The sequence below is a fragment of the Fodinicola feengrottensis genome (genome assembly GCF_010993775.1).
Lineage (GTDB): Bacteria > Actinomycetota > Actinomycetes > Mycobacteriales > HKI-0501 > Fodinicola > Fodinicola feengrottensis.
On the sequence record NZ_WOTO01000018.1, the window covers coordinates 1 to 54,981 of the forward strand.

Genomic DNA, 54,981 nt, shown 5'->3' on the forward strand with positions numbered 1-54,981 from the left:
AGTGTCGTGGATCACCCCGACAACCAGCCGGTTTCGTACGAATCACCACCACCGCCGAAACGCGTTGCGCGCTCGCGAATGTAACGAAACAACGTACAAACCGAGCCGTTTCGTTACATTCGCGGAGGTTAGTAGCCGAACATCACCGGGGTGAGGCCGGTGTCCAGGCTGGCGATCACGCTGTACGCGGCTGGAGTCAGGTCGCAGTCGCGGTTGGTGCGACAGGTTCCGTTGCAGCACACCGCCTCACCGCAGAACATCTGAGTGTTCGGACCGCAGTCGGCGACCGAGACCGTGACACACGCGCCCGAACACCAGTGCGTGACAAAAATGGTGCTGCCACACGGTTTGTACGGCAGACTCTCACCGCAGATGTCGGGGCGGGTGATGTTGAAGCAGGAATCTGACGCGTACGGCCAAGCGCATTGGTAGGAGCCGGAGTTGCAGTTCCCGCAGGCTCCGCCGCCGGCGTCCCCGCAGGGACCCCACCCGGCGCCGCAGCAGAACCACGACGCCTCGCCGGACCACTGATTCGTACCGCATCCCATGGCGGATCCCCTTTCGTAACACGTCCACAGTGGAGGGAGAGCCGGTGCGGAGCGGCGCTGGTCCACACCGGTGCGAGTCAGGCGGTGGCGACCACCGGCAGGACGGTACGAGCGGGGTGCGGCGGCGCCGGCACCGGCAGGATTTCGCCGGTGGCCTCATCCACGATGCTCGACCGGATGCCCACCGTGGCTGAGTCGAGCCCGACCGCGAACACCACGGTGACTGGGCGTTTGCCGATCCGGCCGCCGTACGTCAGCACCCGCCACCCGTCCTCGTCCCAGCTCTCCAGCAGGCCGGAACGTACGACATGGGAGACCGCGGTGAACGCCTCGCTGCGCTCCAGGTTGTACGAGGTCGCCGTGATCGGCAGGGTGTCCGGGACGCCGGCCAGCGGATGCCGGCCGTACTTCATCCGCCAGATGCGCAGCGGCATGATCCAGGTCCGGTCGAAGTCCGGGGGACAGCGACAGGACCAGCACCACTTCGGCGGCCACCACCAGTACGGCCGGCAGTGGCTGGGAAGCCAGCGCCGACCACCAGGGCGAGCCGGTCGACGTGATCGCCGCGATCGTCGCCACCAGGCCGCCAACGGCCACGATGGCGGCCCGGCTGAAGCCGCGCCAGCTGATCGGCTCGGCCCGCGAGCTGGTGCAGCCGCACGAACTCTTGGGCACCGCGACCTTGGCGTATCCCAGGTATGCCAGGAAACTCACCCCGACCGCGGTCGCGGCCACCGCCGGCACCGCCGGCACCGGCGTACTGCCAGCGACCAGCAGCAGAACCGCGACCGTCAGCTCGACCGCGCCGGTGACCCGGTAGCCGACCACGGCCCGCTGGTCCGAGCCGAGCAGTTTGGGCAGCGCGGACCGGCTGGCGGCCACGCCGACCGTACGACCGAGCAACTTGTACGTGCCGGCCCACGCCAGCATCGCCGCGATCACCAGCGGCTGCCATGGATGCGATAACGCTCACCACGGATCCCCCCCCCGATCGTCAGGCCGCCGGTGCCATGCTGTGCACCGTCGACACGTTCACTTCGTTGGTGTCCGGGATCCAGACGCCGATCACCTTCACGGCGTGCCCGACCCGTAGCCCGGACAGGTCGCCGGTGGCGGCCTGACCGCGATAGGTGGCGGCACTCTTTCCCTTGACGACGTGCGCGACGATCTTCTTTCCGTTGTGGTTCAACTCCATCCGGGAGGCGCTGATCGAGGTGATGTGCGCGTCCAGGTTGACGATGTTGACCCAGATTGCGTCGGCCGCGAGGGTGCCGTCAGGCAGCCGCGCGCCGCGGGCGTAGAGCCCGTCGCCAACCAGGACCTGGTCCATCCCGACCGCCTCCATCTTCCACAGGCTGGTGCCGCCGGTGACGATGATGCGGTGCAGCACCTGGTCGGAGCCGCGTACGCCGAGCGCGTTCTTGCTGACGGACATGACCCGGCCGTCGATGAAGTTCGGGTCGACCGCGCCGGGCGCGAGCGCGGGCATGTCGCGCTCGAACGCGGCCGCTGGATCCGCGGCCCCGAACGCGGTCGCGGTGACGACCGCGGCCGCGCCGCCGAGCACCGTACCGGACAGAAAACGCCTTCTGTCGACACTCATGACGCTCTCCTCAATGTCCGATGGCGACCGGCGTCAGGCCGGTGCTCAGGCTGGCGATCAGGCTGTAGGCGGACGGCGTCAGGTCGATGTCGCGGTTGGTGACGCAGAGCCGCTGGCCGTTCAAGGTGCAGCAAGACGCCTCGTTGCAGAACTGGTGGGTGTTCGGGCCACAGTCGGCGACCGTCACGAACACGCAGGCGCCCGAGCACCAGTGCGCGACATAAATGCCGGTCCCGCAGCCCTTGCGGGCCAGGTTCTCGCCGCACAGATCCGGTCGGGTGATGTTGAAACACGCCGATGAGGCGTTCGGCCAGGCGCACTGATGTGAGCCGGAATTACAGTTTCCGCAGGCGCCGCCACCGGCGCCGCCGCAGGGGCCCCAACCGGCGCCGCAGCAGAACCACGACGCCTCTCCCCGCGCTTCGTTGACCGTACCGCAAGCCATAGTGAGTCTCCTTCCCTCGCACGTCTCCCTCAAGACGCCCGTATGGCAACATGACCGCACGCCAAAGGCGTACGCGACTGTCCACAAAGGATGCCCAGCAGGGACCCAAAAATCGGCTGCTGGTAAAAGAAAGCGGAATGACCGCTTAACTGTGCGATTCGTTGAGGTTGCTTATGGCGCATCACCTTCTCGTGCTGAAGACGAGTCGTCGCTAGCGGATATCGTCAACGCATTCGCGAAGTCTGTCAACAAATAACAAGAGAAACCCGCTAAGGCGGGATAAACGATCCAGACTTTTCCGTCAGACCGGGAGGAACATCCGGATGTTTCAGCTATATCCGAATCTCAACCGGCGGGCTGAAATGCCTCGACTGGAATGATTTGTCCGGTCTGTTCTTCCACCACGCTGACGCGAATACCCACCGTGTCGGTCGTCATCCCGACGGCGAAGACAATCGTCACTTCGCGATCGTCGAGCCGGCCGGCGTACGTCAGAATTCGCCAGCCTTCGGCGTCCCAGCTGTCCTGTAGCCCGGACGAGATCAGGTGCGCCACCGGAGTAAAAGCCTCGCTGCGTTCAACGTTGTACGCGGTGGCCGCGACGGGCACGGTGTCCGGCACATCGACAAGCGGGTGCCGGCCGTATTTGAGCCGCAGCGCCCGGGCCGGTCGCAGCCAGCGCCGGTCGAAGTCCGGTGAAAGCCCGAGCACCAGCAAACTTTCGGCGGTGGCAAGGAACATCGCGCAGATCGGGTCCGCACCAAAACCCTTCCACCACGGTACGGCGATCGGCAGCATCGCGAGCACCCCGCCGACCGCGACGATCGCGGCGCGGCCAAAACTTCGCCAGCCCACCGGCGATGTGGACGCGCTCGTACAACCACATGAACTCTGCGGAACGACGACCATCTTCGCGTACGCCAAATAGCAAAGAAATCCCAGTCCGACGATGACCGTTGACGGGGTTTTCCCGCCACCGAACAAAACCAGCGCGACGACCAGCTCGATCAGTCCGGTCAGGCGGTAAGCCGCGAGCGCTCGCCGGTGCGAGCCGAGCAGCCGGGGGAGCGCGGACCGGCTGGCCGCTACCCCGACCGTACGGCCAGCTAGTTTGTAGGCGCCGGCCCAGGCCAGCATGGCGCCCACCACCACCGGCTGAATGGACGCCAGTAAAACGAAAAACGTCATGAGGTGGCCATGCTGTGCAGGGTGGAAATGCTCATTTCGTTGGTGTCCGGATGCCACAGCCCGAGCACTCGTACGTGATGGCCGACCCGGAGTTTGGACAGGTCGCCGCTGGCCGGCTCGCTTCGGTAGGTGACAGCGGTCTTTCCCTTGACGACATGCGCGACGATCCGGTGGCCGTTGTGGCTGAGATCCACCCTGGCCGTGCTGATCGCGGCGATATATCGGCGTCCACGTTGACCAGATTGACCCAGACCGCGTCGGCCGCGAGCGTGCCGTCGGGTAATCGGGCTCCGCGCGCGTAAAGTCCGTCGCCGACCGCCACCTGGCTGACCGGGATCGGGTCCATTTTCCATAAACTGGTGGCGCTGGTGACCAGGATCCGGTGCAGGATCTGGTCCGATCCGCGTACGCCCAGAACGCCGTTGCGGTTAGACGTCACCCGGCCCTCGGCGAAACCCGGGTCGATGGCGCCGGCGGCGATTTCCGAGGTGTCGCGCCGAAAAGCGGCGGCCGGGTCGGTGCCGCCAAAGGTGGTGGCGCCGACGATGGCCGCGCTGCCCAGCACCGCGCCGGTGAGGAAAGTCCGTCGATCCACTGAACTCATCGCGTCAGGCCCGGATCTCGACCGGCACCAGGCCGCTGTTCAGGTTCGCGATCCGGCTGAAGGCCGCCGCGGTCAGGTCAACTACCCGGTTCGACCGGCACTGGCCTTCGCAACATGTCTGGCCGCCACAGAGAAACTCTTCGTACGCGGCCCGCAGTCCGCCACTTTCACCGGCACGCACACTCCGCTGCACCAGTGCCGGACCCACAGCGAGTCGCCGCAGCTGTGCGGTTGCAGGGTTTCGTGGCACAGGTCCGGCCGGGTGATCTCGAAACACGCCTTGGACGCGTTCGGCCACGCGCACTGCAGGGCGCTGGACGTACAGGTCTGGCAGGCGCCCTTGCCGGCCGCAGAGCACGGCCCCCAGGACGCGCCGCAGCAGAACCAGGACGCTTCACCGGACCATTCGTGTGTGGTGCCGCAGGACATGGGCACTCTCCTCTCGTCCGTAGGCACGCTAGGCGAACGAACCATCACTAATCGCCGATAACACGCGGAACGGATGTATCAGGCATAAGTCTTAATCGTTCTCACAGGAAGTGACTGGCGGATCAACTTCGACAACTTGTCGAACCCCCGGCCGAGCCGGCCGGAGCGACTTGCGAGAATAGAGGTCGTGGCAGACGTTCCAGCCGGCTCTGATCGCCCAACACCGCCGCTTCCGTACGACTATGAGGCGCCGGTTTCTCGACGCCTGTTCGACCGGGCCGAGGCCGTCATCCCGGGCGGGGTGAACTCGCCGGTTCGGGCGTTCCAGGCGGTCGGCGGCACGCCGAGGTTCATCTCGTCGGCGGCCGGTGCGTACCTGACAGACGCTGACGGCCGGCGTTATGTCGACCTGGTCTGTTCGTGGGGCCCGATGGTGCTCGGACACGCGCACCCGGCGGTCGTCGAGGCCGTCAGGGAGGCCGCTTTGAGTGGCACATCCTTCGGCGCGCCCACCGAGGCCGAGGTGTTGCTGGCCGAGGAAATCGTCGCCCGTACGCCCACTGAGCAGGTCAGACTCGTCAATTCCGGCACCGAGGCGACGATGAGCGCGGTGCGCCTCGCCCGCGGGGTGACCGGGCGGCGGCTGCTAGTCAAATTCGCCGGCTGCTACCACGGACACGTCGACGCGCTGCTCGCCGCGGCTGGCTCCGGGGTCGCGACGCTGGCGCTGCCGGACACGCCCGGTGTGACCGGCGCGCAGACCGGCGAGACGATCGTGCTGCCGTACAACGACATCGCCGCGGTGGAGAAGACCTTCGCCGAGCTGGGGGACCAGATCGCGGCCGTGATCACGGAAGCGGCTGCCGGCAACATGGGGGGGGTGGTGGCGCCGCGCGACGGCTTCAACGCCAAGCTCCGCGAGCTGACCACCAAACACGGCGCGCTGTTGATCATGGACGAGGTGATGACCGGCTTCCGGGTCTCCCGGTCCGGTTGGTACGGCCTCGACCCAGTCGTCCCGGACCTCGTCACGTACGCGAAGGTCATGGGCGGCGGACTGCCGGCGGCGGCCTTCGGCGGCCGTGCGGACGTGATGGCGTCGCTGGCGCCGGCCGGCCCGGTCTACCAGGCCGGCACGCTGTCCGGGAACCCGCTGGCCACCGCGGCGGGCTTGGCCACCCTGCGAGAGAGTGTACGGACGCGGTCTATGCGCAGCTCGACCGTACGTCCGCGATTTTGCAAGACCTGGTCACGAAAGCCTTGTCGGCCGCCGGCGTGGCGTACCGAATTTCCACCGCTGGCAACATGTTCGGCGTCTTCTTCACCGACACGGACGTACGGGACTATGACACCGCGCGGGAAACCAACACCGCCGCGTACAAGGCGTTTTTCCATTCGATGCTGGCATCGGGCGTCTATCTGCCACCGAGCGCGTACGAGTGCTGGTTCGTCTCGACCGCGCTCGGCGGCACCGAGCTGGAGCTGATCGAGGCCGCCCTCCCGGCCGCCGCGGTCGCCGCTGGGGCTGCCGCATGACGCAGACGACCGTCCACCTGATGCGCCATGGCGAGGTCTACAACCCCGCCAAGATCCTGTACGGCCGGCTGCCGGGCTACCGGTTGTCGGGGCTCGGCGAGCAGATGGCCGAGGTGGTGGCGAAGTCGCTGGCCGGGCACGACATCACCGCGGTGATCGCGAGCCCGCTGGAGCGCGCGCAGCAGACCGCGTTGCCGCTGGCCTCCCGGTTCGAGCTTGAGGTGCGTACGGACGACCGCCTGATCGAGTCGGCGAACCAGTTCGAGGGCCTGGCCACCGGCCCGGGCGACGGCGCGTTCGCCAACCCGCGCTACTGGTATCGCCTGCGCAACCCGTTCACGCCCTCGTGGGGCGAGCCGTATCGCGAGGTCGCGGCCCGCATGATGGCCGCCGTGCAGGACGCCCGGCTGATCGCCGAAGGCCACGAAGTCGTGCTGGTCAGCCACCAGATGCCGATCTGGATGGCGCGCCGCTACGCGGAAGGCGAGCGGCTCTGGCACGACCCCCGCAAGCGACAGTGCAGCCTCGCCAGCCTGACCTCGTTCCGGTTCGACGGGGCCACCCTCGCCGGCATCGACTACACCGAGCCGGCCGCCGCGCTCCTTGGCCGCACCGACCCGGCCGCCAAGGGCGCCTGATGCGGCGCCGCACGCTTTTCGGGCTGACCCTCGCGACCACATTGCTGGCATCGGGCTGCGCGGTCGGCAACGACGCGGTCAACCAGAGCGCCGGCGGAGAACGCGGATATGTGCCCACCGGGACCGGAAAACAGCAGTGGGCGATCGGCCAGCGGGTCGCCGCGCCGGAGATCACCGGCACCACCCTGACCGGGGCGTCCTTCGCACTTTCGGCGCTGCGCGGCAAAGTCGTGGTGATCAACTTCTGGGGCCAGTGGTGTGCGCCTTGCCGCGCCGAGTCCGCCGACCTGCAGCAGGCTTATCTGGCCACCAAAGCCAAAGGTGTCGAGTTCGTCGGGGTGAACATCCGCGACACCCAGGACCGGGCGCTGGCCTTCGAGCGTACGAACGGGATCACGTATCCGAGCCTGTTCGACCCGGAGGGCCGGATCGGCGTGAAATTCCCGGAAAACGCCGCCCACCACGATCCCGTCCACCATCGTGTTGGACCGCTCTGGCCGGGTCGCGGCCCTGTTCCGGGATGCCGTTCTGGCCACCGACCTGGAGCCCGTCGTGCTGTCCCTGGCCGGTGAGAAACCGTGAACGCGGCGGCGACAGTGACGAGCGGGCCACTGCTGGCGGCGCGCGCGCGCTGGCGGCGTCCGCGGGCCTGCTGTCCTTCCTGTCGCCGTGTGTTCTGCCGCTGGTGCCGGGATATGTCTCGTATGTGACCGGCCTCGCCGGCGCTGACCTGGACGCGGCCACCGGCATCGACCCGACTGGCCGCACGGTCGTACGCACCGCAAACGCCACCAGAGTGCGGGGCAGGGTGCTGCTGGGCAGCGGCCTTTTCGTGGTCGGATTCACCGCCGTCTTCACCATCCTGTCGCGGGCCGCTGGCGGGCTGGGCATTGTGCTGTTGGACTACGCGCCGATCGTGCAGCGGGTGGTCGGCGCGCTGATCGTGGTGATGGGTCTTGCGTTCCTGGGCGTGATCCCTGGGCTGGACCGGACCGTACGGATGCGCTGCTGCCGGCTTCGGGCCTGGTCGGCGCGCCGGTGCTGGGCGCGGTGTTCGCGCTCGGCTGGCTGCCCTGCACCGGCCCGACGCTGGCCGCGGTGCTCGGCCTTGCGGCCACCTCCGGATCGGTCGCCCGCGGGGCGGTGTTGGCCGCCGCGTACGGCCTCGGTCTCGGCATCCCGTTCGTGCTGTTCGGCCTCGGATTCCGCCGGCTGATCGGCGCGCTCGCCTTCGTCCGCCGGCACAGCGTGTGGGTGACCCGGATCGGCGGCGCGATGTTGCTGGTCGTTGGCCTTTTGCTGCTTTTGGGCGGCTGGGATCCGGTCGTCATCTGGCTGCGGAGTTGGCTTCCTCCAGGGGAGATCCCGATTTGAGTCTCGACACTCTTTCCACCGCTCCGGCGCCGGTCGAACCGGCGCCGAAGAACCCGCGCGGCAAGGCGATCGTGGTGCGCTGGTGGCGGCAGCTGACCAGCATGCGGACCGCGCTGGTGCTGCTTTTCCTGCTGGCGTTGGCCGCGGTGCCTGGATCGCTGCTGCCGCAACAGGACCTGAACCCGGAGAAGGTCCAGTCGTACCTGTCGGACCACCCGGTTTTGGGTCCGATCCTGGACAAAATCGGGGCGTACAACGTTTTCGGCTCGCCCTGGTTCGCGGCGATCTACCTGCTGTTGTTCATCTCGCTGATCGGCTGCCTCTACCCGCGGATCAAGCTGCACGCCAAGGCGCTCCAGCAGGCCCCGCCGGCGGCCCCGAAGTTCCTCGACCGGATGCGCCACCACGCCGAACTTCCGGCGACGGACGGAAAACCGGCCGAGCTGGCCGCCGACCTGCGTCGCGTGTTGAGGCGTCGGCGCTGGCGCACGGTCGTACGGGAAAAGGGCGAGGTCGTCGAGGTCAGCGCGGAAAAGGGCTATCTGCGCGAAACCGGCAACCTGGTCTTCCATCTTTCGTTGCTGGTGCTGTTGATCGGGGTCGCATCCGGCGCGTTGTGGGGTTGGAACGCCAATGTGCTGCTGACCGAGGGCGACGGCTTCTGCGACTCGCTGCAGCAGTACGACCAGTACACGCTCGGCCGGGACGTGACGGACTCCAGTCTGCCGCCTTTCTGCGTACACCTGCGAAAGTTCCACGCCGACTACCTGCCCAGCGGTGAGCCGTCCAAATATGCCGCCGATGTCACGTACGACGACGGCCTCGGCGGGCCCAGCATGAACAGCACCATCGAGGTCAACGACCCGCTGCGGTTCCAGGGCGCCCGGATTTACCTGCTGGACACCGGTTACTCGCCGATCATCAGCTACACCGACAAATACGGGCAGACCTTCACGTCGCCGAGCCCGTTCCTGCCGCAGGACCAGAACCTGTCCTCGTCCGGAATCGCGGTTTTCGCGGACGCCAACCAGAAACCAGGCGCCGCTCGTACGTCCGGGGTCGAGGTCGCGTTCCAGGGCGTCTTCACCCCGACCACCCCGACCGAAGGGCCCAAGGTCTCCTCGCTCAGCCCGGCGCCGCGCTCGCCTGGGCTGACTCTCGCCGCGTACCGCGGTGACACCGGTTTGTCCTCCGGCATCCCGAAATCGGTGTACGCGCTGGACCAAAACCAGATCGACCGCGGCAAACTCAAGCTGGTCGGCACGCATTTCCTTCAGCCGGGCGATCGTTGGAAGCTCGACGACGGCAGCACGGTGGCCTTCGTCGGCTACCGCGAATGGGCCGGCATCCGGGTCGACCAGAACCCCGGTCAGAACGTGGTGCTGGTGGCCGCGATCTGCATCGTCCTGGGTTTGCTGTGTTCGCTGCGCATCCGCCGCCGGCGGCTGTGGGTGCGGTTGACCCCGGACTCCAACGACAGTGCTCGCACTGTCGTCGCCGTCGGTGGCCTTTCTCGTACCGATGCCGACGAGTTCGCCGGCGAGTTCGACCGTCTGCTCGAACAGATCACCACATCCCTCCCAGTTTCCAGCGGGAGCGGGAAAGGAACTGAGCATGCCGACTGAGACCGCGATGGCCAGCCTGTCCGACAATCTTCTGGTCGCGACGATTTTGTTTTACGCGGGCGCGATGTTGGCGTACGGCGTCGAATACGCGTTTGGTGCGAGAGCCAGTCGCAAGTCGTCGGCGAAAGTGCTCGCCACCGTCGGGGGTGGGGCGACGGTCGCGGACGCGCCGGTTTCGCCGCCGGTCGGTGGCGCGGTGACCGAGCCCTCCCCGCTGCCGCGGATCGCCGGCCAGATCGGCGTGGTGCTCAATATCGTCGGCGTCGCCACCCACGTCGCCACCCTGATCACCCGCGCGATCGCCGCCGGCCGGGTGCCGTGGGGCAACATGTACGAATACGCGATCACCGTGTGCTTCGTCGCGATGGTCGCCTGGCTCGTCGTCCTCACCAGGCAGCGGTCGATCCGGCACATCGGCGCTTTCGTGATGCTGCCGATCGTTTTTTGTTGCTGGGCCTGGCCGGCACGGTGCTCTACACGCCGGTCGTTCCGCTGGTGCCGGCGCTGAACTCGTACTGGCTGTGGATCCACGTCAGCGCGGCGACCCTGGCCAGCGGCATTTACATGGTCGGTTTCGTGGCCAGCGCGATGTATTTGATTCGCTACTATCACGACAAGCGGTTCCTGGCCGGCCGTGCGGTGTCCTTCCCGCTGACCCTCGGCCCGCGACGCGACTGCGGCCGCGGAGGTGTTGGAGCGCACCACGTTCCGGGTGATCGCCTTCGCCTTCCCGATCTGGACCTTCGCCATCATGGCCGGCGCGATCTGGGCCGAGGCTGCGTGGTCGCGTTATTGGGGCTGGGACCCGAAGGAGACCTGGTCGTTCATCGCGTGGGTCGTTTACGCGGCGTACCTGCACGCCCGCTCCACCACCGGCTGGAAGGGCCCGAAGGCGGCCTGGATCGCGATGGTTGGCTGGGGCGTCATGATGATGAACCTGTTCGGCGTGAACCTCGTCATCTCCGGCCTGCACTCGTACGCTGGCCTGCAGTAACGCATTCTTACTCCGCACCGCCCCGTTGCCCGCGCCAGCCGCCGACAACGGGGCGTTGTGGATTTTCCGCCGGACTGGGCTGGCAATCCCCTACCCCCTAGGGGTACGGTGAATGCATGACTCCGGGCTACACGAACGACAAAGCGAAGATCCAGGCGAGGTTGAAGCGCATCGAGGGGCAGGTGCGCGGCCTGCAACGGATGGTGGACGAGGACACGTACTGCATTGACGTCCTCACCCAGGTGTCCGCCACCACTCGCGCCCTGCAAGCGGTCGCGCTCGGGCTGCTCGATGACCATCTCAGTCACTGCGTGCAGGACGCGGTCGCGTCCGGCGGCGCCGACGCGGCCGAGAAAGTCAAAGAGGCCAGCGACGCGATCGCCCGGCTCGTTCGTTCCTGATATTTCCGAAAGGAAACATAGATGACCACCAGCACGTACCAGGTGTCCGGCATGACCTGCGAGCACTGCGTCCGGTCGGTGACCGAGGAAATCAGCGGCCTGGAAGCGTCCAGGCGGTAAGCGTCGACCTGCCCACCGGCGAGGTCACGGTGGAGTCCGCGAATCCGTTGCCGGACAGGGTGATCCGGGCCGCCGTCGACGAGGCTGGATATCAGCTGGTCGAGTCGTGAACGCCGGCGTCGAGCTCGCCATCAGCGGGATGACGTGCGCGTCCTGCGCGAACAGAGTCGAGCGAAAGCTCAACAAACTCGATGGCGTGTCGGCGACGGTCAACTATGCCACCGAAACCGCGCACGTTGAATTCCCGCCTTCGGTGACGGTCGACGTTCTGATCGGCCAGGTGCAGGCCGCCGGCTATGACGCCAAACCTCCTGCGGAGCAGGAGAAGGTCGCTCCAGACGAGACTTCGCCGCTGCGCCAGCGGTTGCTGATCTCGTTGGCCCTCACCATCCCGGTCGTGGTGCTGTCGATGGTGCCGGCGCTGCAGTTCACGAACTGGCAGTGGCTGGCCTTGACACTTGCTTCCCCGGTCGTCGGGTGGGGCGCGTGGCCATTTCACCGAGCCGCCGCGGTCAATCTGCGGCACGGCGCCGCGACCATGGACACGCTGGTGTCGATGGGCACCCTCGTCGCGTACTTTTGGTCGCTCTACGCGCTTTTCTTCGGTACGGCCGGCGAGCCCGGCATGCGGATGTCGTTTGAGTTTCTGGCCTCGCAAACGCGCGGTGCCGACGAGATCTATCTCGAAGTCGCCGCCGGCGTGACGGTTTTCCTGCTGGCCGGCCGTTATTTCGAAGCCCGGTCGAAAAGACGGGCCGGATCGGCGTTGCGGGCGCTGCTCGATCTCGGCGCCAAGAACGTGATCGTCCGGCGAGCCGGCCGTGACCATCAGGTGTCCATCGATGCGCTGATCGTCGGCGACGAGTTTGTCGTACGTCCCGGTGAAAAGATCGCCACCGACGGCATCGTGGTGGACGGGCGCTCAGCGGTGGACGCGAGCATGCTGACCGGCGAGAGCGTGCCGGTCGAGGTCAGCGTCGGCGACACCGTCGTCGGCGCGACGGTGAACGCTGGCGGGCGACTGGTCGTACGGGCCAGCAGGGTCGGTGCGGACACCCAGCTGGCGCAGATGGCCAAGCTCGTCACCGAGGCCCAGAACGGAAAAAAGCGGCTGTTCAGCGGCTCGCCGACCGAATTTCCGGGGTGTTCGTGCCGGTCGTCATCGGCCTTGCCGCGTTCACTTTGCTGGAATGGTGGGTCACCGGAAACGGCGTGGTGCCGGGCATGACCGCCGCGGTCGCCGTGCTGATCATCGCCTGCCCGTGCGCCCTCGGACTCGCCACCCCGACGGCCCTGCTGGTGGGCACGGGAAGAGGCGCGCAGCTGGGGATTTTGATCAAGGGCCCGCAAGTTCTGGAGTCGACCCGCCGAGTGGACACCATCGTGCTGGACAAGACCGGCACCGTCACCACCGGCCGAATGGTTGTCGTGCAAGTGCGCGGCGAAGTCCTGCGGCTCGCCGGTGCCGTCGAGGCAGCTTCCGAGCATCCGATCGCGGCCGCTATCGCCGCGCGTGCTTCGGAATCGGGACAGCTGCCGGAAGTTTCGGATTTCGTGGCGCTGCCGGGCCTGGGCGCCAGCGGCAAGGTCGACGGCCACGCCGTGCTCGTCGGTCGCCCGCAACTGCTCGCCGAGCAGTCCGTCGTCGTACCAGAAGATCTCGCCGAAGCCGTTGCGGCGGCCGAAAAATCCGGTCAAACGGTCGCGATGGTCGCGCTCGACGGCGTGGCCGCCGGGATGATTTCCGTTGCGGACACGGTCAAACCCAGCTCCGCCGAAGCGATCCGCCGGTTGCGTGCGCTGGGCCTGCGCCCGATGCTGCTCACCGGTGACAACGCGGCCGTCGCGAGCGCGGTGGCAGCCGAGGTCGGGATCGCTCGGAAGGACGTCATCGCCGGCGTCCTCCCAGCCGGAAAGGTCGACGCCGTACGCAGACTCCAGGAATCCGGCGCGGTCGTCGCGATGGTCGGTGACGGCGTCAACGACGCGGCCGCGCTGGCCACCGCCGACCTCGGCCTCGCGATGGGCACCGGCACGGACGTGGCGATCGAATCCGCCGACCTGACGCTCGTACGCGGCGACCTCCGCTCCGCCGCCGACGCCATCCGGCTCGCCCGCCGTACCCTGCGAACCATTCAGGTCAACCTCTTCTGGGCCTTCGCGTACAACATCGCGGCCCTCCCACTCGCCGCGTTCGGCCTACTCAACCCCCTGATCGCCGGCGCCGCGATGGCCTGCTCCTCCCTCTTCGTCGTCACCAACTCCCTCCGCCTCTTCCGCTTCCACTAACGCTTTCGACGTTTTGCGCGTGTCAAGGGCGCTTTACGGCGCGAAATTGTCGTACGTGTCTGTTTTTCTTTCCCCCTCCCTTTGAACGGGCGGGGGGTGGGTTGAGAGGTGGACTCTAATTTTTAGTTGAACATTGGTCCTCGAACCCGCCCCCCACCCGTCACTGGGTGGGGGCAAATCTGCCGGAGGGGTAGACAGTTTTTCGCGCCGCACCCTATCGGAATCGGCAGTTTCCCCTGCGACTCAAGTGGCTCCTGTGCACTCAATCATCGGAGTCAGGTCAGGGTGACGGGCAGGGTGGCTAGGCCGTGTTGGACGAAGGTGGGGCGGGAGGTGGCTGTGCCGGCGAGGGTGAGGGGGAGCGGGAGCAGGGCGGCGAAGGCTTCCTGGAGTTCGACGCGGGCCAGCGGGGCGCCGAGGCAGAAGTGGATGCCGGCGCCGAAGCCCAGGTGGGCGGGGTCGCGGCGGAGGTTCAGGGGGTGTCCGGGTGCGGGAATTCCAGCGGGTCGCGATTGGCCGAGCCGAGCAGGGCGGCGACCTGCTGGCCGGGCTGGATTTCGCCGCTGGGAAGGGAAACGACGGCGGTGGCCGTACGTTCGAAGAGCTGCAAAGGTGAGTCGAAGCGGATGAGTTCCTCGACGGCGGCTGGTACGAGCGACGGGTCCGCTTGCAGCGCATGCCATTGCGCGGGGTTTTCCAACAGCGCGCGCGAGCATGCCGTTGCCGATCACGTTGACGCTCGCTTCGTGGCCGGCGTTGAGCAGCAGGATGCAGGTGGTGACCAGTTCGTCCTCGGTGAGCCGGTCGCCGTCGGTGTCCCGCACTCGTACGAGCGCGCTGACCAGGTCGTCGCCGGCTGTCACCCGGCGAGTCGCGACCAGTTCGCGCAGGTAGCCGACGAATTCGGCGGCCGCGGTCTCGGCGGCCGCGCGCTGCTCGGCGATGATGGCCGGCTCGTACATTTTGACGATCGCGTTCGACCACGGCCGCAGCAACGGCCAGTCGGTGGCCGGGATGCCGAGCAGCTCACCAATCACCTGTACGGGCAGTTCCTCGGCGAAAGCGCTCATAAGATCGACCGGCCCGTCGCGCAGGCCGTCAATCAGCGCGGCGGCGAGGGTGGCGATCCGCGGTCGCAGTCCTTCGGTACGCCGGCGGGTGAAAGCCACTGACACCAGCCGGCGCAGCCGGGTGTGGTCCGGCGGCTCCATTTCCAGCAGCAGCGCGTTGCGGTGGATCAGGTTGAACTGCCCAAAATCAGCGGACGGCTCGCGGTCTTTCCAGATCCGCGCCAAATCGCGGTCACGCAGCACGGCATTGCAGGTCTGGTAATCGAAAGCCAGCCACCTGCCGAGCGTTTCGTCCCAGGCGAGCGGATGTTTCGCCCGGAGCTGGGCGAGCACCTCGTACGGCGAGCGCAGGAACTCGGCATCTTCTAACGGCAACAACGACATGACAGCAACGTACGCCAGTGTCCAACGCGGCGCTGGCCTCAGCTCGGTGCGACCGCTGGCCGGCGCTTTCCGAACAAAGTAAAGAAAATCAGCAGCCAGGCAGCGGCTGGGAAGAGGCAGACCACGAAGCTGGCCACCGCGTTGATCATCCCGGTGGCCACCGCGCTCAGCCCGGCGCCGACCTGGAGATAGAGCGACAGCCCGGCGACCCCGAGGCTGAGCACCAACCCGGCCAGCGCGAGTACGAGGCGCCCAGCGCGATCGCGGATCGGCGGCCGGCCTGTCGCCACTGGACCAACGCCACCACGATGCCGGCGAGCAGCGCGATGAGCTGCGGAGTCTGGTTGGCGAAAGTGGAAAGCAGGGCCACGATCCATCCACTGGAATAGTTCATCGAATGCTCCTAACCAGTGACCGGAGGCAGGGCCTGGGCCGGTTTCGACCGACCGAACAACGCGATGGTGATGAGGATCCACGGGATCGCCGCCAGCAGGCTCACGAAAATCCCGACCACCCGATAGACCACGCCGACCAAAGCCACTGGCACGTGCGCACTGGCGACAATTTCCGGCAGCAGCGAACTACTCACCACCACCATGATCACGAGGGCCTCGGCGAGCAGGCCGACGACAGCGGCGATCAGCGCGAACGTGGCCGCCCGCGGATTCTGGGCCCGCCGCCGGATGGCCATCACCACGCCGACCAGCAACGCGATCACCAGCGGCAGCTGGCCAACTATCCCGGCCAGTACGAGAGAACACACACCCGACACCGCTGCCCCCTCTCGGCGACTCCAGGCCCACCTTAGCCGTACGGCCGCACGTACCCCTGTCGTATGACGCACCGCGGTCGGACGACAGGGCCACCACCTGCGCGTACGGTGAAAACCATGGCAACTCAGACAGTCCAGGCCCCGCCTTCGGCCTGGCTCAGCACGGCGACCGGGCAGCTGGGGAAGGCGTTCGCGCAGCTCCTGTGGGGTAAGGACGATCGTTCGCCACTGCCGTCAATGCGGGCGCTGTGGTTGTTGTTCGGCGCTGTTTGTGTCGTTTTCGCGCGCTGCTGGTTCTGCTGGCCAGCGGTGACTACCTCCTGATCTCTGGTGGCACAGACGAGTTGGTTGTGCCGTTCGGCATCGGGGTGCTGCTGGTCGCGCCGCTGGTGCTCGGTACCCGCGCTCCGTTGCTGGCCTGGCGTTTGCAAGTGATTGGTTCGCTGCTGGCCCTGACCAACTCGACCTGGCATGACCCACACTGTGGATCGACGTGAAGCTCGTTGCTCTGGCGGCCGGGATCGGCCTGCTCACCTATCGGTGTGGCTGGCTGGTAGGCCTGCTGGGCACATTCGTGGTCGTGGTGCCGACTATCGGCCCGGCCATCGTCAAGGTGTATCTGTGGGACAAGGTGAGCTTGGCGGCCATGATCGTCACTGCCGGCCTGGTGATTGGCGGCGCGTTGCATGTTAGGCGTACGGCCGGCGAGCAGCTCAGCGAGCAGCGCCAGACCACTGTGCAGGCGCAGGAAGGGCAGATCCTGCTCACCGAGCGGGCCCGGATCGCCCGCGAGCTGCATGACGTGGTGGCGCACCACATGTCGATGGTGGCCGTACGAGCCGAGACCGCGCCCTACCGGCTGACGGATCTGCCGGAGACGGCCCGGGCCGAGTTCATCGACATTGGCGCGGCCGCCCGTGCCGCGTTGACCGACATGCGGCAACTGCTCGGTGTGTTGCGGGACGGCGCGCCGGCCGACCTCGCGCCGCAGCCGGGTGTCGGGCAGATCCCGGATCTGGTCAGCGCGATGGCCGCGTCCGGCGCGCGGATCACCCACGAGGTCGACGGGCCGCCGGTGGACCTGCCGGCGGCGGTGGACCTCGCCGCGTACCGGATCGTCCAGGAGGCCCTGTCCAACGCCGGCCGGCATGCTCCCGGCGCGGAGATCGCGGTCCGGCTCGGCTACCTGCCGACCGCGGTGGTGGTCACGATCAGCAACGGTCCGGCGGTGGTCGCGGAGCGTACAGGCACGGCTCTCACCGTCCGGCTGCCGGACGCGTCGGCGCAGCCACACGGCCTGGTCGGCATGCGGGAGCGGGTCACGCTGGCCGGCGGCACCCTGCTGGCCTACCCGGCGCCGGGCGGCGGTTTCGTGGTTGAGGTGACCATGCCGTACGGCGGGACGGAGACGGTCGGATGATCAGCGTTTTCATCGCCGACGACCAGGCGATGGTCCGGCAGGGCTTCGGCGCCCTGCTGGCCGCGCAGCCGGACATCGAGATGGTCGGCGACGCGGTGGACGGCCGGGAAGCGGTGAGCGGTGTCCAGCGGCTCACCGCCGCTGGCACACCCCCGGACGTGATCCTTATGGACGTACGCATGCCGGAAATGGACGGTCTGGAGGCGACTCGCCGGATTCTCGCCGCCCCCGAGCCGGTGAGCACCCCGGGTGCTCATCCTCACCACCTTCGACCTCGACGAGTACGTCTACGAAGCGCTGCGGGCCGGTGCCAGCGGTTTCCTGCTGAAGGACGCGCCGGCCGCCGACCTGGTGGCCGGCGTACGAGTCGTACACGCCGGCGACGGGCTGCTGGCGCCCTCTGTGACCGGCCGGTTGATCGCTGATTTCGCCCGCCGCCGCCCGGACGACCGGCCACCGCCGGGCAACCCGGCCGCGGTGCATACGCTCACGCCCCGCGAGATCGAGGTGCTCAAGCTGATCGCCGCCGGCCAGACGAACGGCGAGATCGCGACGACGCGATGATCGTCGCCGAGCAGACCGTGAAGACCCACATCGGCCGGATTTTCGCCAAGCTGCACCTGCGGGACCGCAGCCAGGCGGTCATCTTGGCGTACGAAACCGGACTGGTCACTCCCGGCGGATAATAAAAGGCCCGGTTCCGCTGGACGGAACCGGGCCTAAGCGGGCGTCTGAGTTAGTTCGGTCGGGCGGCTCCGACGAAGCCCATCGAGTCAATGCTGGAGATCTTCACGTTCTCGCCCTCTTCCGGCGCATGGATCACCTGGCTGTTGCTGATCGCCAGGCCCACATGCCCGAAGTTGTTGAAGAAGACCAGGTCGCCGGCCTGAACCATGGAGCGGGTGATGTGTGGGTTGCCCTGATACTGCTCGTGGGCCGAGTGCGGCAGCGAGATGCCGACCTGCCGGTAGGCCGCCAGCGTCAGGCCGGAGCAGTCGAAGCCGACCTGGTACGGACCGGACTTGGCGAACACGTAGTGGGCTCCGAGCTGGGCATACGCGTACTTCACGGTGGTGGACGACCCGACCGGGGCCTGGGGCGCGTCCGGGCTCGGGCCATCCGCACCGCCACCGCTACTGTCCAGCGATCCTGGCGGGAGCAGCTTCTTGAGGGCGGCGAGCTGGGTGGTGTAGCCGCTCTTGCTGGTGTTGAGCGTGGTCACCAGGGTCTGCGCGGCGGTGGCCAGGCTGTTCACCTGGGCCTGCTGGGCGATCAGCTTCGCCTTCGCCGACCGCAGCAGCGCCGCGAGCTGGTCGCGGGTCTTGCCGGTGAGCGCGTCCAGGGTGGTCAGCTGGTCCAGGAAGGTGTCCGCGGAGCCGCTGGTGATCATCGAGCTCATCATGCTCACGTCGCCGCCCTTGTAGGCGCTGATCGCGTACGACGCGGTCTTCTGACCGAGCGTGGTGAGCTGCGTCTGAGTGGCGCTGACCTGCTTGTTCACCGCGGTCTGCTGGGCTTTTACCTTGCCCAGGTTGGAATTCGCGGTGTTGTACTGGTCGTTGAGAGAGTGTCCAGTTTGGACTGACTGCAGCGCGGTGACCTGCGCCTTGACGTTGCTGGGACTGGGATCGGCGGCGGCCGGGCTGGCCAACGCCAACGGGCCAGCGAGGAGAGTCGTCGTCAGAAGGGTGGGCACTGCTATGGCACGAAGGCGCTTTCGTAGCGCGCTTGCGCGAAACACGTCTCGCGAGCTCCTTCTTCCGTCACACCGCCTGCCGAGTTAGCTGACGGATTCGGGCCGGAAGAAATTAGCCCTACCACGGGAAAACCGTGGATTCACCCCAGAAACTCGGGTCCCCGGCTCGCTTTCCGGCGCGGGGCGCCGGTCATCGATTCGGCGGCGTCGGCCAATGACGCTCGGTTGAGCATCCAGATTCTCGACCGACAAAGGCGAAGCCTACGACATCACCTTTATTCCCCCATCGTCGCGGGGGTGACGAGCGTTACGTCGTACCAAAAATCGAGTGATGTCGTCACTATTGGTTACTGGCGTAAAAACAATGACCCGGTTCCTTTTTCAGGAACCGGGCCACTGAAGTGTGTGCGGATGGATCAGACAGGCCGGGCGGCTCCGACATATCCCATCGAGTCGATGGGGGAGATCTTCACGTCTTCGCCCTCGGTCGGCGCGTGGATCACCCTGCTGTTGCTGATGGCGATGCCCACGTGCCCGAAGTTGTTGAAGAAGACCAGGTCGCCAGCTTCCACCGCGCCGCGGGAGATGTGCGGTGACATCTGGTACTGCTCGTGCGCCGAGTGCGGCAGCGAGATGCCGACCTGCCGGTACGCGGCCAGGGTGAGGCCGGAGCAGTCGAAGGAGTCAGGCCCGTCGGCGGCGAACACATACGGCTTGTTGAGCTGCGCGTACGCGTACCGAACCGTGGTCGAGGAGCCGACCGGCGCGTCGGGTGCGGCCGCGTCCATGCCGAAGTCGGACGGGTCGAGCTTGGCCCGCAACGTGCGCAGCGTCTTGGCCTGGCTGTCGAAACTGCTCTTGCTGGTGCCGAGCGTGCTCACCAGGGTCTGCGCGGCGGTGGCCAGGCTGTTCAGCTTGGCCTGCTGGGCGCCGACCGCGGCCTTGGCCGCCTTGAGCGCGGCCAGCTGGTCTCGGTTCTTGCCGGTGAGGGCGTCCAGCGTGGTCAGCTGGTCGAGGAAGGTGTCCGCCGAGCCGCTGGTGATCATCGAGCTCATCATGCTCACGTCACCACCCTTGTAGGCGCTGATCGCGTACGACGCGGTCTTGTCCTGGAGCGCGGCATACTGCGTCTGGGCCTGGGCGAACTGCTTGTTCACCGCCGTCTGCTGGGTCTTGATCTTGCCCAGGTTCACGTTCGCGGTGTTGTACTGGTCGTTGAGAGTGTCCAGTTTGGACGTGAGGGCGTCGATCTGGTGCGTCAGGTCACTGACGCTGGGATCCGCCGACGCCGGGCTGGCCATGGCCAGGGTTCCGGCGACCAGAGTCGCTGTGAGAACGGTGGGCACCACGAAGACACGAAGGCGCTTCCATAGCGCGCTTGCGCGAGTCACTTCCCGCGAGCTCCTTCTTCCGCAATACCGCCTGCCGAGTTAGCTGTCGGATTCGGGCGGGAAGAAATTCGCCCTACCACGACCAGGTCGTGGATTCACCCCAGGAACTCGGGTCCCCGGCTCGACTTCTGGCCATTTCGCGCCAGTCATCAATTCGGCGGCGTCGGCCGCGACGCTCGGCTGAGCATCCAGACTCTCGACCGACAGGGGCGAAGCTTACGACATCGCCTTAGCCGTTTCATCGCCGGACGGGCAAATCGTGTTACGACACCCGCGCAAAATTCATTTGCCGATCGGGCAGCCAGGCATTATGCGCGGTACGCGTGAAAAGAAATGCGTGTAGTCACCGGCGAGTCACGCAGCGACTCTCGACACAATGCGGTTCAGAATGGACACCGCTTGGCTAACTGGAGGCGGCACTGAAGGGTCCGCGAAACGCACGCTTCTCCCGCCTACCGAGATGACATATCGGAAACCGTCCGGGATTTCCGCCGTACGAGTGGAAGTCATCCCGCTGAGCGGGATTTTCGGTATCGCCGCAAGGAGTTCGGCCCGCTCGCTCGCGGTCAGCGTGCCGTGCCGATCCGCACCCTTGCGAGTGCTCGCGATGACCTGGCCGTCCGGGGTGATCCGCAGCTCGTCCTGGAAACCGGCGATGCCGCCCGTACGGGCGTACGTGACGGCCGGCAACCCAGCGGGTAGTGATGGCGACACCGTGGGTCTCATCGGAGCCGGTGTCGTCGCGCTGCCCCCGCCGGGCGACGATCCACCCGCGCAGCCGGCCAGCGCGATGCCGACCACCGCCGCCATCGCGACTGTCCCGGCGAGCTCGCGCACGCCGTACGAACGTCCTGGGATGTCATCAGCCCGCATTCGCCGCACCGCCCACCGTCCCCGCCAGTCGGAGACTTCAAGCCCTTGGACTCGCCGCGGCGCGATCTGGTTCCGCGGGCGGGTGAAAACGCCGTTCCTACGAGTCGGCGCGTCGTCGTCGATCAGGCCACCTTCGCCGGCCAGCAAGGCGCGCACTTCCGACTCACGGAAGCGGCGATGGCCGCCGGGCGTACGAATGCTGCTGATTCGGCCCGCGGCCGCCCACCGGGTCACGGTTTTCGGATCCACCCGAAACATGGCGGCTACCTCACCAGGGGGTGAGCAGTTTTCCCTCGACCTCCACCGACCCGCACCTCCCTCGTTGATGCCGTCCACTGTTGTTCTGGTACGGAAAAATCTCGCTCCCGGCGGTCATTAGAGCATCGTTGAGGCGCTTTCACTGGCACTTTGACAAGGTCCCTGACCGTGACGACGAGTGTCACCGGGCCAATTATGGGATAACCATCTACCAATCGGACAAATGCTCGGTTCGGTATCGATCGAGGCAACTGCCCCCGGAACCGCCGGCTTCGGGCCGACGACCTGCCATTACGCTCCTGCGCGAGGATGGTCGGGCAGATTCGAGGGGACGCATAAAATGGATGACACCGATCGCCGAATACTGGCTGTGCTGCGGATGCGCGGTCGCGAGACGTACGCCGAGATCGGTCGGCAGGTGGGCCTGTCCGCCCCGGCCGTCCACGACCGGGTGGCCAAGCTCGAAGCGACCGGCGTTATCGCCGGCTACCGGGCCGCGGTGGCCCCGGACGCGCTCGGTCTGGGAGTGACCGCCCTGATCGGGATCCTGCAGTCCGAGGGCAGCGAACAGGACGACATCGGCGAAGCCCTCCAGCATCTCCCGGAAATCGAGGCGTGCTGGTTCCTGGCCGGCGAGGAATCGTTCATGCTGAAAGTACGGGTGCCCGATGTGGCTGCCCTGGAACACACAATTGGCCGCGTCAACAGGATCCGCGGCGTTGCCCGTACGCGCACCACCGTGGTGCTGTCCACCAAATGGGAAGACCGCGCCGACCCCCGCCCGTCCCACTGAGTTTTTCTTGATTATTGGGACGAAAAACGCCGCGAGGGTGACGTTTTGGGTAGTGAAATGGTGCATTTCACTCCCACAACGTCACCCTCGCGGCGACGGAAAACGTTAGGCGGATGGGGAAGGTGACCCGCCACCAGCGGCAGGCGATGCCGGCGGCGGGGCCGAAGACTCAGCCGGCGTGCTCGGTGGAGGCGCGCTGGGGGTCGCCGGCGGGAGGGATCCCGACGGTGGTCCAGTCGGACTTGAGGGGCTGGATGGGGTGCCGCCGCCGGAAGGCTTGGGGGGGGCGGCGGGGCCGGCTTGGTCGGCGGGGTGGTGGTGCCGCCACCGTTGTTCCCGCCACCGCCACCGCCACCGCCTCCGCTGGTCGGTGGGAGGGCAGGCAACGTGCCGCCCTGGCCGGGCGGGACGGCGCCGACGACGCGGGTGGCGCCGAAGAACTCGGACCACCAGATGGCGTTGATCTGGACTGGCACGCCGTCGTGCGGGGCGTTGATCATCTTGCCGCCGCCGACGTAGATGCCGACGTGGTGGATGGTGTTCCAGTCACTCTTGTCGGTGGCGAAGAAGACCAGGTCACCGGGCAGCAAGGCGTTCACCTGAACCGGCCGGGTGGCGCGGAACTGCGGGCGTGCGGTGCGCGGGAGGTGGATGCCGGCGTAGTCGTACGCGGCCATCACCAGCCCGGAGCAGTCGAAGCGGTCCGGGCCTTCGGCACCCCACTCGTACATCTTGTGGGCGTTCATCTGCGCGATCGCGTACGAGAGCGCCTTCATCGCCTGCGGGGGGCGGCGGCGCCGCCGGGGCCAAGCGGAGACAGATACTGGCCGCCCAGGGCCAGGTTGAAGGCGTCTGAGCTGGCGTTCGCGGCGGCCAGCTGGCCGGCGTACTGAGACTGCATCGCCTGCAGCGATGCGCTCTGGGTGGTGAACTGCTCCTGCAGCGTGGCCTGCTGGGTCTGCATCTGGGCGACCGTCGCGTACGCCTGCGAATAGTTCTGGGCGGTCTGGACGACCGCCTGCGCGGCGGCGTTCAGGTCGGTGGGCGCGGGTGCGCTCTGCGGCGTCAGCGCGTCCGGGGCGGTGCCGAGAAGGTTCAGATACGACTGGCCGCTGGCGTTGCCGCCCTGCAGGGCCAGCCGGTACGCCTCGGACGCGGCCGCCCATTCCTGGTCGGCGGCGGTGACCAGCGCCTGCTTGGCAGGGAGGTCGGTCTTGAGCTGGGTGAGCTGCTCAGAGAGCCCCTCCACCGCGGACTGCTGCACCTGCACGGTGTTCACCACCGGGCTGACCGGCGGCGACGGCGGCGGGGCGGGCAGCCCGCTCGGCGGCGTCAGGGTCGTACCGCCGGGCAGCACCGGCGCCGGCGGCACCTCCGTGCCGGGGTTCGGTACGCCCGGTGGCGGCGCGGTCTTGGCGGCACCGTACGCGGCGAGTGTGGTGCTGGTCATCGCGCTGGCCGGGAGTTGCGCGGCCGCGGCGCCCGACGCGGTGACCAGAACGGTGGCGCAGCCCGCGAGGAGGCTGACCGACATCCCCTGGGTAATTCGCCTCGCCCAGCCGCGATCGATCGACCGGCGACGTCTGCTTCCCTGTCACTTGGTGACTCAACCCACCCATCCCCGAGAGTCCGCCTGCCATGTAACTGCCGAGTAGCACGGTAGTACGTTGGGCATCATCCGCATACCACAACGGCTGAGTCCACTTCTGCCTGATCGGGATGCGCCCGGGGCATTTAAGGGACACATAAGGGAGGCGGCGCAACCATGTCAGCGGTGCTGAGATACACCGTCGGACGGATCCTGGTGTTCGCCGCGAGCCTCGGCGTGCTCTACCTTATCGGCTTCCGCCGGTGGGCGTTGGTGCTGGTCGCGATCGTGGTCTCGATGCCGCTGGCGTACGTGTTGCTGCGCCGGCAGCGGGCCAGTTTCGCGGTGGGGCTGGAGCGGGTGCTCAGCCGTCGGCGGGCCGAGAAGGCCCGGCTGCAGGCCGCCCTGGAGAGCGACGACGACGAGTTTTCCACAGCCGACAAAGGTCCGCTGAGCCCGGCAAAACACAGCAACTTCTTAGACAGCGAGTCCTGATACGGACGGGCATTAAGGCTGCCTTCATAGACTTGTAACACCGGTGAGTACGGCGACTGGTGACAGACAGGGTTACTGTCTCGTCGTGTTTCGCGCAGGCATTCGAACCGCTGTCGTGCTGGCGGTCACCGCAGCTGGGGTCCTGTTCGCCGTGTTGGCCGCGGCGACTTCGTGGTGGTGGGCTGGTGCTGGCCGTGCCGCTGCTCGCGGTCGGCCTGTTGGGCTGCTATGACCTGTCGCAGAGCGACCGGTCGGTGCTGCGCAACTATCCGGTGCTGGGCCACCTGCGCTATCTGTTCGAGGGGTTGCGCCCGGAGATCCAGCAGTACTTCATCGAGCGCAACTTCGACGGCCGGCCGTACGACCGAGATGTCCGCAGCATCGTTTACCAGCGCTCGAAGGGCATCGAAGGCGAGTCGCCGTTCGGTACGGAGCGTGACGTCTACGCCGATGGCTACGAGTTCTTCGCGCACTCGATGTCGCCGCACCACGCCAAGGGCCCGATCCGCGAGCACAGCCAGGCCGGCACCGAGCCGGCGCCTGAGGAGCCGCCGCGGATCCACATCGGTGGGCCGGACTGCAAGCAGCCGTACGACATGTCGTTGCTGAACGTGTCTGCGATGAGTTTCGGCTCGCTGTCGGCGAATGCGATTGTGGCGCTCAGCACGGGCGCGGCGAAGGGTGGTTTCGCGCACGACACCGGCGAAGGTGGCATGTCCGACTACCACCTGGCCGGCGGCGCCGACCTGATCTGGGAGGTCGGCACCGCGTACTTCGGCTGTCGTACGCCCGACGGTGACTTCGATCCGGTCGCTTTCAAGGAAAAAGCCGCGAACCCGCGGGTGAAGATGGTGTCGCTGAAGCTTTCCCAAGGTGCCAAACCTGGTTTGGGTGGGGTGTTGCCGGGCGAGAAGGTGAATGCGGAAATCGCTCGGGTCAGGGACGTACCGCTCTCGGAAAAAACCGTGGTTTCCCCGCCGTACCACCGAGTTTTCTCCACCCCGCGAGAACTTGTCCTTTTTATTGACCAGATGCGGGAGCTGTCCGGCGGAAAACCGGCTGGTTTCAAGCTTTGTGTCGGCACCCGGCGGGACGTACTCGCGGTGTGCAAGGCGATGCTGGACGAGCAGATCACCCCGGACTTCATCGTCGTCGATGGCGCCGAAGGTGGCACCGGCGCGGCTCCGCTGGAATTCACCGACCACGTCGGGATGCCGCTGACTGAGGGACTTTTCGAGGTTCACAACGCTTTGGTGGGTTGTGGCCTGCGAGATCGGATCAAGATCGGCGTGAGCGGCAAGGTGGCGACCGGCTCGGACATGGTCAAGCGGATGATCCAGGGTGCCGACTACACCAACGCGGCGCGGGCGATGATGTTCGCGGTCGGCTGCATCCAGGCGCAGCGCTGCCACACCAACCGCTGCCCGGTCGGCGTGGCGACCCAGGACCGCGCGCGGCGGTCGCGGGCGCTCTACGTGCCGGACAAGTCCGAGCGGGTTTTCCATTTCCAGCAGGCGACCGTGCACAGTGCGATGAAAATCATGTTCTCGCTCGGGGTCTCGCATCCAGATCAGTTGCGTCCGCACATGCTCTATCGGCGGGTCAGCCCGCAAAGCGTCCGGTCTTACGCCGAACTCTGCCCGCCGCTGCGTCGTGGCCAACTGCTCGACGACCCGCCGGCGGACTGGGCGCAGGACTGGAAACTGGCCAGCCCGGACTCCTTCGCGGTCTGAGTCGCACCGACCATGGAGTCACACCGGCCATTGCGACCAGGCGTTCACCGGACCGGACTCATGCAGGACTTCGCGGACCTCGATCGCACCGTGTGCGGCGTCCGGCATGAGGCCGGCCAGCTCGACCGCGCGCTTTTTTCGTCGGTGACGTCCACAACGTAGTAGCCACAGACGAAAGCATCGGATTTGTGCACCGGGCTGTCGATCGTACTCGGCACGCCGTCACGGACGTGTACGGTCTTGGCGGTAATAGGATCGGAAAGGGTCTTGCTCTCCACCAGTTCCCCGGTTTCGGAGATCAACCGGTCGAAATCGCCGTCTCCCTGAAACGCGCTGAGTTGCTGGTCCGCGGTGAGGCCCTCCCACATCTCGTGATCGACATACATGATCAGTAGATATTTCAACTCGCCGCACGCTCCCGGTCGAGACTCTCTTGTTTCTTAGTGACCAGATGTCAGCTTTCTCCGAACGCGGCCAATTCCGCAGGCAGCGGTTCCGCGTGGAGAACGGTGAGTTTGGACACCGCCCGGGTCAGTACGACATAAAGCCGGTGCAGGCCGCGCTGTTCGGCGGCCACGATGGCGGCCGGTTCGCCGACGATCACGTGGTCGAACTCCAGGCCCTTCGCGAGCGTCGCCGGCACCACGGTCAGCGGAACATCCTCCTCGGCGCTGTTCACGCTGTGTGACACTCCGGCCGCGGTCAGGGCCTTGGTGACGGCCGTACCGACGCGTCGGCGACGACCACGCCGATCGAGCCCGGCTGCTCAAGTGCTTCGGCGCCGGCGGTGGCGACGGCGGCGGCCACCTCGGGGACGGACTGGATCACCAGCGAGTGTGGCGCCTGTCGTACGGACACCGCCGGCTCTACCCCAGCGTCCAGTGCCGGGAGCAGGGCGTTCGCCAGCGCCAGGATCTCCGCCGGCACCCGGTAGCCGGTGGTCAGCGGCAGCACCCGGGCGGTTGGCTTTCCGAGTGCCTCCAGCAGCGCCGGCCAGGTCTTGGGCGCGGTCACGGTGGTGCTCTGGGCGAGGTCGCCGAGCACCGTGACCGAGCCCTGCCGGGCCCGCCGGCCGATCGCCCTGGCCTGCATGGCGGTCAGGTCCTGCGCCTCGTCGATCACCACATGGCCGTACGAGCCGCTGCGTTCGAGCAGGTCAGTGGCCTCGTCGATGAGGACGGCGTCGGCATTGCTCCAGCGGATCTGGCGCTTGGTCCGCGCGCGGTCGGCCAGCTGATTGCGTCCTGCTCGGCTTCGGACAACAGGCCGTCGGCGGACCGTGCGAGCAGCTCCCGGTCGGACAGCAGCTCGGCGATCAGGCCGGCCGCGTCGACCGCCGGCCACACCGCGTCTGTCAGTTCTTTTACTGACTTCGTACGGGAAATCCGGGCCACCCAGGCCTCGGTGGGACTGTCGCCGCGGGCCTCGGCCTGGGCACGGGCCAGGTAACCGAGCCGGGTCCGCAGCCGCTCGCGGGCGGTCGCGTACCGCAAATCGTCCCGGCGCAGGTCGTCCACCAGCCGCATCAATCGGGCCGGCCCAATCCGGTAGCGCAGCGAGCCGTCCGCGATCACCAGCGGCTCGGTCGGCTTGCCGATCCGGCCATAAAGCGCGCGCCGGATCACTTCGGCCATCCGGGCGTCCGTCTTCACCGCCTCCGCTTGCGCGGAATCGGTGCCGCGGACCTGCACCGGCGCGATCAGCTGGCTGACGGTCGCTGCTTGACGCCGCCCTCGCCGAGCGCCGGCAGCACCTGGGCAATGTACGACAGGAAGGCCTGGTTCGGCCCGATCACCAGCACACCGGAACGTTTGAGCCGGTCGGGATGGCTGTAGAGCAGGTACGCGGCGCGGTGCAGCCCGACCGCGGTCTTGCCAGTGCCGGGCGCGCCCTGGATGCACAGCGAGTCGTCGAGATCGGCCCGTACCAACGCATCCTGGTCCGGCTGAATGGTGGCCACGATGTCCCGCATCGGCCCGACCCGCGGCTTCTCGATCTCCGCGGTCAGGATTTTGCTGGCAAGGCCCAGATTTTCGCCCTCGTCGAGCCGCTCCTGCTCGTACGAACTCAACTGTCCACTGTGGAACCCGAAGCGCCGCCGCCGGATCACGCCGCGCGGTTCCGCCGCGGTGGCGCGGTAAAACGCCTCGGAAACCGGCGCCCGCCAGTCGATCACCAGCGGATCGCCGGCCGGGTTCGCGATGTGCCGGCGGCCGATGTGGAAACTCTCTCGCCCGGATAAGGACTGTCGTCTCCGTGGTCGATCCGGCCGAAGAACAACGGCGTCTTGCCGTCGTCGGCGAGGCTGATCGTACGGTTCGCCAGCTCACTGGCCAGCACCTCGTCCGACACGAAGGTGGTCGCGCCGGCCGCCTGCGCGCGGATGTCCGCCAGCCGCTCGTACCACTCGCCGTCGTGAGTCTGGAGGCTCCTCGCCTCGTCGCGCATCCGAGTCAGCTCGGCTCGTGCGGCGACCATGTGGTCCCGCTCGGCGCGCAGCGTCTGGTCCTCGGCGAAGTCGGTCTCGGGCATCCCTACAACCTCCGGCAGTGTCTCGACGGTCCCACTGCCCTTGGCTCTCCGCGACCCGCGGCGCCCGGCTTTCGACGGGTCGGCGCCCTCGTCCGGGCGCTCGGCCGAGTGACGTTACCGGACGGCTCGCGTCCCGGCGAACGAGTTTTGGCTGCTGGTGCCCGGTCGGTCAGACTGACAGGGCGAGACCGACGCCGAGACCGACGGCATAGAGGAGTTCGGCGAGGCCGGTGTCGCGCAGGGTGGGGATGAGTTCCAGGCCGGACCGTTTGGCCAGCAGCGGGCCGGCAGCGCGGACGGCCATCGGGATCCCGATGAGGGAAAACCACACCCACGGCGAGAGGATCACGGCGAGCAGGATGCCCAGCAGATGGGCGAATCCGACGAGGACGGCCCACAGGGTGCGGCTGGCGGGATCGCCCATCATGACGGCGAGGGTCTTCTTGCCCGTCTGGGCATCGGTGGGGATGTCACGGACGTTGTTGGCGACCAGAATCGCGCAGGCGTAGCAGCCGATGCCGGCGGCCGCCGCGATCGCCGGCCAGGACAGCCGGAGAGCTTGGACATAGGTCGTACCGAGGACCGCGACCGGGCCGAAGAAGATGAAGACGAAGACCTCGCCGAGGGCGCGGTAGCCGTACGGGCGGCGGCCGCCGGTGTAGTACCAGGCCGCCGCTATGCAGGCGATGCCGACGATTAGCAGCCACCAGGCCTGGGTCGCGATCACCAGGGCCAGGCCGGCGATGGCGGCCCCCCGAAGGAGCCGAACGCCGCGTACTTCACCGTGGCCGGTGTCGTCGACCCGCTGCCGACCAACCGGAACGGGCCGACTCGGTTCTCGTCCGTACCGCGGATGCCGTCGGAATAGTCGTTCGCATAGTTGACGCCCACCTGCAGCGCCAACGCCACCACCAGCGCGAGCAGCAGCCCGCCAAAGCGAGAAACCGCCCAGCCCAGCGCGGCGGCGGCGCCGGCGCCCGCGATCACCCCGGAGGTGGACGCCGGCAGGGTCCGCGGCCGGGCCCCCTCCACCCACTGCGCGGTCGTGGCCACACGTCCTCCTCCAGTTCGGTTCGCCCCCATTCTGTGCTGGCCTCTCGCCGCTGCCAGATCCGCCCCTGCCCGCACGAGCTTGACCGCATCGACGCGATGCGTGCGCCAGACAGACGCACGCATCGCGTCGATGCGGACATCACCCTGGGTGGGTGGAGGTCAGGGGCGGGTGAGGGCGGTGGAGGCGTACCAGAAGGCCGCGATGGCGAGTGGGACCTCCAGCAGGGCGGCTTCCAGGCCGGCCTGCAGGAGGTCGCCGCCGCTGGTCGCGGTGGTGAGGTCGAACCAGGCGTCGGCGAGCAGCAGCGCCCCGCCGATGACCGCGGTCAGGGCCGCTCGCGGGTCCTTACGCAGGATGAGGATCGCGGTCAACGCGGCCGCGAGGGCCTCGCCGCTGTCCAGTCCCACCCACGCCACCGACCAGTGCGCGACGGTGGTGGTGGACGGCAGCAGCTGGCTGAGTACGACGCACCACGGCACCAACGCGCTGACCATCGCCACCGTGATCAGCAGTGCCCGGCGGTGCAGCCGCTCAGCGGGAACGACTATCGGCGCGGTGGTCGGTCGTACGTCCAACGTGGTCATCAGAACGAGCCCCTTCGGCGAAACGCGAATCGAGTGACGCAGCCGCAGATCATCACCGCGGCGGCCAGCCAGACGGCGGCCACCGCGAGCGGAGTCCGCTGCAGCAGGACGGAGACGCCAGCGACCGCGATCACCACCAGGGCGATCAGCGGGAGGACCGACAGCGGCCTGAACTGGGTGTTCCGGTCGGCGATCCGGTCGGCGAGCAGCTCGTCCACCACCTCGGCGACCCGGTCGTCGAATTCGTCGCCGTAGAGGTCGAAAAAAAACGCCTCCGCCGACTGCTCGATCCCCGTTCCGTCCATGTCCTCAACACTGGTCGAAAGTGGACTTCGCGTCGGTCGAGCCGACCCACCAACCGGGTGTCGGGTTATCCCTACTGGCGGTCGTGGGCTCTCCGGGTTTCGGCCGGCTTGACGTGTTCATATGGTTGGTCGACGACCAGGCCGGACCGCCGGCGGTTCAGACGTACGGGGAGCTCCGGTGCAGACACCTCCAGGTCCGGCGACGGACCCGCCAACGGTGGTGGGGCCGGATCGGATCTCGGGATTTTCCGCTGCGTGCGGTGGTTTCGGGGCGGCTGTGGAAGGCGTACGCGCACCTCACCCTGGACGCCGTCTACGGCACGCTTGGGCTGGCCGCGCTGCTGATCTTCTTCGGCGCGCTGCTGCTGGTGCCGTTCGGCGTCGGTCTCTTCCTGGTGGTGCCTGCCGCGCGGGTGCTGTTCTGGTGCAGTGCGGCCGAGCGGCGGCGATACGCGGCCACCTGCGGTTTGTACGTGGCTGAGCCGCGACTGCCGGCGGCCGCGAACGGGCCGCTGCGAAAGGCCCTGCCGGCGGTGCTCGGCAACTGGGCGCTCTGGCGGCAGGTCGGGTATTTCCTTTTGCTGATCCCGATCGCGTGCGCCACCTCGGCGACGATCGTGGTGACCTTCGCGGTGTCGGCCACCCTCGCGGCGCTGCCGGTCTACTTCCGGCACCTGGCCAACGGCCGCGCGCGACGGTCGGTCCGCTGACGGTCAAAGACAACCGGACCGCCTTCATGGTCTGCGTGCTGCGGCGCTGTTCGTGCTGTTGGTGATCGTCCCGACGCTGGCCCGGATGTTGCGCGGCATCGATGTGCTGCTCGCTCGTACGCTGCTGGTCCGCCCCCGCGGGAAGGCGATGGCCGAGCGGGTCGAGGAACTGACCGAGAGCCGGGCCCGGGTGGTGGACGCCGCCGAGGCCGAGCGCCGGCGGATCGAGCGGGACCTGCACGACGGAGCGCAGCAACGGCTGGTCGCCATGTCGATGACGCTTGGACGGCTGAACTCCCGGCTGAAGAACACCGCCGACCCGGACATGTTGGCGCTGATAGATGAGGCGCGACAGGACGCCAAGCTGGCGATTGGCGAGATCCGCGACCTGACCCGCGGCCTGCACCCGCCGGTGCTCACCGACCGCGGCCTGGACGCGGCGCTGTCCGCGGTGGCAGCCCGCCAGCCGATGCCGGTGACGGTCGACGTCCAGGTGTCACCGCGCCCGCCGATCACCATCGAGGCGATCGCGTTTTTCGTGGTCACCGAGGCGTTGACGAACGTGACCAAGCACGCCCAGGCGCATCGCGCCGAGGTGGGCATCCGGCGGATCGGCGACCGGCTCTGGATCCGGGTCACCGACGACGGCGCGCGGTGGCGCGGACCCGACCCGCGGCACCGGACTGACCGGCCTTGCCGATCGGGTGTCCGGAGTGGACGGCACTTTGCGAGTTTCCAGCCCGGTGGGCGGACCGACGGTGATTGAGGTGGAGTTGGCATGCGGGTCGTGATCGCCGAGGACTCGGCGCTGCTGCGAGAGGGTCTGCGACGACTCCTCGTGGAGCAGGAGATAGAGGTGGCCGACGCGGTCGGCGACGGCGAGGAACTGCTTCGCGCGGTTGCCGAGCACAAACCGGACGTCTGTGTGGTGGACGTACGGATGCCGCCGACCTTCGTCGACGAGGGCTTGCGAGCCGCTCTGGTGATCCGCAACCGGTGGCCGGGCACGGGCGTACTCGTGCTGTCCCAATACGTCGAGGAGCGGTATGCCACCGAGCTGATCGGCGACAACCCGGACGGCGTCGGTTACCTGCTCAAAGACCGGGTAGCCGAGGTGGAGGACTTCGTCGACGCGGTCCGCCGGGTAGCCGCCGGCGACACCGCGCTGGACCCCGAGGTGATCAAGCAGCTGCTCGTACGCAGCCGGAAAAAGGACCCGCTCGCGACCCTCACCCCGCGCGAGCGGGACGTGATGGCGGCGATGGCCGAAGGCCGCTCGAACGCCGGCATCGGCGCCGAGCTGGTGATCGGGCCGGCCGCGGTGGAGAAGCACATCAGCAGCATTTTCCTGAAACTCGGCCTGCGCGCCGAGGACGGCGAACACCGAAGGGTGCTGGCCGTACTGAGATATCTGGGGGCCTGACATGAGCGTCATCTCGCACGAGAGTCCGCCGGAGGCGCCGCCCAAGCCTCCCGGTCGCGGCGCGATCGTGGCCGCTGGGTTGGTGCTCCTGCTGATTGCCGGCGGGGTGATCGCCTGGGTGATGGTCACCCGGGTGATGCCCGGTCAGCTCGACTTTCACAGCTCGTCGGATCAGACGGCCGGCGCGAAGCTGCAGGTGAACGCCCCGGACGCGGCCATCCTGCTGGTTCCTGGCTCGGACGGGACCGTGCACGTGGTGGGAAAGGGGCGCTATCTCTACCACTCGCCGACGGTCACCGCGGCTACCAGCGGCGACACCACCACGGTCACGGCCGGCTGCCCCCGCACACGAAAGTCGCTGCCAGGTGTTCGTCACCATCAGCGTGCCGGCGGCGATGCCAGTACGGGTGGATGCCGACCTCGGGTCATCATCGATGCGAGCGGACTGGACGGCACGCTGGATCTTAATTCCAACGAGGGGTCCATCGAGGTGCTCAACCCGATCGGAGCGGTGTCGGCCCGCAGCGGCAACGGCTCCGTCTCCGTCACCGGTGCCCGATCGCCGCAGGTGACCGCCCACAGCACCAACGGCTCGATCACGATGGTCGACTCGGGTCGCCGCTGGTGACCGCCGAGTCGGTCAACGGCAAGATCTCCGCGAACTTCCTGGACGCGCCCACGATGGTGACCGTGAGCAGTGTCAACGGGTCAGTCGACGTGTACGTGCCGGGCACCGCCACGTACCGGGTGACGACCCACACCGTCACGTCCAGCGACAAGGTCAAGGTGCCCACCAGCGACACCTCGCCGCACGTCATCAACGCCAGCAGCACGAACGGCTCTGTGCAAGTCTTCAGTTAGCGGCGCCGCGTATCAGCGAATTCGTACCAGCGTCTCAGCCGATTCGTACGGCGTTCTCAGCCAGTTCTGAGGGAGCCGCCGCACGGTTGAGGACATGAGCGAGCACACCGATCCCCAGCAGCCGTGGATGCCGCCGAGCGCGAGCGGCGAGGCCGCGGCGGGCCACCAAAACGTACCCACCGCCGGGCAGTCAGCCGGTGATGCCACGCCGGTAAGCGCGGAATCGGCCGCCCCCGTCAGCGCCGCTGACACGGCCGAGACCCCGCTGGTAGCCGGCGCAGATCCTTACGTGCAGTCCGCCGGCGGTCATGAGGCCGAGTCGTACGCGCAGACCTCGGCTGAGCCCGCTGGTCAGCACGCGGCTGAGCCTTACGCGGATGCCGCGGCCGGTTATCACGTGCCGCCTTTCGCCGGTACGTCCTCGGGGGGCGTGCCGCCGATCCCGCCGCTGGGGTCGTTCAGCGCGCCGCCCGGCGCGCCTGGCCCGTACCAGCAGGTCACCGTCGACGCGTCCGGCGGTCGCCGGAACCGGTGGCCGATGATCGCCATTGCCGCGGTGGTCGCCGCGCTGGTCACCGGTGGGGTAGCCGGCGCCGGCGGGGCGGCCCTGGTGCTCGCCACGGCCGGCTCCGGCGGCGGCCAGACCGTCTCGACCGCGGCGCCGGTCTCCGGCTCGACCAACCCGACCCAGCAGATCTCCAAGGTCGCCGCCGCGATCAGCCCGAGCGTCGTCTCCATCAAGGTGACGACCAGCAGCGGCGGCGGCGACGAGGGCTCCGGCATGGTGGTCACGCCGGACGGCAACATCGTCACCAACAACCACGTGGTCGCGGCGGCGGCCAACGGCGGCGGCACGCTCACCGTGACGCTGGCGAATGGCAAGACCGTACCGGCGACGATTGTCGGCACCGACCCGACGACCGACATCGCGGTCGTCAAGGCCACCGGGGTGTCCGGCTTGACGCCGGTCAGCTTCGTCAACAGCTCCAGCCTGCACGTCGGCGACACCGTGATCGCCTTCGGCAATCCGCTCGGCCTGGAGGGCTCGGTCACCTCCGGCATCGTGAGCGCCCTGCACCGCAGCGTCACGCTCGGCAGCACCCAGCAGGGCGGTGGCGGTCAGGGCGGCCTTGGTGGGGGCCAAGGCGGTCAGGGTGGTTCGGGCAACGGTGGGCAGTCGACCACTGAGACCGCGTCGGTCTCCAACGCCATCCAGACCGACGCCGCGATCAACCCTGGCAACTCCGGCGGCCCGCTGGTCAACACGTCCGGCCAGGTGGTCGGCATCACCACCGCGATCGCTACCCTCGGCGGCGGCCAGTCCGAGTCCGGCAGCATCGGCGTCGGCTTCGCCATCCCGGCCGAGACCATTCAGTCGGTCGCCAACCAGCTGATGAACGGCAAGAAGCCCACCCACGCCAACCTCGGCGTCTCGGTCACCGACGCCACCAGCGGCGGCGCCCAGATCAGCCAAATCACCTCCGGCAGCCCCGCCGCCAAGGCCGGCCTGCAAACCGGCGACGTGATCACCAAGGTCGGCGACACCGCCATCACCACCTCCGACGACCTCGGCGCCGCCGTACGCTCCCACCAGCCGGGCGACAAGGTCACCCTGACCATCACCCGTGGCGGCAAATCCAGCGCCGTCACCATCACCCTCGGAAGCGCCACCGGCTGAGTCTTCCCCCTGGAACTGCCGTCGACAAAGATGTCGACGGCATTTTTCGCGCGTACCAGGTTGGCCTCCCTGCTGCACAATCGGATTCCGATTGTGCAGCTCTACATAGGTGCGGCGCGAAATTGTCGTAGGTGTCTGTTTTTCTTTCCCCCTCCCTTTGAACGGGGGGGGGGGTGGGTTGAGAGGTGGACCTTGATTTTTATTTGAACGTTGGTCCTCGAACCCGCCCCCCGCCCGTTCACTGGGGGTGGGGGCAAATTTGCCGGAGGGGTACGACAGTTTCGCGCCGCACCCCCCTCTCGCTGAGGGCCTGGCGACGTCAGACACTCGACAGCAGCGTCGCGAACTTGACGGCGTCGACGCCGGCCGTTTCGTCGAGTCAGTCGAGCGCAGTCGAGTCAGCCGAGCCCGTCGACCTTCAGTCGGTGGCGGGGACGATCTCGGGGGTTTCGACCAGGGGTTGGGCGGCGGTTTCGATGCCGGTACGCCAGATCGCGAGCGCGGCGAGGGCGACCGGGATGGCGCCGGCGACGGCCAAAGTGGACAGGCTTGGTGCGCTGGCGACCAGCAAGGGGCCGCCCAGGCCGCCGGCCTTGCCGGCCGCGGCGACCAGTCCGCTGCCGGTTCCACGCAGGGCGGTGGGGTAGATTTCGGCGGCATAAGGGGACAACATCGCGATCATGCCGCCGGCGCCGATCAGCAGGACAGTCAACAATGCTACTAGTGGCCCGGCTGAGTCCCAGTTTTCTGGGCGAAGGAAGACGAAAAGCGACAGAACCAGCACTGTGCCGACCGCGTAGGAAATGATCGCGCGGCGGCTGCTCCAACGCGCATAAAGGAGCGCGGCGAGGCCGGTCGCGGGAACGGTGAGCAGGGAGGCCGTGAAGAGAATTGCCGGCGCAGAGGAGGACATTCCGGCGCCGGACAGAAAAGTGGGCAGGAAGGTCACGAAACCCCAGTTGACCAGCCCCCAGCCCAGGCCGTAAAGCAAGACCGCGATAGTGCGCCAGCGATATTCGGGCACCAGTAGTAGTCCGCCGACTTTGCCAATGAAACTGCGGCGGGCCGGTCGAGCGGCCGGCAGCGGTTCGGTCTTGTCGCCGGGTATGGCCGAAACCAGCTCGATCCCGTACGTACGCATGACCTGTTCGGCCTCGGCGGGCTGGCCAATGGAGAGCAGAAACCGCGGCGACTCAGGGATCCACCGACACAAAATCAGCAGCAGCAGCCCGGTCGGGGCGCCGAGCACCCAGAGAAACCGCCAACTCAGCAGCGGTGCCAGCACGGCCGCGGCGCCGCTGGCCACCAGGTATCCCAGTGTCGCTCCGAACCCGCTCTGTAACACCAGTAGCCAGCCACGATAGCGTGACGGCACCGATTCGGACATCAACGCGTAAACAGTCGGCAGCATGCCGCCGGCCGACATGCCCATGATGAAACACATCACCAAGTTCCAACCAAAACTCGGCATGAAACCGCAGATCGACGTGCCGATGTAGAGCAGCGCCGAGAACACGATCGTGGACCGCCGGCCGACCAAATCGGCGACATATCCCCACAACAGCGAGCCGATGACGGTGCCAGTCAAGGCGATGAACGGCAAGGCGGCCGCCTGTGCCGTGGTCAGGCCATATTCGTGCCGTACGCCAGGCACCACAAATCCCAGCGTCGCTGGCTTCATGGTGTCCACGACCAAGCCGACGGTCAGTACGAGCGCGAGAACGACGTGAGCGCGGGAAAGTCGGGCACCGTCGATCGCGGCGAACTGGTCGGCCGCACCTGGCGTGGTGCGCCGCGCCTTCGCCGCCAACGCGCGCTTTGCCTTTCCAGTGGCCAGAAGACTCCAGCCGGCCAGCGCCAGACCGCCAATGATGAGGGCCATCCCGAAGGTCATCGGCGTGCCCATCGCCATCCCGGCCATCATGAAATGGTCCGGCGCGGCCATCACATAGTCGGGTACGTGCAACGAAACTCCGGCGAGGATGGCGACCGCGCCGATCCACACTCCATACCGCTTCACTCGTGGCCTCCGCCAGCTTGGGTCGGGAGAGCCGCGAGGGGTCGGCCCTGGGTGTCATGCGTCGCGAAGTAGTTCTCGGTGAGCCGCTGCCGCCGCGCATCCCACACCATGTACGTACCAAGGAAAAGCTGGGTGACGCTGCGGCTGACATCTTCGGCCCGGTCCAGCGCCCATTGCGCGGCCAGTCGGCCGCCGGATCTTTCCCTACTTTCCAAGGGGATAAGTAGGCATGGCCCGCGGTTTGGGATCGATCGTACGTGCGTCGCGGACGAGGCGAGTCGAAGGTGTTTCAGAAATTCGCGAAGTACCACCCGCATAGTCAGCGGGGCGATGCCTTTGGCTGGGCAGGCGCGGTTGGCGGTCACCCCGAACGGGATGTGGTTCGCCTCCCGGGCGCTGAGGGTTTCCCATCGATCGGGCTCGAAGGAATGCGGATCCGGGAAGCCAGCGGAATGGAAATCTGGGTAGCTGAAGCAGAGTACTGTCCCGGCGGGCAGTGTGTGAGGTCTGCGGTGACGGCGATGTCGGCGGAGGTGATCCGGTGCGCGATACCGAAAAGGGGATAGTTGCGGAAGGTCTCGTCAAGGACGTGATCGAGATAGGGGTCGTCGTCAGGATGCTCGCGCAGCCGCTGCTGTATGTCCGGATTTTGCGCTACTACCAGGAAGAGATGGGTCATCGCCTCGGACATCTGCACAATGGCAGTGTTGAAGAACGTGCCCTGCAGAAACCACGCCTGCTCCTGCGCGGTGAGGCTCGCCGGTAAGGGGTGCGGGATCCGGCCGTTGTCGACCGCCTCTCGGAGGAAGCGAGTCAGCCGGTCGCGGACCGCCAGGTGGCGCAGTCCGGTGCATTTCAATGCGGTGATGACGTCGTTGGCGTTGTCGACGATGAGCTGACGAACGGCCCGTGGCGCCGGTTCGTCGAAGACGAGTTGGTAGTAGAAATCGGCCCAGATGGGCATCATCAGCTCGCGCAGCCGGACCGCGCGGGGGCGCTGAAGGTCGAGTTCCTTGAGGTAGTCGCGTACGACGGTGGTCACCATCGCCTCGACCTCGGTTTTCGGCCGGGCCAGGATTTTCCGAGTGGTCCGGGCGACATCGTCGTAGCGCGGGCCCGGCTCCAAGTGTTCCTGGTGTACTTGCGGACCGGGGCACAACCAATACCAGAAAAGATCCGACAAACCGGCGCCCTTGCTCCGACCGTCCGCCGCCGGATGTGCGTAGAGCTGGCGAAAATGCTCGACGGTGACCTGTGGTCCAGGCACCAACAGGCCTTCTGGGCCGTTGATCCGGGCGAAAATCCGGTTCCGAAGGGCGATCACGATGTCCGGCAGCCACCAGGGCGAGCTGCCGATCACGACCAGCGCGGCGACCACGCAGCAAACAATGATCGCCATCAGTATTCCCCGGGAGGCAACAGAAGAAGGCCAGCAACCAGCTCCCGAACGGAGCCATAACCACACAACAGCAGCGTGTGTTCCAGTTCGGCGCGTAGGATTTCCAGTACGGCTGAGACGCCTTTTCCCCCGTCCACAGCCAGTCCCCAGACGACTGGCCGGCCGACGCCGACCGCCGTGGCGCCCAATGCGAGCGCCTTGACGACGTCGGTGCCGCGCCGGATCCCGCCGTCCAGCAGCACCGGGATGCGGCCGCCGACCGCTCGTACCACCGCGGGCAACGCCCGGATCGAAGCCGGGGTGGTGTCGAGTTGGCGCCCACCGTGGTTGGAGACGATGACTGCCGCCGCACCGTGTTCGACGGCCAGTATGGCGTCGTCCGGATGCAGGATTCCCTTGAGGATGACCGGAAGATCGGTGACTGACTGGAGCCATCGCAGATGTTTCCAGGAAAACTCCGGTGACATCTGGATCGGCCGGACCTCGCCGGCATCGCGCATGTTCTCGCAGTGAAGACCATCCGGCAGTTGGTGGAAGTCATGCCGGTTATCCCGCTCATGACTGCCAAACACCGCCGAGTCGACGGTGAGCACAAGAGCCCGGCAGCCGGCCGCGGCCGCTCGTTGGATCACAGATTCGGTGAACGCGAGGTCTGGTTGGAGATAAAGCTGGAACCAGAGGGCGGTGCCCCCTGCGCGGCGACTTCTTCGACGGCCACTGTTGACGCCATCGCCGCGATCATGACCGTACCGGCAGCTGCGGCCGCCCGTGCGGTGGCGGCTTCACCTTCTGGGTGGGCCAACCGGTGAAAAGCCGTGGGAGAAAGGAAAATCGGCATGCTCGTGGGGCTGCCGACCAGGTCGACAGTGAGATCGGGAGCTGGCCGACCACGCAGAACCCTGGGCAGCAACGAAATCCGGTCGAAAGCGGTCTCGTTTTCGGCGAGGGTGATCTCGTCGCGGGCACCGCCGGCGAAGTAGTCGGCGTGCACCGGATCCAGGATCTGCGCAGCGGCCGCCTGGAAATCTCGTACGTTCAGCAGCTTCGGTACGGTCATGGTTGGGCGGCGGCCGGGCGACCGGCCAGCTGCGCGGACAGGAAGGCCGCGAGCGGCTGTCGGTGGCTGCGCTCGCGGGCCCAGTCGTTCTCCAGGTTCTCGTCCATCCGGTGGGTCGCGACCAGATCGGTGCCACGCCAGTGTCGAATGACCGGGTGCAGATAGCGCTGGTCATGCCCGGCGTCACCTTCGCGATTGCGTCCCGCTTCAATGTCGAATGGATCAATTTCGTCGTGCCCTTCGCCGTATTCCAGCGTGACGACGAAATGTTCGGCGGCTCCCTCGAGCAGCGAGCTTTCCTGGACGTGGTCGACCGGAACTTCTTCGCGGTAGGTCAGCGAGCCATCGGCGGCAACCGTGATCAGGTCGCCGATGAAGGCGAACTGCTGCCACAGCGCCGAAGTCCGGCTCACTCGGGCGATGATCGCGTCCGCCAGCGGCAGCCCGGGATCGGTCTCGTACGGCACCGGCCGGGATGGCCACGGCAGGGATTCGTACCGGCTGGCCAGAATGTTGCTCAATGCGCGTACGCCATAGCGGAAACCGTGGATGAAGGCGCTGGTGGACTTCTTGAAATCGCGCATCCCTGGGTGATCGTGCCGGCGAAATACAGATCCGGTACGTTCACCGATTCCCAGGCCGATGTCTGGTCCGGGAACCGGTCGCTGATGGTCAGTGCTGGCCGGCAGTCCTCGGCGAAAACTGAGGCATCGAAACGGAATCCGGTGCAGAAGATCACCCGGTCGTAGCGGCTCTGCATGAGCACGTCCCGTCGGGCGTAGCGGATGCTCACCAGATAGCCGTCGCCGTCGCGCTCGATCTTCTCGACCGCGCCGTCCAGCACGGCATTCTGCAGTTTGAGCTGATACATGTCGAGGAAGTTGGCGTTGATCGCCCGCAGGTGCCCGACAAAGTGGGTTCGCCAGGCCAGTTTCTGCGAGTGTGGGCCGGCGACGTGGATGACAGCGGCCCGTTCGGTCAGGTTGTCGGCGGTCTCGTACGCGGAGTTTCCCTTGCCCACGATCAACACCCGCTGGTCGGTGAAGTCGTCTGGGTCGACCGAGACGGTCTCGTACTGTTCGGCAAGCTCGATGCCGTCGATCTTCGGCACGTACGGCCGGCTCACGCCGGTTGCCACGATCACCCGGCGAGCCCGGAAGCAATCGCCGTTCGAGGCGGTCAGCACGAAGTCGCCGTCCCGCTCGATGCGTTCGATGCGGGTGTCGTAACGGACCTTGAGGTCGAACTCGGTGACGAAGCTGGCCAGGTAGTCGACGAAAACGTCCGCATTCGGCCAGAACTTGTCGCTGTAGGGGGTGAAAAGGAGTTTTTCCTGGTCCGACAGCAGCGAGTTCCAGTCCATCCGCAGGTTCAGCTCCGGATCGTCCCACCCGGTGTGCACCTTGTTGACCGAGATCATCTTGCGGTGCCGCGGGAACCGGGTGAAGAAGGTGCCTGGTCCGCTGCCCGCTTCCACCACCAGGTAGCTCAGGCCGGCCCGCTGGAGGAAGTACGCGAGCTGCAGGCCGGCCGGCCCGGCACCGACCACCACGTAGTCCAGGGACTCGTCCACCACGGTTCGCTCCCTCACCTGACTGTTTTCACGTCCGAGGCGGAGACTAAGCAGCATTTCTCAGAAATCTCTGAGGAAACGACGAGGTGTGTTATTTGTCGGAAACATCCGATATGGGGATGGGTGAAATCGCCGAAGACCGTTGTTCACCGGAAATGAGGGAGTATCAAGGCAGATATGGGCGGGGACGATGAGTGACATGCTGGAAGGCATCTCGGCCAGCGTCCTGGTGGTCGAGGACGACGGGGACCTGCGCGGCATGTTGGTCCGGCTGCTGCGGGCCGAGGGCTACCTGGTGGACGACGCCGCGGACGGCCAGCAGGGCCTGCACCTCGCGCTCAGCCGCGGCTACCAGGTGTTGATCCTGGACCGCGGCCTGCCGGCCGTGGACGGCCTGGACCTGCTGACCCGGATCCGCCGGCAGGGCGTCGACCTGCCGGTGTTGATCCTGTCCGCACGCGGATCGGTGCGCGACCGGATCGCCGGGTTGGACGCCGGCGCCGAGGACTACCTGGTGAAGCCCTTCGACCTCGACGAGCTGTTGGCGCGCGTACGCGCACTCGTCCGGCGGCACCTGCGCGGCGCGTCGCAGCTGGCGATCGGGGGCGGGCTGCTGGACGTGCCGTTGCGGGTGGTCCGGCCGCCGGACAGTGCCGAAGTGCCGCTGTCCGGCCGCGAGTTCGACCTGCTGCACCTGCTCGCCCGGCACCCGAACATCGTCTATCTGCGCTCCGAACTGCGCTGCCAGATCTTCACCGACGCCACGTCCGACTCGATCGTCGACACGTACATCTACTACCTCCGCCGAAAGCTCGGGCGCCGGGTGGTCCGTACGGTCCGCGGCACCGGATATCGGCTCGGCGAACTGTGAACCCTGAACTTGCCCCACTCGTGTGTGTGGATGGTGCCGAGTTTCCGGTGGAGGAGCCATGACCGAGCCCAGGAGCGACCTGTCGGTGCTGCGCCGGGCCCGCTGGCTGCTGACCGCACAGCTCGCCGGCGCGGTCACCATCGTCGTACTGATGGTCGGCGGGCTGTCGGTCGGCATGATGCTGGCGGAGCAGCACCGGGACGCCGAGCGGAACCTGCAGGCGTACGCGCTTCGTGGCGACGTCGAGCACCCGCCGCCCTGCGTGTGGATGTTCGCGACCGAGGGGACACAGCTGCGGCGTACGCCCGGAGCGCCGATCGCGCTGCCGGTCGCTGATGTGATGGCCGAAGTCGCCCAGACGGGCGTTACCCAGGTGCAGGAGCGGAGGGTGGCCGGCCTGGACTACCTGATCGGCACGCAGCGGCTCGGTTCCTCGGTCGTACAAGTGGTGATCGACCTGCGCTACCAGATGCAGGAACGGCAGCGGCTCTATGCCGCGCTCAGCGTCGCTGAACTGGCTGGTCTGGTGGCAGCCGTGGTGGCCGGCACGGTGCTGGCCCGCCGCGCCATGGCGCCGCTGGAGGACGCGCTGTGCCGGCAGACCCGGTTCGTCGCGGACGCCAGCCACGAGCTGCGTACGCCGTTGACCCGGCTCCGCGTCCGCGCGCAGCTGCTGGCCCGTGAGACCGCCGACGCCGAAGTGCTGAAACTGGTCGCCGACACCGAGGACATGGCCGCGGTGATCGACGACCTGTTGCTATCCGCGCAGCTGCGTGGCACCGGCGCCCGGACGGCTCCGCCGGTCGGCCTGGCCGCGGTCGCCAGCGCGGTGGTGGCCGCGGAGTCGGCCCGGGCCGAGGCGACCGGAGTGGAGTTGAGCCTCCACCTGCGCGATCCTGCCGACCGTTATGTCGTCAGTGGCATCGAGCCGGCGCTGCGGCGGGTGGTGTCCGCGTTGGTCGACAACGCACTCGGACACACTTTCGCCGGCGACCGCATCGCCGTCGAGCTGGGCCGGCGGGACCGGGCCGTGCTGCTGTCCGTACGGGACACCGGTGTCGGCCTGGAGCCGGCGGACGTGTCTCGGATCTTCGAACGCTTCGCCCGCGGACAGTCCAGCCCGCCGGGCGGCGGCCGGCGATTCGATTCGGGCTCGGGCTCGCGCTGGTCCGCGAGGTCGTCCAAGGGCATGGCGGCGGCTCGGTCACCGCTGCCGGCGCGCCGGGGGCTGGGGCGACTTTCACGGTCGTGCTGCCCTCGGCCCTCAAGGCCGCCGCCGCCGCCGGCGGCCGAGGTCGGCGGAAAGGTGCCACTGGCCGGCGCTGTCTAGGCTGCGGCTGTCGTACGGACGCGAAAGTCTCGCCGCTCTGCCCGCGGCACTTATGTAGAGCTGCACAATCGGAATCCGATTGTGCAGCGGGCCGGTCGCAAGTGATTTGTCAGGAGTCGACTTTTTGGCCCAGCTCGACGGCGATGGCGGCGATCGCTTGGCGGTCGATTTTTCCCAATGGTAGGCGGGGAAGTTCTGGTACGACGGCGATCGCGCGAGGTGCCGCGTGTGGGCCGAGAAGCGCGCTTACGTGTGTGCGTACGGATGCCAGCGTCGGGGTCGGCTCGTCGGCGTGTGGGGTGAGAACGGCGATTGACGACCTGGCCCCATTCGGGGTGGCTGACGCCGGTGACGGCGGATTCCGAGACGCCTGGGCAGGACGCCAGGGCGGCTTCGACGGCGGCGGGGGCGACGTTGACGCCGCCGGTGATGATCACGTCATCGGCTCGGCCAATCACCTCCAGGCCGCCGGTAGCGGACCATTGACCCACGTCTGAGGTGCGGAAACGGCCACCGACCAGTACTTCGGCGGTGAGGTCGGGACGCAGCCGGTAGCCGCTGAACAGCACCGGGCCGCCGACGCTGATCCGGCCGGAGGGTGCCAGGTCGATATCGACATCGGTTAGCGGCTGGCCGTCGTAGACGCAGCCGCCGCAGGTCTCGGTCATCCCGTACGTCGTCACCACCGGGATGCCGGCGTCGGCGGCCTGTTCGCGGAGGGCGATCGGAGCGGCCGCGCCGCCGAGCAGGACGGCGTCGACCTCGGACAGGGCTTCGGTGGCCGGGCCGCCGGCGTCCAGTACGCGGCGGAGCTGAGTGGGCACAAGTGACACATAGCGCCTGCCCGATCGCATGGTCGCTAGTGACTCAGCAAGGTGCGACACATGGAAACCCTCGCGAAGGTCGAGAAGCACTGGTGAAGTGCCCGCCAAGGTGGCTCGGATCAGCACTTGGAGGCCGGCGATGTGGGTGGCCGGCAGCGCCAGCAGCCACTGCCCAGGACCTCCGAGGAAGTCGTGGGTGGCGGTGGCCGAGGCGCGCAGGGCGCGAGCGGACAGCAGCGCGGCCTTTGGCTCGCCGGTGGATCCGGAGGTGGGTACGACCAGCGCGATCTCCTCGTCGGAGTGCTCCAGCCGCTGGTCAGGGCGGATAGCGGTGAGCGCCCGGTCCCGCTCGGCTCGGTCCGACGGCAGCGCGGCCACCGCCGGACCGCCGTTCAGCGCCGCGGTGAGAGCCGGCAGCAAGGTGCCTTCCACCTCGTCCGGACTCGCCGCGGTGAGGGTGATCAGCCGCTTCTGCACGTTCCCAGGCTAACCGTTGACGGCGACCGCGGGGCGAGCGTCATCGCTGCACACTTGAAGGTGTAACGTTGGGGTGCCATCATGAAGTCATGGTGAAGCATGCCGGCGGAGTTCCCGCTGATGAACATAAAGATGACACAGTTATGAGTGTCGACGTTGTGTATCCGGCGATCTCGATCGGCATCCGCGACCTGCGGCACGACACCGCGGCGTTGCTCAAGCGGGTCGAAGAAGGTGAGGCGATCATGATTACCAACCGAGGGAAAGCCGTCGCCGTCATGCGGCCGCTGAACGAAGAAGAACACCGTCACCAAGCCTTGGTGGACCAGGGCATTATTCGGCCGCCGAAGAGCGGGGGCGGTGCCAGCGGGCGTGAGATCGTCGCGTTGCTGGAAACCCGGCCGTACAGTGGCCCGATCCGGACCCAGCAGGAGATCGACGAGATGCTCGATTACACGAGAGCGGATCGTGATCTGCTGTGATCACCTATCTGGACGCATCGGCGATATTGCGGTTGATCATCATTCCGCATGAGTGGACCGAGCATCTCAATGCTCATCTGCGCAGGCAGCCGCAGCTGGGCACGAGCGTGATTGGCATGGTCGAGACCCAACGGACGCTGATGCGTGGTGCGACGGAAGAGCAGATGGCCTGGGGGGACCGCCTGTTGCGGGAATTCCAGGAAATTGCCGTCACCGACGAGGTCGCGCGCACCGCCTCCGCGATTCCGAGCCGAAGTCTGCGCACGCTCGACGCCTTGCATGTTGCCAGCGCGATTGTCGCTGGCGCATCGCAACTCGTCACGTACGACAAGACCATGGCGGCGGCGGCTCGGGCGGTGGGGCTAAGGGTGGTCAGCCCGGGTGTGAACTAGAAATACCAGGGAAACTTCGACCAGTCCGGGGCGCGTTTTTCCAGGAACGCATCCCGGCCTTCGGCTGCTTCCTCGGTCATGTACGCCAGCCGGGTGGTCTCGCCGGCGAAAACCTGCTGTCCCATCAATCCGTCGTCGACGAGATTGAAGGCGTATTTGGCCATGCGCTGCGCGGTGGGCGACTTGCTGTTGATTTCCGCGGACCATTCCAATGCGACCTTCTCCAGGTCGGCATGCGGTACGACCGCATTTACCGCGCCCATCTGGAACGCTTCTTCGGCGGAGTATTCGCGGCCCAGAAAGAAAATCTCCCGGGCTCGCTTCTGGCCGATCTGGCGGGCCAGATACGCCGATCCGTAACCGCCGTCAAAGGAACCGACCGCGGTGTCGGTCTGCTTGAATTTTCCGTGTTCGGCGCTTGCGAGGGTCAGGTCGCAGACCACGTGCAGGCTGTGTCCTCCGCCGGCCGCCCAGCCGTTGACCAGCGCGATCACCACTTTGGGCATCATCCGGATCAGCCGCTGGCATTCCAGGATGTGCAGCCGGCCGGCCGGCCCGCGCCGGGTCCACCGCCTCGCCCTTACCGCTGACGTACTTGTAGCCGTCCCGACCGCGGATCCGCTGGTCGCCGCCGGAGCAGAAGGCCCAGCCTCCGTCTTTGGGCGACGGCCCGTTGCCGGTCAGCAGCACGCATCCCACGTCGGAGGTCATGCGGGCGTGATCCAGCGCGCGGTAGAGCTCGTCCACAGTTTCCGGCCGGAAGGCGTTGCGCACCTCCGGGCGGTGGAAGGCGATGCGTACGGCCGGGCCGTCTGTGTCGCCGATCACCTGGCGGTGGTAGGTGATGTCGGAAAAGTCGAAGCCCTGCACCACACGCCACGCGTTTGTATCGAAGGTCTCAGAGACCGAAGGGGCAGCCACTCAGCGAGCCTAAACGCAGGTACGTACTCTCGACTCGTGGGGCCATCTCAACTATCCGTGTATGCGATTGGCATGCGAGCGCGATTCCGGCGCATCACCGTCCGCGAGGGAATGCTGTTCCAGGGGCCGGCCGGGTGGGCCGAGTTCTCCCCGTTTCTGGATTACGACGCGACCGAGTCCGCGGCGTGGTTGGCCGCCGCTCGAGAGGCCGCTGACATCGATCGGATGGCCAGCGCCCATAAGGACGCATATTCCAGTCAACGTGACGGTCCCGGCAGTCGGTCCGGAAAGGGCGGCCGCGATCGTACGAGCATCCGGCGGTTGCCGTACGGCCAAGGTGAAGGTCGCCGAGCCCGGCGAGCAGTTGGCGGACGACATCGCCCGGGTGGAGGCGGTCCGCGACGCGCTCGGCCCGGACGGCCGGATCCGGGTGGACGCCAATGGCGGCTGGTCGTTGGACGCGGCTCATAAGGCACTTTCGGAGCTCAAGCGTTTCGATCTCGAGTACGCCGAGCAGCCCTGCATGAGCGTCGAGGACCTGGCCGCGTTGCGCCGTCGTACGGACGTGCCGATCGCCGCCGACGAATCGATCCGACGAGCCGACGACCCTTATCGGGTGGTCGCGCTGGACGCGGCGGACATCGCGGTCCTGAAGGTACAACCGCTCGGTGGGGTAGCGGCCTGCCTGGAGATCGCCCAGCGCATCGGGCTGCCGGTGGTGGTGTCCTCTCGGCGCTGGAGACGTCGTCGATCGGCATCGCCGCTGGGATCGCGCTGGCGGCGGCGCTGCCGGAGCTGCCGTACGCATGTGGGCTGGCCACTGTGCACCTGCTGGCCGCGGACGTGGTCGCCGACCCGCTGCTGCCGGTGAACGGCCAGATCGAGGTGCGCCGGCCGGTGCCGGACCCGGCTCTGCTGGCGGCCGCGGCCGCCGATGAATCCACCAGCCACCGCTGGCGCGAACGCCTGACGACAGTAGAAGCGGTGACCTCGTGAACGGCTGGCTGACATGTCGCTGAACCCCTCCACGGCGATGGCGACCGTGCTGGTCGACGAGCTGGTCATCGCCGGCGTGACCGATGCGGTGTTGTCGCCCGGCTCCCGGAACGCGCCGCTGTCCTTCGCCTTCGCCCGTGCGGCCGCCGCTGGCCGGCTGCGCCTGCACGTACGCATCGACGAACGATCCGCCGGCTTCCTGGCGCTGGGTCTGGCCAAGCGCTCCGGCCGGCCCGTGCCGGTGTCGTGCACCTCAGGCACCGCGGCGGCGAACCTGCACCCGGCGGTGCTGGAGGCCAACCACGCGGGCGTGCCGCTGATGGTGCTGACCGCGGACCGGCCGCCTGAGCTGCGGGACACCGGCGCCTCCCAGACCATCGACCAGATCCATCTTTATGGCACGTCCGTACGGTATTTCCACGAGTTCGGGGTAGCGGACCGGCGGGACAGCCAGAACGGCTACTGGCGGGAGCAGGTCTGCCGGGCCATCCACATGGCGACAGCCGCGACGACCACACCGGGCCCGGTCCACCTCAACATCCCGTTCCGGGACCCGCTGGTACCAGCTCAGGACCCGGCCGACGACTGGCCAGACTCGCTGGTCGGACGGGCCGACGGGTTGCCGTGGGCCCGGCCGCCGCGGCTGCGGCACGCCGAGGTCGGGGACCCGGTGGTGCTGCCGGGCCGGACGCTGGTGGTCGCCGGCGAGGCTCCGGACCGGTACGGGCAGGCCGCCGCGCGATTCGCCGCCGGGTACGGATTGCCGCTGGTCAGCGAGCCGACCGGCGCGCGCGTGGGGCGGGTCGCTCGCGGCCGGTCCGTGGCTGCTGGGCGAGGCCGGCTTCCTGGACCGGGTCGCTCCCGATCATGTGCTGGTGGTCGGCCGGCCGACGCTAGGCCGTGCGTTGTCGCAGCTCGTCCGCCGATCTGGCGTCGCGGTCACCGCCGTCGAGCCGGATCCGCGCTGGCCGGATCCCTTCCACACGGCGTCCCGGATCGTGTTGGACCTGCACGACGTGCAGGTGGTCGACCCGGATCCGGAGTGGCTGCCGGCCTGGACACTGGCCGACAAGGCCGCCGCCGACGCCGTCGCGGACGGTCTGCGGGGCAGCTGGCCGTCCGGTGGACTGGTCGCATCCGCCCTGGTCAGCGCCATGCCGGCGGGATCCCTGCTGTGCTGTGGGTCGTCGAACCCGGTCCGGGACGTCGACTACTTCGCGCCGAGGCGTACGGACATCGACATCCTCAGCAACCGGGGTGTCGCCGGCATCGACGGCAACGTGTCGACCGCCGTCGGTGCCGCGCTCGCCTCCGACCGGCCGACCTTCGCGATGGTCGGCGACCTGACCTTCCTGCACGACAGCAACGGCCTGGTGATCGGGCCGGACGAGCCGCGTCCGGACCTGACGATCGTGGTCTTCAACGACAACGGCGGGGCGATCTTCTCGCTGTTGGAGCAGGGCGAGCCGGCGTACGCGGATGTCTTCGAGCGAGTCTTCGGCACTCCGCATGGTGCCGACCTCGGGGCGCTCTGCGCAGCCACCCGTACACCGCATCTCAGTGTCGGTTCGGCGGCTGAGTTGACCGCGGCCGTACGGACGCCGTCCCGGGGGTTGCGGGTGCTCGAGGTGGCCGCCGACCGAAGGGGTCTCAGGGACCTTCACAAGGGCATCCGGGCGGCCGTCGCGAGCGCCCTTTCCGGCCATCCCACCGACTAGGGAATATGTCCCCCTTATGCCGATTTATAGGTGATCTTCGCTCGCCTTTTCGGGTAACAAATCAGATTGTTCGGCCAACCGCGCAACCTTAGGGCTAGCTTAAAGCTTCCTGTGTAGTGAGAGTTGGAATTCCAGCTCCCTCCACTGGATCTCAATGACGAGTTCTCTGACCTCACGGGGGGAGTGCGGTGCGCGCACCATCTTCGTTGTACAGACCCCTTGCCGCCGCTGGCATCGTGGCGGCGCTGACGCTTATCCCGCTCGGTCCGGCGTCCGCCGCCGGTGACACCCCGACCGGGCCGACTCCGGTAGTGACCGTCGCGCCGCCCGGCAGCACGCCGGCCTCGTCGGCGCCCAAGGCCCCGCCGGTGGCCAAGCCGCCAGCGAAGGCGCCGAAGTCGGCCGCCGCCGCGGGCGACGAGGCCGACGTGTCCGTGGCGATCACCGGCACCAAGATCGCGCTAGGCAGCCAGAGCAAGCCGTTCGTTGTGACGGTGACCAACAACCTCGACGGTCACCACCCGCTCGGCGACAGTGGACGTACAAGCGACCACCGTTGACCAGCCCCAGCAGCTGAGCGGCCTGCAGGCAATCAGCGCCACCTGCAAGAAGGACCCGAAGGACGCCGGTCACTTCACCTGTGCGATCGGTGACATCGGTCCTGGTCAGAAGCGCGCTTTGCAGTTCCAGTACAGCCTGGACAAGACCGCGGTGGTGCACGACAACACCGCGTCCATCACCGCCAAGGTGCAGACCGCGTCACCGCCGGACCCGAACCTCTCTAACAACACCGCGACCGCGCAGGTCGACATCGTGCCCGCCGGCATCGACCTGGGTGTCAGCATCCCTGACACTTCGGTCGCCTTCCCGGGCGGCACGGCCACCACGTACGCGCAGATCCGCAACGACGGCGCGGCGGACGCCACCGGGGTTTCCTTCAGCGTTCGCTCGCCTGACGGCACCGGCATCCACGGGGTCGCTCTGATGGACACCAGTGGCGGCTACGGCGTCAAGTCAAGTGCACGACGACCAGCCACACCGGGGCGACGTGCTCGATTGGCGGCTGCTGCAGGCCCACCACTACGTCACCGCGCGGATCATCCTGGATGTCACTGAGTTTGCGGCCTCCAGCAGCACCATCACCGGTGGCGTCGGCTCGGTGACCGGCATCGCGCCGAGCTCCATGCAGGCGCTGGCCAAGAACAACGCCAAGGCCAACGACAAGATCCTGCAGCGCAAGGCGACCGCCAAGGCCACGTCGGCGGTCGACGACCCGAGCGACAACAGCGACAGCTTCGCTGTCCCGATCACCGACCTGCCCAAGGCTGACCTGGGCGTCACCGCCACCGCGGTGAGCGGCGCGAAGGTCGGTGACACGGTGACGATCAACGCCAACGTCGCCAACCACGGGCCGAACCTGGCCGCCGGCATCTACGTGATGATCACCGTCCCCAGCAACACCGGGTTCGCGGCGATCTCGCAGGTCTGCCAGCACACGTCCAACGCTCGTAGATCAAGTGCGTCTACTCGGACACACTGGGCGCGGACAAGTCGGTCGACTTCCCGATCAAGGTCAAGGTGCACGGGGACCCCGGGCAGCGACGGCTCGCTCACCGTGCACGGCTCGGCGGTTGACCTGTCGTCGGCCAACAACAGCGCCAGCCTGAGCATCGCGCTGGACACCGCGACCGCGACGACCGCCGCGAACGCGAGCAACACCGGCACGTTGCCGGTGACCGGTGACAAGGTCGGGCTCTACGCCTTCGGTGGCGCTTTGTTGCTGCTGATGGGTGGCGCTCTTACCATCACGGCCCGGCGGCGGCGTTCGGCTTAACTTGCGGGTGTTTTTAGAGCTGTGCAGGGGTTGGCCCGGGGTGCGCGAGGGGCTGGCCTTGGTTTAGAGCGGTGGACGCGTGGGGCTGGTCCTGGTTAAGAGCAGTGGACGCAAGGGGCTGGCCCTGGTTTAGAGCGGTGGACGCGAGGGGCTGGCCTTGGTTTAGAGCGGTGGACGCGAGGGGCGGCGTCTCGTCTACCAAGCACGAGAAAACCCCACCCCGACACCAGAGGGCGGTGTCGGGGGTGGGGTTTTTCTCGTGCTTACTGCCGATGCGCCCTGTGTTTCTGGCGCCTTCGGCGCGGGGCGCCGTCGACTACGGCTACGAGAGTCCGCCTTTGTAGGCCCGCAAAGACCGCGGGCCTACAAAAGCGGACGCTCCTGCCGGAGGGGCGACTATCGGCCTGGCGGCCGATGCGCCGGACGGGGCTGGGTCCGTCTAAGTGTGCCAACTCTGGTTTAGAGGTGACGGTGTCGCACGGGGTGAGGACACGGGGTTGGGTTTCGCGCGGGGTGAGAACACGGGTTGGGTTTCGCGCGGGGTGAGAACACGGGTTGGGTTTCGCGTGGGGGGTGAGGGCGCGGGGTTGGGTTTTGCGTGGGGTGAGGGCGCGGGGTTGGGTTTGCGTGGGGTGAGGGCGCGGGGTTGGGGCCGGAAAATGTCGTACCCGAATCCGATACTGCTGTTCGGGGAGACAGTGGTGAGGAGGTGGCTGGGTGGGTCCGCGACGGAATCGGGTGACTCCGATGGGGGATGTCGTGGCGATCGAGCTGCGGGGGGCTTGGCTGGGGAACCGGGGAATCCTGCATCGGGACAACGAGGTTGTCCGTTTCCATCGCAGCAATTTGTGGATCACCTGCGCGCTGAGTTTCAAGGACTGGCGGTTGCCGCAGTGGACGGCCGGCCATTTCACCGTGCTGTTCTTCCACGATGAGGCTGTTGCTTTCGCGGCTGGCCACCGGCCCTGCGCGCTGTGTCGACGGGACGCGTACAACGCCTATCGGTCGGCCTGGATGGGCGGTCGTGGGCAGGAAGTGCCGCTGGCCAAGGAAGTGGACCGGCAGTTGCACAGCGAGCGGATCTATCGCGGCACGCACCGTCGGCGGTTGCATTCGGCCAGCTGGGAGGACCTGCCGGCCGGTGCGTTCGTACGAGTGAATGGCCAGCCGACGTTGGTCACCGACGACCACGTCGTGCCCTGGACGAGCACTGGCTATCGCGAGCCGTTGCCGCGTCCCGCCGAGGGGCCGGTTGAGCTGATCACGCCACCGTCGACAGTGGCTGCTTTCCGCGCTGGCTACCGCCCGCAAATCGCGGCGAGTTAAGCGTTCTCGAGCGCGTCTCGGAGGGCGGCGAGCTTCGCGTACGTTTCGTCGAGCTCGTTTTCCGGTACGGAGTCGGCCACGATGCCGCCGCCGGCGTAGAGCCGCGCCGTGCCCCCGGAGACCTGGGCGCAGCGCAGCGCGATCCCGAACTCGCCGTTCCCGGCCGCGTCCAGCCAACCTGTCGGCCCCGCGTAGCGCGGTCGCGGTCCAGCCCGCCGGCCGACCGGATGTAGGCCGCCGCGACCGGGGGGGGGGTGCCGCAGACAGCCGCCGTCGGGTGCAGCGCGCCGGCCAGTTCCAGGACCGACACCGGCCGGGCCAGTCGACCGGTCAGGTCCGTGGAGAGGTGGACGACGTTGGCCAACCGCAGCACGGACGGCTGGTCGGGCACGTCCAGCTCCGCGCAGTACGGGCCGAGCGCCTCTGCCGCCGACACCGCCGCATAGCGGTGCTCTTCAGCGTTTTTCCCTGATCCTGTAAGGAAAGCGGTCACCGCGTCGTCCGGGTTCTCGCGGCCGGAACCGGCCGCGCCGCCACGCCACCCGGTGCCGGCCAGCACCCGCGAGAAGATCAGGTCGCCCTGTCGGCGGACCAGCAGCTCCGGTGTCGCTCCGACCAGCCCGTCCACGGCGTAGGTCCAACACTGCGGATAGCGCGCCGACAGTCGCGCCAACAACGCTCGTACGTCCAGTGGCTCTTTCGCCCGCGCCAGCGCGTCCCGGGCAGTGACGACCTTGTTCAGATCGCCGGACCGGATCGCGGTGACCGCGGCGGCCACGAGCTTTTTGTACGCCTCATCGGAAACTTGTCCATCGGACCACGTCAGCGGGCCGGGCGAACGCAGTGGTTGGGTGGATGCGGACGGATCCGCACCGTCCACAGTGGTCACGAACGCCTGCCCGGCGCTGACGCCGAGCACTACCCGCGGCATGACCAGCACCGATCGATCGTCGTCCTCGAAGGAAAAACTGCCGAACAGTAGCGGGCCAGAGCCGGCCACCTGGACCTGGTCGTCGATCTCGAACCTCGCGACCGTCTGGTCCCACCAAGCGGCCGCCCGGGCGAACCGGTCGGGCCCGCTCACCTCGAACCGGGCCGCCTCGCCCCAGCCGAGCAGACCCTGCGCTGGATCGCCGTGCAACCAGCACAGCACGTCCTCGGCACGCCCGTACGGCAGCGTCGACGGGGTCAGGAGACCAGTCGCGGTCGCGGTCGCGCGCGGTCGTGCGGACGGTGGTCGGCAAGGCGCTGAGTGAGGCATCGGGCGAGGCAGAGGTCACGCTGCCGACACTACGACTACTGCCCGCGCGTACGCTGTGACGATTACCGCAGGCCTGGGTTTTGTTGGGGGATCAGATGATCTACAGGCGTTTCGGGGCATTCGTCGGGGCGTTCGCGGTCGGGTCCCTGCTGCGTGGCGCGCGGCGCAGGCAATGCCCGCGCAACCGGCCGACCAGCCGCGGCTGCGGGCGGCCGGGCTGAGCGCCGACCTGGCGGTGAGTGTCCGAGGCACCAGCGTGCCGGTGCACAGTGCGGGCAAGCCGTTCACCGTCATCGCCACCAACCTCAGCACCTCCACGGTGTCCCAGAAGGTCACGGTCACGGTGACCGCCACGGCCAGCCAGTCCGGTCTGCTGGTCGGCCCCACGCCGTACGACACCGATGCCTGCAAGGCGGCCGGCGCGGGCCGGTTCACCTGCGCGGCCGGCGATCTGGTCCCGGGCGGCAGCGCGAAGTTCGACTTCTCGTACGCGGCCAGCTCTTCCGCCACCCCACGGCAGGGCGCTGGCTCGGTGACCGGCCAGGTCAGCGCCTCCACCCTTGACCCGAACCTGAGCAACAACTCGGCGCAGGCCCGGATCGACATCGTGCCGGCCGGCTCGGACCTGTCGGTCAGCATCCCGGACTCGGCGGCGGTCCCGGCCGGCCGGACGGCCACCACGTACGCCCGCATCGGCAACTTCGGCTCCGCCAACGCTCCCCGGGTCGTCTTCAGTGTGCACCCACCGAACGGCGCGACGCTGGCCGGCGTGGCGTTGCGGGACGGCACCGGCGGGTACGGCGTGCCCTGCCCGGTGGCCAGCGACCGCAAGTCCGCGAACTGCTCGGTGGGCACGCTGCTCGCCGGCAACTACGCGACCGCGAGGATTCTGGTGTCACTGCCGTCCGGTGCGGCTTCCGGAAGCACCTTCACCGGTGGTGTAGGCACCGCGGCAGCCGCTTCTTCCGCCGCCCAGAACCTCATGGCCGAGCGGTCCTTGCCGGTCGCGCAGAGCGCGTTGTCGCCTACCGACGACCCGACGGACAACTCCGACACGTACGCCTGCCCCGTCTCCTGACCGTCCCC

Annotated in this window: 60 protein-coding genes, 11 pseudogenes and 2 riboswitches; of the genes and pseudogenes, 37 read left to right on the plus strand and 34 right to left on the minus strand. The window is 67.5% G+C overall.

What is annotated here, in order from left to right:
- Positions 1 to 128: 128 nt before the first annotated feature.
- The 7 genes from GNX96_RS17860 to GNX96_RS52740 form a co-directional block, all read right to left on the minus strand.
- Positions 129 to 548 (minus strand): RlpA-like double-psi beta-barrel domain-containing protein, encoded by a 420-nt coding sequence (locus GNX96_RS17860; protein WP_163568976.1) that lies wholly within the window; start codon positions 546 to 548, stop codon positions 129 to 131.
- A gap of 156 nt (positions 549 to 704) precedes the next feature.
- Entirely contained in the window at positions 705 to 1,490 is a 786-nt protein-coding gene (locus GNX96_RS52735) for a MauE/DoxX family redox-associated membrane protein (RefSeq protein WP_279580683.1), read from the minus strand.
- A 52-nt stretch (positions 1,491 to 1,542) separates the two neighbouring features.
- Complete coding sequence (locus GNX96_RS17875) at positions 1,543 to 2,151, minus strand: cell wall protein (RefSeq protein ID WP_163568979.1); 609 nt, start codon at positions 2,149 to 2,151, stop codon at positions 1,543 to 1,545.
- Between the two features lie 10 nt (positions 2,152 to 2,161).
- Positions 2,162 to 2,596, minus strand: a complete 435-nt coding sequence (locus tag GNX96_RS17880; protein WP_163568980.1) for an RlpA-like double-psi beta-barrel domain-containing protein — start codon at positions 2,594 to 2,596, stop codon at positions 2,162 to 2,164.
- Positions 2,597 to 2,941: 345 nt separating this feature from the next.
- Positions 2,942 to 3,784 carry a MauE/DoxX family redox-associated membrane protein gene (locus tag GNX96_RS17885; RefSeq protein ID WP_163568981.1) on the minus strand — a complete coding sequence of 281 codons (843 nt, stop codon included), beginning with the start codon at positions 3,782 to 3,784 and terminating at the stop codon, positions 2,942 to 2,944.
- 31 nt (positions 3,785 to 3,815) lie between these two features.
- Entirely contained in the window at positions 3,816 to 4,388 is a 573-nt protein-coding gene (locus GNX96_RS17890) for a hypothetical protein (RefSeq protein ID WP_163568982.1), read from the minus strand.
- 4 nt (positions 4,389 to 4,392) lie between these two features.
- Positions 4,393 to 4,569, minus strand: coding sequence for an RlpA-like double-psi beta-barrel domain-containing protein (locus GNX96_RS52740; RefSeq protein WP_279580684.1), 177 nt, complete (start codon positions 4,567 to 4,569; stop codon positions 4,393 to 4,395).
- 81 nt (positions 4,570 to 4,650) lie between these two features.
- On the opposite strand from GNX96_RS52740, the gene GNX96_RS52745 reads away from it, so the two are divergent.
- The 12 genes and pseudogenes from GNX96_RS52745 (at position 4,651) to GNX96_RS17940 (ending at position 13,794) form a co-directional block, all read left to right on the plus strand.
- A complete protein-coding gene (locus GNX96_RS52745; RefSeq protein WP_279580685.1) occupies positions 4,651 to 4,878 on the plus strand; it encodes a hypothetical protein in 228 nt (75 codons plus the stop codon).
- 204 nt (positions 4,879 to 5,082) lie between these two features.
- Positions 5,083 to 6,353 (plus strand): annotated as a pseudogene (gene hemL / locus GNX96_RS17900) (glutamate-1-semialdehyde 2,1-aminomutase).
- Positions 6,350 to 6,991 carry a histidine phosphatase family protein gene (locus GNX96_RS17905; RefSeq protein ID WP_163568983.1) on the plus strand — a complete coding sequence of 214 codons (642 nt, stop codon included), beginning with the start codon at positions 6,350 to 6,352 and terminating at the stop codon, positions 6,989 to 6,991. The pseudogene hemL and the gene GNX96_RS17905 overlap by 4 nt, the downstream one beginning before the upstream one ends.
- Positions 6,991 to 7,563: a TlpA family protein disulfide reductase gene (locus tag GNX96_RS17910; RefSeq protein WP_163568984.1), complete on the plus strand. Its 573-nt coding sequence runs from the start codon at positions 6,991 to 6,993 to the stop codon at positions 7,561 to 7,563. Before GNX96_RS17905 ends, GNX96_RS17910 begins: the two co-directional genes overlap by 1 nt.
- Complete coding sequence (locus GNX96_RS67245; protein ID WP_452124482.1) at positions 7,560 to 8,207, plus strand: cytochrome c biogenesis CcdA family protein; 648 nt, start codon at positions 7,560 to 7,562, stop codon at positions 8,205 to 8,207. Before GNX96_RS17910 ends, GNX96_RS67245 begins: the two co-directional genes overlap by 4 nt.
- The gene (locus GNX96_RS52755) at positions 8,090 to 8,365 is read left to right on the plus strand and encodes a hypothetical protein (protein WP_452124483.1); all 276 of its coding nucleotides are present in this window, start codon (positions 8,090 to 8,092) and stop codon (positions 8,363 to 8,365) included. Before GNX96_RS67245 ends, GNX96_RS52755 begins: the two co-directional genes overlap by 118 nt.
- Positions 8,362 to 9,990, plus strand: a complete 1,629-nt coding sequence (gene resB / locus GNX96_RS17920; RefSeq protein WP_279580687.1) for a cytochrome c biogenesis protein ResB — start codon at positions 8,362 to 8,364, stop codon at positions 9,988 to 9,990. The genes GNX96_RS52755 and resB overlap by 4 nt, the downstream gene beginning before the upstream one ends.
- Positions 9,980 to 10,498, plus strand: coding sequence for a hypothetical protein (locus GNX96_RS52760; RefSeq protein ID WP_279580688.1), 519 nt, complete (start codon positions 9,980 to 9,982; stop codon positions 10,496 to 10,498). Before resB ends, GNX96_RS52760 begins: the two co-directional genes overlap by 11 nt.
- Before the next feature lie 180 nt (positions 10,499 to 10,678).
- Complete coding sequence (gene ccsA, locus GNX96_RS52765) at positions 10,679 to 10,984, plus strand: cytochrome c biogenesis protein CcsA (protein ID WP_279580689.1); 306 nt, start codon at positions 10,679 to 10,681, stop codon at positions 10,982 to 10,984.
- A gap of 116 nt (positions 10,985 to 11,100) precedes the next feature.
- Positions 11,101 to 11,385 carry a metal-sensitive transcriptional regulator gene (locus tag GNX96_RS17930; protein WP_163568985.1) on the plus strand — a complete coding sequence of 95 codons (285 nt, stop codon included), beginning with the start codon at positions 11,101 to 11,103 and terminating at the stop codon, positions 11,383 to 11,385.
- Positions 11,386 to 11,406: 21 nt separating this feature from the next.
- Positions 11,407 to 11,615 (plus strand): annotated as a pseudogene (locus GNX96_RS17935) (heavy-metal-associated domain-containing protein).
- A gap of 29 nt (positions 11,616 to 11,644) precedes the next feature.
- A pseudogene (locus GNX96_RS17940) lies at positions 11,645 to 13,794 on the plus strand (heavy metal translocating P-type ATPase).
- Between the two features lie 275 nt (positions 13,795 to 14,069).
- Here GNX96_RS17940 and GNX96_RS67250 read toward each other — a convergent pair.
- From GNX96_RS67250 to GNX96_RS17955, 4 genes are read right to left on the minus strand one after another with little or no spacing between them, the layout of a single operon-like run.
- A complete protein-coding gene (locus tag GNX96_RS67250; RefSeq protein ID WP_279580690.1) occupies positions 14,070 to 15,248 on the minus strand; it encodes a cytochrome P450 in 1,179 nt (392 codons plus the stop codon).
- A 38-nt stretch (positions 15,249 to 15,286) separates the two neighbouring features.
- Positions 15,287 to 15,409, minus strand: coding sequence for a hypothetical protein (locus GNX96_RS52770; protein ID WP_279580691.1), 123 nt, complete (start codon positions 15,407 to 15,409; stop codon positions 15,287 to 15,289).
- A gap of 5 nt (positions 15,410 to 15,414) precedes the next feature.
- On the minus strand, positions 15,415 to 15,642 hold the full coding sequence (locus tag GNX96_RS52775) for a hypothetical protein (protein ID WP_279580692.1): 228 nt from the start codon (positions 15,640 to 15,642) through the stop codon (positions 15,415 to 15,417).
- Between the two features lie 9 nt (positions 15,643 to 15,651).
- Entirely contained in the window at positions 15,652 to 16,020 is a 369-nt protein-coding gene (locus tag GNX96_RS17955; protein WP_279580693.1) for a hypothetical protein, read from the minus strand.
- A gap of 117 nt (positions 16,021 to 16,137) precedes the next feature.
- Between GNX96_RS17955 and GNX96_RS17960 the strand changes: the two genes are divergently transcribed.
- The 4 genes and pseudogenes from GNX96_RS17960 to GNX96_RS17975 all read left to right on the plus strand — a co-directional run bounded on the left by GNX96_RS17960 (position 16,138) and on the right by GNX96_RS17975 (position 18,126).
- Entirely contained in the window at positions 16,138 to 16,344 is a 207-nt protein-coding gene (locus GNX96_RS17960; protein WP_163568988.1) for a hypothetical protein, read from the plus strand.
- A gap of 26 nt (positions 16,345 to 16,370) precedes the next feature.
- The gene (locus GNX96_RS17965) at positions 16,371 to 16,517 is read left to right on the plus strand and encodes a hypothetical protein (RefSeq protein ID WP_163568989.1); all 147 of its coding nucleotides are present in this window, start codon (positions 16,371 to 16,373) and stop codon (positions 16,515 to 16,517) included.
- Positions 16,514 to 17,440 carry a sensor histidine kinase gene (locus GNX96_RS17970; protein WP_163568990.1) on the plus strand — a complete coding sequence of 309 codons (927 nt, stop codon included), beginning with the start codon at positions 16,514 to 16,516 and terminating at the stop codon, positions 17,438 to 17,440. The genes GNX96_RS17965 and GNX96_RS17970 overlap by 4 nt, the downstream gene beginning before the upstream one ends.
- Positions 17,437 to 18,126, plus strand: a pseudogene (locus GNX96_RS17975) (response regulator). Before GNX96_RS17970 ends, GNX96_RS17975 begins: the two are co-directional and overlap by 4 nt.
- A 50-nt stretch (positions 18,127 to 18,176) precedes the next feature.
- On the opposite strand, the gene GNX96_RS17980 reads toward GNX96_RS17975, so the two are convergent.
- From GNX96_RS17980 to GNX96_RS17990, 3 genes and pseudogenes are all read right to left on the minus strand, one after another.
- A complete protein-coding gene (locus tag GNX96_RS17980) occupies positions 18,177 to 19,136 on the minus strand; it encodes a C40 family peptidase (RefSeq protein ID WP_163568991.1) in 960 nt (319 codons plus the stop codon).
- Positions 19,137 to 19,195: 59 nt separating this feature from the next.
- Positions 19,196 to 19,350: riboswitch (cyclic di-AMP (ydaO/yuaA leader) on the minus strand.
- A 202-nt stretch (positions 19,351 to 19,552) separates the two neighbouring features.
- A complete protein-coding gene (locus GNX96_RS17985) occupies positions 19,553 to 20,527 on the minus strand; it encodes a C40 family peptidase (RefSeq protein ID WP_163568992.1) in 975 nt (324 codons plus the stop codon).
- A gap of 13 nt (positions 20,528 to 20,540) precedes the next feature.
- Positions 20,541 to 20,679, minus strand: a riboswitch (cyclic di-AMP (ydaO/yuaA leader).
- Positions 20,680 to 21,535: 856 nt separating this feature from the next.
- Positions 21,536 to 21,658: pseudogene (locus tag GNX96_RS17990) on the minus strand (BldC family transcriptional regulator); the annotation flags it as partial.
- A 340-nt stretch (positions 21,659 to 21,998) separates the two neighbouring features.
- On the opposite strand from GNX96_RS17990, the gene GNX96_RS17995 reads away from it, so the two are divergent.
- Positions 21,999 to 22,451, plus strand: coding sequence for an Lrp/AsnC family transcriptional regulator (locus GNX96_RS17995; RefSeq protein WP_163568993.1), 453 nt, complete (start codon positions 21,999 to 22,001; stop codon positions 22,449 to 22,451).
- An 11-nt stretch (positions 22,452 to 22,462) separates the two neighbouring features.
- Here GNX96_RS17995 and GNX96_RS18000 read toward each other — a convergent pair whose 3' ends face one another.
- Entirely contained in the window at positions 22,463 to 23,227 is a 765-nt protein-coding gene (locus GNX96_RS18000) for a C40 family peptidase (protein WP_163568994.1), read from the minus strand.
- Positions 23,224 to 23,985: a hypothetical protein gene (locus GNX96_RS18005; RefSeq protein ID WP_163568995.1), complete on the minus strand. Its 762-nt coding sequence runs from the start codon at positions 23,983 to 23,985 to the stop codon at positions 23,224 to 23,226. The genes GNX96_RS18000 and GNX96_RS18005 overlap by 4 nt, the downstream gene beginning before the upstream one ends.
- 231 nt (positions 23,986 to 24,216) lie before the next feature.
- Between GNX96_RS18005 and GNX96_RS18010 the strand changes: the two genes are divergently transcribed.
- Positions 24,217 to 24,534, plus strand: coding sequence for a DUF4229 domain-containing protein (locus GNX96_RS18010; protein WP_163568996.1), 318 nt, complete (start codon positions 24,217 to 24,219; stop codon positions 24,532 to 24,534).
- 85 nt (positions 24,535 to 24,619) lie between these two features.
- A pseudogene (locus tag GNX96_RS18015) lies at positions 24,620 to 26,267 on the plus strand (FMN-binding glutamate synthase family protein).
- 44 nt (positions 26,268 to 26,311) lie between these two features.
- On the opposite strand, the gene GNX96_RS18020 reads toward GNX96_RS18015, so the two are convergent.
- The 9 genes from GNX96_RS18020 to GNX96_RS18040 form a co-directional block, all read right to left on the minus strand.
- Entirely contained in the window at positions 26,312 to 26,671 is a 360-nt protein-coding gene (locus GNX96_RS18020) for a YciI family protein (RefSeq protein ID WP_163568997.1), read from the minus strand.
- Positions 26,672 to 26,721: 50 nt separating this feature from the next.
- Positions 26,722 to 26,958, minus strand: coding sequence for a hypothetical protein (locus GNX96_RS52780; RefSeq protein WP_279580694.1), 237 nt, complete (start codon positions 26,956 to 26,958; stop codon positions 26,722 to 26,724).
- Positions 26,959 to 26,969: 11 nt separating this feature from the next.
- Positions 26,970 to 27,389 (minus strand): hypothetical protein, encoded by a 420-nt coding sequence (locus tag GNX96_RS52785; RefSeq protein ID WP_279580695.1) that lies wholly within the window; start codon positions 27,387 to 27,389, stop codon positions 26,970 to 26,972.
- Positions 27,386 to 27,958: a hypothetical protein gene (locus GNX96_RS52790; protein ID WP_279580696.1), complete on the minus strand. Its 573-nt coding sequence runs from the start codon at positions 27,956 to 27,958 to the stop codon at positions 27,386 to 27,388. The genes GNX96_RS52785 and GNX96_RS52790 overlap by 4 nt, the downstream gene beginning before the upstream one ends.
- Before the next feature lie 8 nt (positions 27,959 to 27,966).
- Complete coding sequence (locus tag GNX96_RS52795; protein WP_279580697.1) at positions 27,967 to 28,443, minus strand: helicase domain-containing protein; 477 nt, start codon at positions 28,441 to 28,443, stop codon at positions 27,967 to 27,969.
- A complete protein-coding gene (locus GNX96_RS52800; protein WP_279580698.1) occupies positions 28,440 to 28,799 on the minus strand; it encodes a hypothetical protein in 360 nt (119 codons plus the stop codon). Before GNX96_RS52800 ends, GNX96_RS52795 begins: the two co-directional genes overlap by 4 nt.
- A 169-nt stretch (positions 28,800 to 28,968) precedes the next feature.
- Positions 28,969 to 29,835: a 1,4-dihydroxy-2-naphthoate octaprenyltransferase gene (gene menA / locus GNX96_RS18030; RefSeq protein WP_279580699.1), complete on the minus strand. Its 867-nt coding sequence runs from the start codon at positions 29,833 to 29,835 to the stop codon at positions 28,969 to 28,971.
- A 176-nt stretch (positions 29,836 to 30,011) separates the two neighbouring features.
- Positions 30,012 to 30,437 carry a hypothetical protein gene (locus GNX96_RS18035; RefSeq protein WP_163568998.1) on the minus strand — a complete coding sequence of 142 codons (426 nt, stop codon included), beginning with the start codon at positions 30,435 to 30,437 and terminating at the stop codon, positions 30,012 to 30,014.
- On the minus strand, positions 30,437 to 30,742 hold the full coding sequence (locus GNX96_RS18040; RefSeq protein WP_163568999.1) for a hypothetical protein: 306 nt from the start codon (positions 30,740 to 30,742) through the stop codon (positions 30,437 to 30,439). Before GNX96_RS18040 ends, GNX96_RS18035 begins: the two co-directional genes overlap by 1 nt.
- 260 nt (positions 30,743 to 31,002) lie before the next feature.
- On the opposite strand from GNX96_RS18040, the gene GNX96_RS18045 reads away from it, so the two are divergent.
- From GNX96_RS18045 to GNX96_RS18070, 6 genes are all read left to right on the plus strand, one after another.
- Positions 31,003 to 31,452 carry a sensor domain-containing protein gene (locus GNX96_RS18045; protein WP_279580700.1) on the plus strand — a complete coding sequence of 150 codons (450 nt, stop codon included), beginning with the start codon at positions 31,003 to 31,005 and terminating at the stop codon, positions 31,450 to 31,452.
- 61 nt (positions 31,453 to 31,513) lie between these two features.
- Positions 31,514 to 32,218 carry a sensor histidine kinase gene (locus GNX96_RS18050; protein ID WP_279580701.1) on the plus strand — a complete coding sequence of 235 codons (705 nt, stop codon included), beginning with the start codon at positions 31,514 to 31,516 and terminating at the stop codon, positions 32,216 to 32,218.
- Between the two features lie 12 nt (positions 32,219 to 32,230).
- Positions 32,231 to 32,875, plus strand: a complete 645-nt coding sequence (locus tag GNX96_RS18055) for a response regulator transcription factor (protein ID WP_163569001.1) — start codon at positions 32,231 to 32,233, stop codon at positions 32,873 to 32,875.
- Position 32,876: 1 nt separating this feature from the next.
- Positions 32,877 to 33,503 carry a hypothetical protein gene (locus GNX96_RS18060; RefSeq protein ID WP_163569002.1) on the plus strand — a complete coding sequence of 209 codons (627 nt, stop codon included), beginning with the start codon at positions 32,877 to 32,879 and terminating at the stop codon, positions 33,501 to 33,503.
- A complete protein-coding gene (locus GNX96_RS18065; RefSeq protein ID WP_163569003.1) occupies positions 33,500 to 33,736 on the plus strand; it encodes a DUF4097 family beta strand repeat-containing protein in 237 nt (78 codons plus the stop codon). The genes GNX96_RS18060 and GNX96_RS18065 overlap by 4 nt, the downstream gene beginning before the upstream one ends.
- Before the next feature lie 94 nt (positions 33,737 to 33,830).
- Positions 33,831 to 35,414 (plus strand): S1C family serine protease, encoded by a 1,584-nt coding sequence (locus GNX96_RS18070; RefSeq protein ID WP_163569004.1) that lies wholly within the window; start codon positions 33,831 to 33,833, stop codon positions 35,412 to 35,414.
- A 418-nt stretch (positions 35,415 to 35,832) separates the two neighbouring features.
- Here the strand turns inward: GNX96_RS18070 and GNX96_RS18075 are convergent, their stop codons facing one another.
- The 5 genes and pseudogenes from GNX96_RS18075 to GNX96_RS52825 form a co-directional block, all read right to left on the minus strand.
- Complete coding sequence (locus tag GNX96_RS18075; protein WP_163569005.1) at positions 35,833 to 37,434, minus strand: MFS transporter; 1,602 nt, start codon at positions 37,432 to 37,434, stop codon at positions 35,833 to 35,835.
- A complete protein-coding gene (locus GNX96_RS52805) occupies positions 37,431 to 37,931 on the minus strand; it encodes a cytochrome P450 (RefSeq protein ID WP_279580754.1) in 501 nt (166 codons plus the stop codon). The genes GNX96_RS18075 and GNX96_RS52805 overlap by 4 nt, the downstream gene beginning before the upstream one ends.
- Positions 37,932 to 38,832: 901 nt before the next feature.
- A pseudogene (locus GNX96_RS63930) lies at positions 38,833 to 39,890 on the minus strand (alpha-hydroxy acid oxidase).
- Entirely contained in the window at positions 39,887 to 40,474 is a 588-nt protein-coding gene (locus tag GNX96_RS52820; protein ID WP_279580704.1) for a hypothetical protein, read from the minus strand. The pseudogene GNX96_RS63930 and the gene GNX96_RS52820 overlap by 4 nt, the downstream one beginning before the upstream one ends.
- Positions 40,408 to 41,481: an NAD(P)-binding domain-containing protein gene (locus GNX96_RS52825; RefSeq protein ID WP_279580705.1), complete on the minus strand. Its 1,074-nt coding sequence runs from the start codon at positions 41,479 to 41,481 to the stop codon at positions 40,408 to 40,410. Before GNX96_RS52825 ends, GNX96_RS52820 begins: the two co-directional genes overlap by 67 nt.
- Before the next feature lie 172 nt (positions 41,482 to 41,653).
- On the opposite strand from GNX96_RS52825, the gene GNX96_RS18095 reads away from it, so the two are divergent.
- Both GNX96_RS18095 and GNX96_RS18100 read left to right on the plus strand, forming a co-directional pair.
- Complete coding sequence (locus tag GNX96_RS18095) at positions 41,654 to 42,334, plus strand: response regulator transcription factor (RefSeq protein ID WP_163569006.1); 681 nt, start codon at positions 41,654 to 41,656, stop codon at positions 42,332 to 42,334.
- 58 nt (positions 42,335 to 42,392) lie between these two features.
- Positions 42,393 to 43,664 (plus strand): sensor histidine kinase, encoded by a 1,272-nt coding sequence (locus tag GNX96_RS18100; protein ID WP_279580706.1) that lies wholly within the window; start codon positions 42,393 to 42,395, stop codon positions 43,662 to 43,664.
- Positions 43,665 to 43,714: 50 nt separating this feature from the next.
- On the opposite strand, the gene menE is transcribed toward GNX96_RS18100, so the two are convergent.
- Positions 43,715 to 44,965 (minus strand): o-succinylbenzoate--CoA ligase, encoded by a 1,251-nt coding sequence (menE, locus tag GNX96_RS18105; RefSeq protein WP_279580707.1) that lies wholly within the window; start codon positions 44,963 to 44,965, stop codon positions 43,715 to 43,717.
- A gap of 143 nt (positions 44,966 to 45,108) precedes the next feature.
- Between menE and GNX96_RS18110 the strand changes: the two genes are divergently transcribed.
- Together GNX96_RS18110 and GNX96_RS18115 are read left to right on the plus strand one after the other, a co-directional pair.
- On the plus strand, positions 45,109 to 45,447 hold the full coding sequence (locus GNX96_RS18110) for a type II toxin-antitoxin system Phd/YefM family antitoxin (RefSeq protein ID WP_163569007.1): 339 nt from the start codon (positions 45,109 to 45,111) through the stop codon (positions 45,445 to 45,447).
- A complete protein-coding gene (locus GNX96_RS18115) occupies positions 45,444 to 45,839 on the plus strand; it encodes a type II toxin-antitoxin system VapC family toxin (RefSeq protein WP_163569008.1) in 396 nt (131 codons plus the stop codon). Before GNX96_RS18110 ends, GNX96_RS18115 begins: the two co-directional genes overlap by 4 nt.
- On the opposite strand, the pseudogene GNX96_RS18120 reads toward GNX96_RS18115, so the two are convergent.
- Positions 45,836 to 46,760, minus strand: a pseudogene (locus tag GNX96_RS18120) (1,4-dihydroxy-2-naphthoyl-CoA synthase). The gene GNX96_RS18115 and the pseudogene GNX96_RS18120 sit on opposite strands and share 4 nt — an antisense overlap.
- 36 nt (positions 46,761 to 46,796) lie before the next feature.
- Between GNX96_RS18120 and GNX96_RS18125 the strand changes: the two are divergent.
- From GNX96_RS18125 to GNX96_RS18150, 7 genes and pseudogenes are all read left to right on the plus strand, one after another.
- A pseudogene (locus tag GNX96_RS18125) lies at positions 46,797 to 47,756 on the plus strand (o-succinylbenzoate synthase).
- A gap of 37 nt (positions 47,757 to 47,793) precedes the next feature.
- Positions 47,794 to 48,483 (plus strand): annotated as a pseudogene (gene menD, locus GNX96_RS61190) (2-succinyl-5-enolpyruvyl-6-hydroxy-3-cyclohexene-1-carboxylic-acid synthase); the annotation flags it as partial.
- Between the two features lie 178 nt (positions 48,484 to 48,661).
- Complete coding sequence (locus GNX96_RS61195) at positions 48,662 to 49,474, plus strand: thiamine pyrophosphate-dependent enzyme (RefSeq protein ID WP_313885695.1); 813 nt, start codon at positions 48,662 to 48,664, stop codon at positions 49,472 to 49,474.
- Positions 49,475 to 49,710: 236 nt separating this feature from the next.
- A complete protein-coding gene (locus GNX96_RS18135; RefSeq protein WP_279580708.1) occupies positions 49,711 to 50,034 on the plus strand; it encodes a hypothetical protein in 324 nt (107 codons plus the stop codon).
- The gene (locus GNX96_RS18140; protein WP_163569010.1) at positions 50,009 to 50,590 is read left to right on the plus strand and encodes a COG1361 family protein; all 582 of its coding nucleotides are present in this window, start codon (positions 50,009 to 50,011) and stop codon (positions 50,588 to 50,590) included. Before GNX96_RS18135 ends, GNX96_RS18140 begins: the two co-directional genes overlap by 26 nt.
- Complete coding sequence (locus GNX96_RS18145) at positions 50,523 to 51,308, plus strand: LPXTG cell wall anchor domain-containing protein (protein WP_163569011.1); 786 nt, start codon at positions 50,523 to 50,525, stop codon at positions 51,306 to 51,308. The genes GNX96_RS18140 and GNX96_RS18145 overlap by 68 nt, the downstream gene beginning before the upstream one ends.
- A gap of 717 nt (positions 51,309 to 52,025) precedes the next feature.
- Entirely contained in the window at positions 52,026 to 52,634 is a 609-nt protein-coding gene (locus GNX96_RS18150) for a hypothetical protein (protein WP_279580709.1), read from the plus strand.
- Here GNX96_RS18150 and GNX96_RS63935 read toward each other — a convergent pair.
- Together GNX96_RS63935 and GNX96_RS18155 are read right to left on the minus strand one after the other, a co-directional pair.
- Positions 52,631 to 52,897 carry a chorismate-binding protein gene (locus GNX96_RS63935; protein WP_390624056.1) on the minus strand — a complete coding sequence of 89 codons (267 nt, stop codon included), beginning with the start codon at positions 52,895 to 52,897 and terminating at the stop codon, positions 52,631 to 52,633. The genes GNX96_RS18150 and GNX96_RS63935 overlap by 4 nt on opposite strands.
- Positions 52,849 to 53,895: pseudogene (locus tag GNX96_RS18155) on the minus strand (isochorismate synthase); the annotation flags it as partial. The pseudogene GNX96_RS18155 and the gene GNX96_RS63935, both read right to left, overlap by 49 nt.
- A gap of 172 nt (positions 53,896 to 54,067) precedes the next feature.
- On the opposite strand from GNX96_RS18155, the gene GNX96_RS18160 reads away from it, so the two are divergent.
- Positions 54,068 to 54,973: a COG1361 family protein gene (locus tag GNX96_RS18160; protein ID WP_163569013.1), complete on the plus strand. Its 906-nt coding sequence runs from the start codon at positions 54,068 to 54,070 to the stop codon at positions 54,971 to 54,973.
- Positions 54,974 to 54,981 lie beyond the last annotated feature (8 nt).

Coding starts and splice junctions, on each gene's coding strand:
- GNX96_RS17905 (WP_163568983.1), top strand. CDS start 6,350: ATGACGCAGACGACCGTCCACCTGATGCGCCATGGCGAGGTCTACAAC.
- GNX96_RS52820 (WP_279580704.1), bottom strand. CDS start 40,474: ATGCGCGATTTCAAGAAGTCCACCAGCGCCTTCATCCACGGTTTCCGC.
- GNX96_RS18010 (WP_163568996.1), top strand. CDS start 24,217: ATGTCAGCGGTGCTGAGATACACCGTCGGACGGATCCTGGTGTTCGCC.
- GNX96_RS17930 (WP_163568985.1), top strand. CDS start 11,101: ATGACTCCGGGCTACACGAACGACAAAGCGAAGATCCAGGCGAGGTTG.
- GNX96_RS18110 (WP_163569007.1), top strand. CDS start 45,109: ATGAGTGTCGACGTTGTGTATCCGGCGATCTCGATCGGCATCCGCGAC.
- GNX96_RS17860 (WP_163568976.1), bottom strand. CDS start 548: ATGGGATGCGGTACGAATCAGTGGTCCGGCGAGGCGTCGTGGTTCTGC.
- GNX96_RS18095 (WP_163569006.1), top strand. CDS start 41,654: ATGAGTGACATGCTGGAAGGCATCTCGGCCAGCGTCCTGGTGGTCGAG.
- GNX96_RS52775 (WP_279580692.1), bottom strand. CDS start 15,642: ATGAACTATTCCAGTGGATGGATCGTGGCCCTGCTTTCCACTTTCGCC.
- GNX96_RS18100 (WP_279580706.1), top strand. CDS start 42,393: ATGACCGAGCCCAGGAGCGACCTGTCGGTGCTGCGCCGGGCCCGCTGG.
- GNX96_RS67250 (WP_279580690.1), bottom strand. CDS start 15,248: ATGTCGTTGTTGCCGTTAGAAGATGCCGAGTTCCTGCGCTCGCCGTAC.
- GNX96_RS17910 (WP_163568984.1), top strand. CDS start 6,991: ATGCGGCGCCGCACGCTTTTCGGGCTGACCCTCGCGACCACATTGCTG.
- GNX96_RS18160 (WP_163569013.1), top strand. CDS start 54,068: ATGCCCGCGCAACCGGCCGACCAGCCGCGGCTGCGGGCGGCCGGGCTG.
- GNX96_RS17995 (WP_163568993.1), top strand. CDS start 21,999: ATGGATGACACCGATCGCCGAATACTGGCTGTGCTGCGGATGCGCGGT.
- GNX96_RS17890 (WP_163568982.1), bottom strand. CDS start 4,388: ATGAGTTCAGTGGATCGACGGACTTTCCTCACCGGCGCGGTGCTGGGC.
- GNX96_RS18035 (WP_163568998.1), bottom strand. CDS start 30,437: ATGACCACGTTGGACGTACGACCGACCACCGCGCCGATAGTCGTTCCC.
- GNX96_RS52800 (WP_279580698.1), bottom strand. CDS start 28,799: ATGCCCGAGACCGACTTCGCCGAGGACCAGACGCTGCGCGCCGAGCGG.
- GNX96_RS18005 (WP_163568995.1), bottom strand. CDS start 23,985: ATGTCGGTCAGCCTCCTCGCGGGCTGCGCCACCGTTCTGGTCACCGCG.
- GNX96_RS18070 (WP_163569004.1), top strand. CDS start 33,831: ATGAGCGAGCACACCGATCCCCAGCAGCCGTGGATGCCGCCGAGCGCG.
- GNX96_RS17880 (WP_163568980.1), bottom strand. CDS start 2,596: ATGGCTTGCGGTACGGTCAACGAAGCGCGGGGAGAGGCGTCGTGGTTC.
- GNX96_RS52760 (WP_279580688.1), top strand. CDS start 9,980: ATGCCGACTGAGACCGCGATGGCCAGCCTGTCCGACAATCTTCTGGTC.
- GNX96_RS18060 (WP_163569002.1), top strand. CDS start 32,877: ATGAGCGTCATCTCGCACGAGAGTCCGCCGGAGGCGCCGCCCAAGCCT.
- GNX96_RS18000 (WP_163568994.1), bottom strand. CDS start 23,227: ATGAAGGCGCTCTCGTACGCGATCGCGCAGATGAACGCCCACAAGATG.
- GNX96_RS17960 (WP_163568988.1), top strand. CDS start 16,138: ATGGCAACTCAGACAGTCCAGGCCCCGCCTTCGGCCTGGCTCAGCACG.
- GNX96_RS17875 (WP_163568979.1), bottom strand. CDS start 2,151: ATGAGTGTCGACAGAAGGCGTTTTCTGTCCGGTACGGTGCTCGGCGGC.
- GNX96_RS17885 (WP_163568981.1), bottom strand. CDS start 3,784: ATGACGTTTTTCGTTTTACTGGCGTCCATTCAGCCGGTGGTGGTGGGC.
- GNX96_RS18040 (WP_163568999.1), bottom strand. CDS start 30,742: ATGGACGGAACGGGGATCGAGCAGTCGGCGGAGGCGTTTTTTTTCGAC.
- GNX96_RS18055 (WP_163569001.1), top strand. CDS start 32,231: ATGCGGGTCGTGATCGCCGAGGACTCGGCGCTGCTGCGAGAGGGTCTG.